Genomic DNA, 55,914 nt, shown 5'->3' on the forward strand with positions numbered 1-55,914 from the left:
CTAAATCGCACAAGAAAACGCAGGGTATTTGAACCCTGCGTTTATTTAAATTATTCAGTTATACCTCTCAAGAGGGAACGGACCTTTCTTCACAAAATAAGACCAATTATTATATTATCCCTCTTTCTTTTTTTGAATAATTTCTGCTATTTTCCATTTCTCTTTATTATCGTTCCATCCTGCTGACTTGGTCATTACAAATTGATAATCCTTCTCTATATCTTCTGTGGTATTATAGGTTAGGATTATTTTGTCTTTTTCGTGTCTAAATTCCCTAAGATCAAGCACCGCATTAGGCTCCCATAAAATACCTTTTTGACCAAAGGTAAGCGAGCAAGGACACGTTCCCTCGCGGTCCATAGTACCCATCCCAATATTAGGTCCCCATGCCAAGAACTCTTCAACATCTCTGAATGATTGTACTACTTTATAGGCTTCGATTATGCTTATCGCTTCCACAAAGTCCTCGTAGTTAACAGAAGTTTTCAACTCATCCACTTCTTTTTCTAAAAGGGCGTGTTTATCCTTTAAGTTATCATAGTCTTTCTTTAACTTAGAACTTTCCTCAAATTCCTTTTCTAAATCAGTAATTCGTTTCGTTAATTCGTCATTGTCGTCATGCAGTCCTCCCATCACATCCAATGCATCTTGTTCTCTAATGACAGCTATGGTGGTAATAACGCATAAAATGATGAAGGCGATACTGATAAAGTCTTTTTTCTTCAAATGAACCCCCCATCCCCAAATAAAATCAAGTAATATATCGATTATTATCCAATGACACCCAAGTAGTACAAGGAAAAATAAGTTCCAAGGCATAACAAAGATCCTATTAAAAATGGACTGATTGAAAATGTCATTTTCTCGTGTTGTGGTTTATAACTCCCTAACAAAGAATCAAAAACAGCGACTTGAGAATTCTTAGATAATGCATCGCCTGTTGTTCCGATTAAAAATGCAAAGAAAGTGAAAAAACAAGAACCATAGAAGAAAGTGGTTAACAGGTTCGTATCAAAAATCAACGATATTCCGACAAGAATTCCGATCTCTACCACTAAAACCAGCAATACGAAAAATAAATATCTCTTCAAAAATACCACCCCTTCACTGAATACGAATAATAGAAGGAATCGATTCAAATATTCGATCTCTCCAAAGAATATAACATTTCAATTAACCGACAAAATGAATAACGTACATTATTATAATACCATAAATTCCCTTATAAACCTTACGAATATTCAAAAAATAAGCAAAGTTATTTTCCTTTGATACCCAACCTTTGTGCTGGTGGATTGGATTCGGATTGTCTGGTTTCTATGTTTAATTCATTAAAGGTTTTAACCCAATCATATGCTATGTCAGAACGAAAAATAAATCGTGCAATTTATATGAGAATGAACATCTCCTGTGACTACGATGTGTATATTGGTAAAAGCAAATATTCCATTCCCCTGTACTCTGCTGCACCTTGTCCCTTTTTGCGAACATTATTGAGGTAATAGTGCATCTTGTCTGTGTTGAAACAGATTTCAATAACGTCATTCTTTCGAATGCTGGTTTTTCGTGGCGGTCAAGAAATTTAATTCCCATGCGGTAAAGCCATTCCAATTTATCATAGTATGTTCCTGCACCTTTTTCCAAAATATCACATGCACGGTTGATTGGAACCTTAATCACCGATAGCTTTGCGAACATCGTGAGTACATCATTTCTCTTTTATTAATAGGTGGTGGATTGTTTTCGAGATGGTAAAACATTCTTGATTTGCTTACAGGTCTTACATTGCCACCTTTGAGATCCTGCTGGGAATTTCCCCTGTTTATAAACACTTTCAGCTTCAAACTTTAACAAAGAAAAATTATTAAAAAAAGACCCAATCCTGAAATTGGATTGAGTCTTTGCCTGTTCGTATTTTTGTACATAGTAGTTGAATTGACAAATTTTCAAGCCAGTTCCCGACTTTTTTGTCCAGTTCCCAACTTTTTTGTTCGGTTCCCGACTTTTTTGTTCAGTTCCCGACTTTTTTGTCTTTCAACAATTTGGTTGAGTCTTTTTTGATTATTATTCCACCGTAACACTCTTTGCAAGGTTACGTGGCTTATCTACGTCACAATCTCTGTGAAGAGCTGCGTAGTAAGAGATCAACTGCAACGGAATAACAGATACTAATGGAGATAGCAGTTCGTTTACTGTTGGTACAACGAAGCTGTCTTCTTCTGTTTCCATGCCTTTCATGGAGATGATACAAGGGTTGGCACCGCGTGCTACTACCTCTTTGACGTTACCGCGGATGCTCAGGTCTACGTGTTCTTGTGTAGAGATCGCGATAACTGGTGTACCTTCTTCGATCAGGGCGATGGTTCCGTGCTTCAGTTCTCCTCCAGCGAAGCCTTCTGCTTGGATGTAGGAGATTTCCTTTAATTTCAATGCACCTTCAAGACCTACATAGTAGTCCATTGTACGGCCGATGAAGAAGCAGTTTCTTGTTGTAGATAGGAATTTGCGTGCAAGGTCTTCGAGTTCTTCTTTCTGGTCGCAAAGTACTTCCATCGCGTTTGCCACGATTCCAAGGTCTTGGACAAGGTCAAACTCAAGGTTGTAGCCTTTTGACTCAGCAAGAACTGCTGCGAAGATTGACATTACAGCGATTTGGGCTGTATAAGCTTTTGTGGAAGCTACCGCAATCTCCGGACCTGCATGTAATAGTAACGTAAAGTCTGCTTCACGGGAAAGTGTGGAGCCTTGTACGTTTGTGATTGTTAATGCTGGATATCCTAATTCCTTTACCTGTACAAGTACTGCACGGCTGTCCGCTGTTTCTCCACTTTGGGAGATGAAGATGAATAGCGGTCTTTCGGATAGGATTGGCATGTTGTAGTTAAATTCACTTGCTACGTGTACTTCAACAGGTATTTTAGCAAGCTTTTCAATCATTTGTGCCCCAACAAGACCTGCATGGTAGCTTGTTCCTGCTGCTACGATGTAAATGCGGTCTGACTGGTTCACTGCTTTGACGATGTCAGCATCGATTGTTAATGTACCGTTCTCATCCTGGTATTTTTGGATGATTTTACGCATTACCAATGGCTGCTCATCGATTTCTTTTAGCATGTAATGTGGGTATGTGCCTTTTTCAATATCACTTGCATCCAATTCTGCTGTGTATGGAGCGCGCTCTACGATTTCACCGTTCAACTTTTTGATCGTTACCGCTTCTTTGCGTACGATTACCATTTCTTTGTCCATCAGTTCAACGAATTGGTCCGTTACCTGGATCATCGCCATTGCGTCACTTGCTACTACGTTAAAGTCGCCTTTACCTACACCAACAAGTAATGGGCTCTTGTTTTTCCCAACATAGATCGTATCCGGATCTTCGTTGTCCACTAATGCAATCGCATAAGAACCTTTCAGGATCGCAAGCGTGTTGCGTAAGGCCACTTCGATATGCTGTCCTTCGTTTGCAAACTTCTCGATGATTTGAACAACTACTTCTGTATCTGTTTCGGAAACAAGTTCCACACCCTGAAGATATTCGCGTTTAAGGATTGCATAGTTCTCGATGACTCCGTTATGCACAAGTGTAAAACGTCCAGAAGTACTTTGGTGTGGATGGGCATTTACTTTGCTTGGTACTCCGTGCGTTGCCCAGCGAGTATGACCTATTCCAACTGTTGCTGCTACACTCGCGTCCACTACTTCACGAAGATCCGCAATACGGCCTTTCTCCTTGAATACGTGAACTCCTTCTTCGTTCATGACAGCGATACCAGCTGAGTCATAGCCGCGGTACTCAAGCTTTTCCAAACCTTTTAAAAGAATTTCTTTTGTATCTTGTGTTCCAATATAACCTACGATTCCGCACATAATTTGATTTCCTCCCTAAAGTAGCAGGGACAGGAAAGCACACCATAGAAAGGGGACTGTCCTGCCCCCACATTACCTTTTTGCATTATTATTTTTCAATCATAGTACAAGTCTTTGTACATAAAGTTGCCTTTATGCTTTAAACCTGTCTCTAATCGGTTGTGATTGGCAACCGGGAGGCATCCGCCGATAGATCGATAAACCTCCACCTCGTCAACTAAGCATTATATACCCGTTCGTCGCTTAGTTCAGGCGCTTTTGGTAAAAAAAATTCCACTATGCTCCTTTCCCTTCTTGAGTGACAACAAATAATATCTTACCTTCCTTTGGCCAGTCCGTCAATCATTATGTTAATTATCTTCCAATTAATAGAAGCAATTATAATAAAAGATATGCATACATCGCTTTTTACGTGCGTTGTATGCATATCTTTCGCGTTACTGTTCTATATTATTCGATGCCCATTTCTGCACGAACTACTGCTACAATCCGCTCCACATACTCATTGCAAAGCTCTTGAGTCGGCGCTTCTGCCATGACACGAACCAAAGGCTCCGTACCGGAAGGGCGAACAAGAATACGGCCGTTACCTTCCATTTCCGCCTCGACTTCCGCAATCACAGCTGCCACTTTCTCGTTTTCCGTTACATGGTGCTTGTCTGACACTTTTACGTTCACAAGAAGCTGCGGGAATTTCGTCATCTCCGCTGCAAGCTCGGATAGGCTCTTCTTTGTCAGCTTCATGATATTTACAAGCTGAAGTCCTGTCAGCATTCCGTCACCTGTTGTGTTGTAGTCTAGGAAGATGATATGTCCGGACTGTTCTCCACCTAGAAGGTAGTTGCCATTTTTCATCTCTTCCACTACATAGCGGTCACCAACTGCCGTCTGTTTTGTCTCTACACCAGCAGCTTCAAGGGCTTTGTAGAAGCCAAGATTACTCATTACTGTTGATACCACTGTGTTATGGCGAAGGCGTCCTTGCTCGCTTAAATATTTTGCACAGATGAACATGATCTGGTCGCCATCGACGATCTGACCTTTCTCATCCACTGCGATGATGCGGTCCCCATCTCCATCAAATGCTAGACCGATATCCGCACCTTTTTCCACTACCATTTCAGCAAGCGTCTCAGGATGTGTGGATCCAACACCGTCATTGATGTTCAACCCGTTCGGAGAAGATCCCATCGTGGAAATATCCGCTTCCAGGTCTGCAAATAGGTGGGTTGCGTGGGAGGATGTTGCACCATGCGCACAGTCCAGTACGATATGTATGCCTGAGAAATCCTCATCTACAGATTGTTTCAGGAATTGAAGGTACTTTTGTCCACCTTCGAAATAATCGTTCACTTGACCGAGATCTGACCCTACAGGACGAGGAAGGTTATCCGTTGCCTCATCAAGGAGTGCTTCGATTTCAGCTTCCTGATCATCGGATAATTTAAAGCCGTCGGGACCAAAGAACTTAATTCCGTTGTCCTGTACCGGGTTGTGAGAGGCGGAGATCATGACACCCGCCTGTGCTCCCAATGCTTTTGTCAGATGTGCAACACCCGGAGTGGAAATGACACCGAGGCGCATGACTTCTGCACCTATGGACAATAGTCCTGCAACTAGCGCTCCTTCGAGCATATGACCGGAAATGCGTGTATCGCGGCCTATTAATACTTTTGGACGGGAATGATCTTTTGTCAGAACATAGCCTCCACAGCGTCCCAATCTAAATGCCAGTTCAGGCGTCAGTTCCGAGTTGGCAACCCCACGCACTCCATCTGTTCCAAAATATTTACCCATAAGTAAATCGCTCCTTTTTCCTACTCTATAATTTCTACTAATCTAATTTTCACGTTTCGCTTCGGCAGGTCCCAGGACACATTTTGTGGACCGTTAATTTCAAGAGGCAGCTCATGCTCCCCTTCTCCAAGGTCTGTCACATTAATGTACATTTCCATATCCGTGCTTTCCAAGCCTTCAAGCACAGTTGGGGCACCACGGACTGTCAGGTCCATCAGGCCACTCTCAGGGTCTACCATTTCAAGCTCCATATTTTCCGGTAACCCAATATATTCAATAGGTACATTGGTGAACGTTTTCTGTTCTTCCTTTTCTACCTCTACCTTAATATTGATTTTTTCCGGTACCACTCGCTTTACACCGTCCGGTACAGGAACATCCACTTCAATGGTGGTGCTTTCCGTAATTTCGGTAAGATCAAGGTCAATGTTATCAATGTACTCCAACCCATCAATTACACCTTTTGGACCGTAGACCGTCACTTCACCCGGTACGGCTTCCACCTTGGTGATGCTCAGGTTTTCCTGCAGCGAGCCTTTGCGGTTTATTTTTAAAGGCACCGCTTTAAAAGGACTGGTAACGGGAACATTAACGTCCACGACAGCCGGCTCGACCTCCACATTCAAGGTATTCCCTTCGCTGTCGTATACCGTCACTTTAGATTGCTGGTTGATTGACTCATTGACGCCCTTCAGGTCGACTCGTGCCTTCACTAGCGCGATGCTGTCAATCAATTCACGGGAACCTGTCACCTTCACGATGTTCGGTTTCACAATCGGCTGTTCCGGCTGGTAGCCTTCTTCGATTTGCCCTCTGTTAATAAAGTCGACTTCAACAGGGAAATCCTCGGTTACCTTCTCCTGGATGGTAACGGTAGCAAATCCAGGCTCCACAGTCACATCCAGCTTTTCCGAAATATTTCTCCATTGTAATGGCACTTGGTGTGTTCCCAGTTCCAGATCGCTTAAATCCAGATACACCTCAAAATCCTTTTGCAGTGCAGTCGGTTTCACCGTACCAGTCGGCCCTTCCAATGTCACTGCCACACTTTGCGGAAGTCCGTTCACGACGAGATTATCCCGATCATAGTAGGCCTCAACCGGAACATCGGTAACAGTTTCCACATCTACATTTGGTGAACTAGGAAAAGGGGAAGCAGTATTATTCCGTTGCTGGGTGGATGTTGTATCAATGTTCACCGACATGTATAGCATAAAAGCCAAAAGCAACGCAATTATCTTCATGATCCATCGATTGCTGATAAATCTATCCATCCTTCTTCCCCCTCCATTGCCAACGTGTTGAGGAAGCAGTTTTAAAGCTTGTATCCATTTCCTTCATCAACAGGTCGCTGAAGATCTCTGGCTCTAAATCGCGGTGCAGTTCCCCGTTTTTCGTGACGGAAATTGCACCGGTTTCTTCTGATACAATAATGGTGACACTATCTGTTACTTCACTGATTCCGAGTGCCGCTCTATGTCTTGTCCCAAGCTCCTTGGAAATAAAGGGGCTTTCGGATAGAGGCAGATAACAAGCTGCCGCAGCAACCTGATTCTTCTGTAGAATGACTGCTCCATCATGAAGAGGCGTATTCGGAATGAAGATATTGATCAGAAGCTCGGATGAAACCTTTGCGTTCAAAGGTATCCCTGTTTCTATGTAATCGCCCATTCCTGTTTCCCGTTCAATGGTGATAAGCGCTCCGATACGGCGTTTTGCCATATACTGCACCGATTTTACGACCGCCTCCACCATCTTGGCATGCTCTTCCTCATCCGGAATGCCGCTTCTTGAGAACAATTTCCCACGTCCCAATTGTTCAAGGGCACGACGCAGCTCAGGCTGGAAGATGATGATGACCGCCAGGAACCCCCAGGTCAACGCCTGGTCCATCAGCCACTGCAGGGTGCTCAGTCCCAAAAAGCTACTGATGATCCTGACAACGACAATGACCGTAATCCCCTTCAATAGCTGGACCGCCTTTGTACCGCGTATCACCATGATGAGTTTGTAAATCACAAACCAGACCAATAATATATCAATCACATTCGCTAAATAACCTAAATATGGTATATCTCCAAAAGGTATCTCAAAAGGCATCCTATCACTTCCTTTGTCAGTACGAGATTTATGTATCAAGTACGAAAACCGTAACTATGCTATTATAACATAAATTCAATTATAGTTAATATAACCAGAAAACATGCAAAAAAGATGCTTGATTACTCAAGCATCTCCTTAGCTTAATCTGTAAAAACTCCGACAACTTCTTTAAACCCATCCTTCATGGTGAACCAGATCCATTCAAAGACTTGGTTGATTTCTTCGATCTCGCCTGTTACCTGCCCAGCGGAAGCCAGATAGTTCTCGCCATTGATGACTGTGACATTTCCGTTCACTTCCCCTTCGACACGGAGATTGCCGTTTTTGACCACGACATCCCCCTCCACGACCTTGCCTTCTGGAACGACTACTGTATTATCTTCTACGACCAGACCGGACTGATTGGTAAAGGACAATTTATCTTCCTGCCAGCCGCCGAACATACTGCCAGCCATTAGTACAAAGAAGATGGCTGCTGCTACAAAAACCGGATGCGCTCTCATCCAGCGATTCATTCCAATTCTTTTCTTCTCTTTCGGTAAACTATTCATCACTCTCTGCGTGAAATCATTTGGTGCTGTTATATGAGAGGTGCTTTGTACAAGTGCGATCGCCTTCTCCAATTCATGAAATTGCTGATTACAATCCTGACATTCTTGAAGGTGTGCTTTTAGCTCTTGTTCTCGGTCTTTCTCTAGATCACCATCTAAATACTCATGCATATACTGGACGATTTGTTCCGGACATTTCTTCATTTTCTTTTACACCTCCAGAATTAAACATGGCGCAATTGCTGCCTCAGTGCTTCTCGCCCTCTGTGTATTCGTGTTTTTACAGTCCCAACCGGTATTTCAAGTATCTCGCTGATTTCAATCAAGGAGAGCTCATCAATATACTTCAGGACGATGACGGAACGATATTTATCGGGAAGCTTCAATATCTGCTTTTGGATTTCACTTTGCAGCTCCATGCTTTCCACTTCTTCCTCGGGCAACGCAATGTCGGCTGCTACCTGTGAATACATCGTCAGCCCATCCGTTCCTGCCACTTCCGCATCCAAATAATAATCTGGCTTTTTCTTGCGAATTCGATCAATCGTTAAATTAGTCGCGATCCGATATAGCCATGTGGAAAATTTCCGGTTTACATCATAACTGTTGATATTAATATATGCCCGGATAAACGCCTCCTGTGCAACATCCTCGGCTTCATGTGCATTCCCGGTCATTCGATAGGCAAGCTGAAAAATCTTGTCCTTAAAAATCTCCACAATTTCACCAAACGCATCCTGATCGCCTTTTTTTATCTGCTTGATTCTCTTTTTTATAAGTTCTTCCATTCCGTTCCCCCGTTGTCTGGCGGTCGTCTTTATCTACGAGCCTAGCCTAAAAAAGGTTTCATCATTTCTATAAATATATTTTAACAAAAAATAACTAAAAATGTTTCAAAAAGGATAAATCAGGGTAATATTTACTAAAATTACTGTTATCAGCCCATTAAGAGAGGTGTTTTTCCAATGTCCATCCAAGCAGCAGTACACTTAAAAGAAGCCATTGAAAGAAAAAGAGAAGAAATGATCCGTCTTTCCTCCACCAATCATCTTCAATCAAAGGAAGTAATAGATGCAAGCACCTCGCTTGATTCCCTGATCAATCAATATTTGTACCTTCAAATAAATCGAAAACCAGCAACGAATTAACGTTGCTGGCTTATTTTTGTTTCTAAAGAAGCTTTTCACCAAAAAGAGAACCCATCAAGGCAACTGCCACTGACGCAGTTTTATTCCGTTCATCAAGGATCGGATTTACTTCCACAAACTCCGCAGAGGTTAAGATATCCGCCTCTTCTAGCATCTCCATCGCCAAGTGGCTCTCACGATAGGAGATACCACCCATCACCGGTGTCCCTACACCAGGTGCATCATGGGGATCCAGGCCGTCCAGGTCCAGTGAGAGATGCACGCCATCCGTTTTGTCTTTTAAATAGGCAATCGCTTCTTCCATGACAGCCGTCATTCCCATACGGTCTATCTCATGCATGGTAAACACTTTGATTCCTTTTTCCTTAATCAGTACCTTTTCCCCTTCATCCAGAGAACGAGCACCAATGATCACGATATTTTCCGGCTTCAGCTTCGTGCCAATACCGCCTATCCCTGTCAAAGCCGGGTCTCCCAAACCTAGGCTGACCGCAAGTGGCATGCCATGAATATTACCTGATGGAGAGGTCTCTCCTGTATTTAAATCGCCATGGGCATCGTACCAGATGACTCCCATGTTCGAATAATTCTTTGCAAGTCCCGCAATCGTCCCGATCGCAATACTGTGGTCGCCTCCTAATACCAACGGAAACTTCCCTTGTTTAACGACTTCGTCCACTCGTGAAGCAAGCGTTTCACTCGCCTCCGCAACTGCTTTCAAATTCTTCAGGTTACTGTCACCGGAAGACGTTCTTTCTCTTGATCCAATCTCTATATCCCCTAAATCTTCAATTTCAAGGTCAATCTGTTCCAACCTTTCCACTATTCCTGCGTAACGAATAGCACTAGGACCCATATCCACTCCACGACGTGTTTGCCCTAAGTCCATAGGCACCCCAATAATACTGATATTCTTTTTCATGAACAGTGTCCTCCCCTTATCCCTATTACATTTATTGTATAGTGAAAAGGGTCTATGACTCAACTCGACACAAATTTGAATATATATGCAGTTTGGAATTGTTAGATTTTTGATTTCATTTGGTATATGAGCAGCAAAACACAAAAAACCTTAGACCCGATAAGGAGTCTAAGGTTTGAATTATGGTATGTATTCTATTGAAGATTGGTGGAGCCTAGCGGGATCGAACCGCTGACCTCCTGCGTGCAAAGCAGGCGCTCTCCCAGCTGAGCTAAGGCCCCTAAAACAAACAGAAGTATCAGGAATACTTCTGCATCTGGTAAAGATATATGTGCCATGAAGGACTCGAACCTTCGACCCTCTGATTAAAAGTCAGATGCTCTACCGACTGAGCTAATGGCACGTTGGCTGGGCTAGCTGGATTCGAACCAACGCATGTCGCAGTCAAAGTGCGATGCCTTACCGCTTGGCTATAGCCCATTGATGAAATAGCATTAAATAATAAAATGCCTTCTATGTAGTCATTACCCGAAATGAGTATTTCCTAACTTCAATTATTATCTCTAATACATGAAAGTTTATACTGCTTTTCAAACAAAAACTTCGGAATCTACATTTCGAAGTTAAATGGTGGAGGGGGGCAGATTCGAACTGCCGAACCCGAAGGAGCGGATTTACAGTCCGCCGCGTTTAGCCACTTCGCTACCCCTCCAAGGGATATGGAATTATTTTTTCTGGGTGAAAAAATGGTTGATTATTTTCACTGCGTGAAAAAAATTGGTGGAGGATGACGGGATCGAACCGCCGACCCTCTGCTTGTAAGGCAGATGCTCTCCCAGCTGAGCTAATCCTCCATTGTATGGTTAGTTAGTTTCACTATCGTGAAAAAACTTAGTTATTTTCGCTGACGCGAAAAAACTTAAGTGACCCGTACGGGATTCGAACCCGTGTTACCGCCGTGAAAGGGCGGTGTCTTAACCGCTTGACCAACGGGCCTATATAATATTCACTAAGCTTCCAACCGGATTCGAACCGGTGACCTCTTCCTTACCATGGAAGTGCTCTACCTGCTGAGCTATGGAAGCATGGCTCCACCAGTAGGATTCGAACCTACGACCCTTCGGTTAACAGCCGAATGCTCTACCGCTGAGCTATGGTGGAACGATACTAGCCTGGCAACGTCCTACTCTCACAGGGGGACAGCCCCCAACTACCATTGGCGCTGAAGAGCTTAACTTCCGTGTTCGGTATGGGAACGGGTGTGACCTCTTCGCTATCGCCACCAGACTATTAATATTATATAAACTTTTGAAAGAAAATCAAGCATTATTTGCTATATTCCTTCAAAACTAGATAACGTTTTTCTTACCAAGATTCACAAGTGCCGTTCATTGTTTTTTGGGTTAAGTCCTCGATCGATTAGTATTCGTCAGCTCCACATGTCGCCATGCTTCCACCTCGAACCTATCTACCTGATCATCTTTCAGGGATCTTACTTACCGAAGTAAAAGGAAATCTCATCTTGAGGGGGCTTCATGCTTAGATGCTTTCAGCACTTATCCCGTCCGCACGTAGCTACCCAGCTATGCCTTTGGCAAGACAACTGGTACACCAGCGGTGCGTCCATCCCGGTCCTCTCGTACTAAGGACAGCTCCTCTCAAATTTCCTGCGCCCACGACGGATAGGGACCGAACTGTCTCACGACGTTCTGAACCCAGCTCGCGTACCGCTTTAATGGGCGAACAGCCCAACCCTTGGGACCGACTACAGCCCCAGGATGCGATGAGCCGACATCGAGGTGCCAAACCTCCCCGTCGATGTGGACTCTTGGGGGAGATAAGCCTGTTATCCCCGGGGTAGCTTTTATCCGTTGAGCGATGGCCCTTCCATGCGGAACCACCGGATCACTAAGCCCGACTTTCGTCCCTGCTCGACTTGTAGGTCTCGCAGTCAAGCTCCCTTGTGCCTTTACACTCTGCGAATGATTTCCAACCATTCTGAGGGAACCTTTGGGCGCCTCCGTTACTCTTTAGGAGGCGACCGCCCCAGTCAAACTGCCCACCTGACACTGTCTCCCAGCCCGATAAGGGCTGCGGGTTAGAATTTCAATACAGCCAGGGTAGTATCCCACCGACGCCTCCACCGAAGCTAGCGCTCCGGCTTCTCAGGCTCCTACCTATCCTGTACAAGCTGTACCAAAATTCAATATCAGGCTACAGTAAAGCTCCACGGGGTCTTTCCGTCCTGTCGCGGGTAACCTGCATCTTCACAGGTACTATAATTTCACCGAGTCTCTGGTTGAGACAGTGCCCAGATCGTTACGCCTTTCGTGCGGGTCGGAACTTACCCGACAAGGAATTTCGCTACCTTAGGACCGTTATAGTTACGGCCGCCGTTTACTGGGGCTTCGGTTCAAAGCTTCGCTTGCGCTAACCTCTCCCCTTAACCTTCCAGCACCGGGCAGGCGTCAGCCCCTATACTTCGCCTTACGGCTTCGCAGAGACCTGTGTTTTTGCTAAACAGTCGCCTGGGCCTATTCACTGCGGCTCTCTCGGGCTTTAACACCCTAACAGAGCACCCCTTCTCCCGAAGTTACGGGGTCATTTTGCCGAGTTCCTTAACCAGAGTTCTCTCGCTCACCTTAGGATTCTCTCCTCGCCTACCTGTGTCGGTTTGCGGTACGGGCACCATACTCCTCGCTAGAGGCTTTTCTTGGCAGTGTGAAATCAGGAACTTCGGTACTATATTTCCCTCGCTGTCACAGCTCAGCCTTAATGAGAAGCGGATTTGCCTACTTCTCAGCCTTGCTGCTTAGACGCACATATCCAACAGTGCGCTTACCCTATCCTTCTGCGTCCCCCCATTGCTCAAACGGAGTGGAGGTGGTACAGGAATATCAACCTGTTATCCATCGCCTACGCCTTTCGGCCTCGGCTTAGGTCCCGACTAACCCTGAGCGGACGAGCCTTCCTCAGGAAACCTTAGGCATTCGGTGGAAGGGATTCTCACCCTTCTTTCGCTACTCATACCGGCATTCTCACTTCTAAGCGCTCCACCAGTCCTTCCGGTCTAGCTTCAACGCCCTTAGAACGCTCTCCTACCACTGTTCGTAAGAACAGTCCGCAGCTTCGGTGATACGTTTAGCCCCGGTACATTTTCGGCGCAGAGTCACTCGACCAGTGAGCTATTACGCACTCTTTAAATGGTGGCTGCTTCTAAGCCAACATCCTGGTTGTCTAAGCAACTCCACATCCTTTTCCACTTAACGTATACTTTGGGACCTTAGCTGGCGGTCTGGGCTGTTTCCCTCTTGACTACGGATCTTATCACTCGCAGTCTGACTCCCATAGATAAGTCTTTGGCATTCGGAGTTTGACTGAATTCGGTAATCCGATGAGGACCCCTAGTCCAATCAGTGCTCTACCTCCAAGACTCTAACATATGAGGCTAGCCCTAAAGCTATTTCGGAGAGAACCAGCTATCTCCAGGTTCGATTGGCATTTCACCCCTACCCACACCTCATCCGCTCACTTTTCAACGTGAGTCGGTTCGGGCCTCCATTCAGTGTTACCTGAACTTCACCCTGGACATGGGTAGATCACCTGGTTTCGGGTCTACGACCACGTACTCATTCGCCCTATTCAGACTCGCTTTCGCTACGGCTCCGTCTCATCGACTTAACCTTGCACGGGATCGTAACTCGCCGGTTCATTCTACAAAAGGCACGCTATCACCCATTAACGGGCTCTAACTACTTGTAGGCACACGGTTTCAGGATCTATTTCACTCCCCTTCCGGGGTGCTTTTCACCTTTCCCTCACGGTACTGGTTCACTATCGGTCACTAGGGAGTATTTAGCCTTGGGAGATGGTCCTCCCTGCTTCCGACGGGATTTCTCGTGTCCCGCCGTACTCAGGATCCACTCAGGAGGGAACGAAGTTTCAACTACAGGGTTTTTACCTTCTATGACGGACCTTTCCAGATCGCTTCATTTACCCCGTTCCTTTGTAACTCCATGTTGAGTGTCCTACAACCCCAAGAGGCAAGCCTCTTGGTTTGGGCTAATTCCGTTTCGCTCGCCGCTACTCAGGAAATCGCGTTTGCTTTCTCTTCCTCCGGGTACTAAGATGTTTCAGTTCCCCGGGTCTGCCTTCAGTACCCTATGTATTCAGGTAAAGATACTGCTCCATTACGAGCAGTGGGTTTCCCCATTCGGAAATCTCCGGATCAAAGCTTACTTACAGCTCCCCGAAGCATATCGGTGTTAGTCCCGTCCTTCATCGGCTCCTAGTGCCAAGGCATCCACCGTGCGCCCTTAATAACTTAACCGTTGACAAACTAATTGTCATGTTTTTTCGATATCAGCGATGATATCTTAAAAGAAAATTACTAAGATGAACGATACTTGTGAATGTATCTTGATATTACTTAACGTTATCTAGTTTTCAAGGAACATGGCTACTGATTTGCATCACTTCATGCGATGCTTCAGAGCGTTACTTCATGCTGCCATGCGCTGAGGAATCCAACTTCTTGAATTCACTTGCAGACGCAAGCGCATATTTTTTTGAGAGAATGCTCTCTCAAAACTAAACAAAACAAACAGCGTCATATTCCTTAGAAAGGAGGTGATCCAGCCGCACCTTCCGATACGGCTACCTTGTTACGACTTCACCCCAATCATCTGTCCCACCTTAGGCGGCTGGCTCCAAAAGGTTACCCCACCGACTTCGGGTGTTACAAACTCTCGTGGTGTGACGGGCGGTGTGTACAAGGCCCGGGAACGTATTCACCGCGGCATGCTGATCCGCGATTACTAGCGATTCCGGCTTCATGCAGGCGAGTTGCAGCCTGCAATCCGAACTGAGAACGGTTTTATGGGATTGGCTCGACCTCGCGGTTTTGCTGCCCTTTGTACCGTCCATTGTAGCACGTGTGTAGCCCAGGTCATAAGGGGCATGATGATTTGACGTCATCCCCACCTTCCTCCGGTTTGTCACCGGCAGTCACCTTAGAGTGCCCAACCTAATGCTGGCAACTAAGATCAAGGGTTGCGCTCGTTGCGGGACTTAACCCAACATCTCACGACACGAGCTGACGACAACCATGCACCACCTGTCACTCTGTCCCCCGAAGGGGAAAGCCCTATCTCTAGGGTTGTCAGAGGATGTCAAGACCTGGTAAGGTTCTTCGCGTTGCTTCGAATTAAACCACATGCTCCACCGCTTGTGCGGGCCCCCGTCAATTCCTTTGAGTTTCAGTCTTGCGACCGTACTCCCCAGGCGGAGTGCTTAATGCGTTAGCTGCAGCACTAAAGGGCGGAAACCCTCTAACACTTAGCACTCATCGTTTACGGCGTGGACTACCAGGGTATCTAATCCTGTTTGCTCCCCACGCTTTCGCGCCTCAGTGTCAGTTACAGACCAGAAAGTCGCCTTCGCCACTGGTGTTCCTCCAAATCTCTACGCATTTCACCGCTACACTTGGAATTCCACTTTCCTCTTCTGCACTCAAGTTCCCCAGTTTCCAATGACCCTCCACGGTTGAGCCGTGGGCTTTCACATCAGACTTAAGAAACCACCTGCGCGCGCTTTACGCCCAATAATTCCGGATAACGCTTGCCACCTACGTATTACCGCGGCTGCTGGCACGTAGTTAGCCGTGGCTTTCTGGTTAGGTACCGTCAAGGTGCGAGCAGTTACTCTCGCACTTGTTCTTCCCTAACAACAGAGCTTTACGACCCGAAGGCCTTCATCACTCACGCGGCGTTGCTCCATCAGACTTTCGTCCATTGTGGAAGATTCCCTACTGCTGCCTCCCGTAGGAGTCTGGGCCGTGTCTCAGTCCCAGTGTGGCCGATCACCCTCTCAGGTCGGCTACGCATCGTCGCCTTGGTGAGCCGTTACCTCACCAACTAGCTAATGCGCCGCGGGCCCATCCTTAAGTGATAGCCGAAACCATCTTTCAATAAGGAACCAGGAGGTTCCTTATATTATCCGGTATTAGCTCCGGTTTCCCGAAGTTATCCCAGTCTCAAGGGCAGGTTGCCCACGTGTTACTCACCCGTCCGCCGCTGACTTACAAAAGCAAGCTTTTGTAAGTCCGCTCGACTTGCATGTATTAGGCACGCCGCCAGCGTTCATCCTGAGCCAGGATCAAACTCTCCAATAAAGAGTTTGAGCTTATGCTCAAATGTTGACTAGCTTATGTTTCTTTTTCGTTCTTTGTTAATCCCTATAAGATTAACGTGGACGCTGTTGTTTTGTTTAGTTTTCAAAGATCATTTCAATCAGTTTATCGCTCAGAAGCGACTTTATTAATGTAACATATCAGCTTGTTGAAGTCAACATGTTTTTTGTTTTTTTATCGTGCGATCGTTTTGTCTCTCGCAGCGACGAATAATAATATACCACGCTTTTTAAAGGAACGTCAACTACTTTAGAAACATTTTTTCAAAAAGATTTTAAGTCTATTTTGCTGTGTACAAACGCATAGTAACAAATAAGCTAATTGAAGTTCGCGGCAGTCCCTAAGGAAGCAAAGATTTTGTTGAAATATGCGCTTTATCGATATCCCCTCTCTTTTCGTGGATATATTGAAATTTTCATCGATAAAATTCTTTTTCCGTTGATATGGTAGCCAGAATCGTGGATATATAGAAATTTCCGTTGATAAACAAGATGCATCCCTACAGCACGGTTCGAAATACCGACTCGATTTGCTATTTTTACACGGACAGCGCAAAAAAGAGACTCCCGCAGCATATCACAATGCAATGAAGGAGCCTCCACTCTCTTATAGTGTTTCTCGTTCCCCGAATACCGCTTTAGAACGAATGTATTGCATACATTCTGTTGGGTGGGCCACTCTTTTGAACATGTTGAAGAGGATTTGATAGCGTTCCTCCATGGCATGTTTGACTACCCGATCTATGCGGTTATCTTCAAAATCATGAAGTAGTTCTTCCATTTCACGCTTCAGTAGGTATTCCATTTCTTTTACTTCCTTATTATTGAAAAGCATCCCTAACATTTCTTCACCTCGGAAAAAAACTTTATATTGTATTTTTTTCCACCAAACCAGTTTTTATGAAACATTTTCCCAAATATTTTTTTATCATAAGTTTTGTCCCATTGAATAATTATTAATTAGATACCGTGGACAAGGGGGAGACGTATGAATTTTTTCTATGTGATTAACGGAAGAAAGTTCAAGCAATTATCCATCATCATTTTGGCTTCTTTCTTTACGGCAGGGATTTTATATATAGAGAACTTTACTAACTTACCGGTTTTCTCAACGAAGGATGGACAGCCAGTAGCATTCTATAAAGGTGAAGGGAAAGTGAAGGAAATTGCGTTATCCTTCGATATTAGCTGGGGAGACGAAAAAGCACTGCCCATACTTGATACGTTGAAAAAGAATAATGCTACGGGAGTGACGTTCTTTCTGTCTGCCTCCTGGGCGGAACGGCACCCCGAAGTAGTGAAGCGGATCACGGACGATGGACACGAGATCGGCAGTATGGGATATGCATATGAAAACTACCGTGATCTGGATGATTTGAAAGTGAAACGGGATATGTTGAAGGCACTCGATGTATTTGAGAAGCTGGGAGTGAAGGAAGTGAATCTGCTGCGACCGCCAAAAGGTTCTTTTGATAAGAGGATTTTGAAAATCGCCAATTCGCTTGGATTTACGATTGTGCATTGGAGTGTCGATTCCCATGATCTAATCAACCCCGGCAAAGATATCATCATTGATAATGTGACGAAGAATTTAAGCAACGGGGATATCATCCTCCTGCACGCCTCTGACTCTGCAAAACAAACGGAGGAGGCCTTGCCTGAGATCATTCAGCAGATAAAGACAAAAGGGTATGAAATCAGCTCTGTAACCGACCTGATCAATAACACAAAAGCCAGTAGCAAAGAAATACAATAATACAAAGGGCGCCCTCAAGCGAGGACGCCCTTTCATTCATTATTTGGCTGTTGCCGCTTTCCCTTTCGTCTGATTCAGCTTGTGCAGAACCAGCATCTGGTAGGAGTTGCATGCAAGCAGCGGGAAAAGCATGAGCAATAGCCAGCTTGGCTCATTTTCACGCAGTACTGGAAACCACTCGACAGTTGTTACCACTACCATGAAAAACAATGCAGGGATAAAAGCATGATGGTTTGTCTGCGCTTTTTTTACGTACGCAACCAGCAGTCCGTAGATGAGCAGGAAGATTGGGAATGCTAAGTATGGTAAAACCGAGTCGCCTTCATTTGCAAAAGCGATATATCGGAAGTAGACAAGATCGAATAATACAAAGGCGATCAGCACCACTTGAACGGCATTCCATAAAGATTTGAAGATACCAAGCCCGAACCGGTGAACGGTCAAGTAGGCGAAGAAACCCATTTGGCTGATGATACTGAAAATAAGCCCTATTCCTATGTACCAGAAGATAACCGATAATACTTGAAGATATTCTCCATTTGCAAATTCAGCTGTATGTTGATCCCAACGAACTATAAAGGCAACAATAACGGTACTTACTGCTCCGATTAGTAACGTGGAAAGAAATAATCGAACCCAATTACGACTGTTCACTTTTTCTTTTCCTCCATATATAACAGTTTAAAGACGCTATAGATGATTGTACCAATCTAACCAATAAAAATCCATCATACCCCTCTTGCAAATTTGTATATTTCATTAACTTTGTCACATATTAAGCATATGCAAAACCTGCTGAGAGGAGTTTTCATATGAAAAGCTACCTTTTGCCGTTTTTACTCTTATGTTTCCTGCTTTCCGGTTGTGCGCAGGGTGAAGAGGGAGCCGGCCAAATGGATTATGAACAAACCAAGAAAATGGTTGTGGATATATTAAAGACAGACGATGGCAAAAAAGCGATCGAAGAGATTATGACAGATGACAAAATGAAACAGAATTTTGTTTTGGACCAGGAAGTTGTAACCAGTGCCATTCAACAAACCCTTGATAGTGAAAAAGGGGCAGAGTTCTGGAAAAAGGCTTTTGAGGATCCGAAATTTGCAGAGACTTTTGCAAAAAGTATGCAAAAGGAGCACGAAAAACTGATAAAAGACCTGATGAAAGATCCTGAATACCAAGGATTGATGATTCAGGTATTGCAGGACCCTGAAATGGAAAAGCAATTGACAAAGGTTTTAACTGGCAAGGAGTTTAAGACACACTTGCAAAAAGTGATAACCGAAACGTTTGAAAGTCCACTTTTTAAAGCCAAGCTACAGGATCTCCTTCTTAAAGGCGCCTCTGAAATGCAAGGCGGACAAAAAGAGCAGGGTGGTGGAGGCGACTCTGGGCAAGGAGCCGGCAGTGAAAGCGGCGAAGAATCAGGCGGTGGCGGACAATAAAGAAAAGGCAGACCTATTCAACCTAGGTCTGCCTTTTTATTTATGTTAGTTCTACCACTTTTGATGCAATATCCAGATAGATTTTTCCAAGTTTATGGTCATTCTGATAAATGGACGGCGCAAAGTCCTCTTCGTCCCAATCAGGCTGTTGAAGAGGCAATTGACCGAGCAGTGGTGCCTGAAGCTCTTCCGATAGCTTTTTCCCTCCACCTTGACCGAATACATATTCTTTTTCGCCTGTCTTTTTGCTTTCAAAATAGGCCATGTTTTCGATAACACCGATTACTTCATGGTTTGTCTTAATGGCCATCGCCCCTGCACGCGCCGCTACAAACGCTGCGGTTGGATGCGGCGTGGTAACGATAAGCTCTTTACAGGATGGAAGCATGGAGTGAACATCCAATGCCACATCGCCCGTTCCAGGTGGCAGGTCGAGCAGAAGGTAATCCAGGTCTCCCCACTCCACTTCATTGAAGAAGCTGTTCAGCATTTTCCCAAGCATCGGACCTCTCCAGATGACAGGAGAATTGTCTTCCACGAAAAACCCCATGGAGATGACCTGTACGCCAAAACGCTCAACAGGGATGATTTTCTCGCCTCGAACAACCGGTCGTTTCGTGATTCCCATCATATCCGGAACGCTGAAGCCGTAGATATCGGCATCAATCAAACCGACTTTTTTACCAAGGCGTGCCAAGGATACTGCCAGGTTAACGGATACTGTGGATTTACCCACTCCCCCTTTTCCACTCGCAATCGCCAGGAAGGTTGTCTTGTTGTTTGACAGCAAGTTTTCTTCTTTTCCTGCTGCCGCTGTTGCACCGTAGCGGTCAATCACTTCTCTAGGCAATTCCGTGAAGCGCAGTCCCACTGTTGCCGCTCCTGCTTCTTTCAGGAGGTTAACGATAGCCCCTTGCAGCTGCATCTGTTCTGCCGTTCCCGTTTTAGCAAGTGCAATTTTTACACTGACATGGTTTTTCTCTTCCTTAATGGAAATCTCTTCGATTGCATTTGTCTCTTCGAACGTTTTATGTAAAATTGGATCCTGTAGATCCTTCAGTAGTTGTACCACTTTTGCTTCTGTTAACATGTTGACCCCACCCCTGCACGTTATTGTCTTTATAAAGATGAATTCGTTTACAATCCCAGTATAACATATCTCCCATCACGTTGAACGGATTAAAGCATGAAAGGAAGCCAGATGGGGACATAAAAAGATCCCCTTTTATCCTGGAGGATCTTCAAGCTCTTCTTCCGAAGTATAATGCCGCATAATTCCGTTATAGATGGAAGCCGCCAACTTTTTCTGATAGTCGTCCGAACTGAGCAGCGCCCGCTCCGAAGGATTGGACAAAAAGCCGACTTCCACCAGGGCTCCTGGAATTTCCGCCTTCTTTAAAATATAGATGCCGTTGATGGATTTTGCGTAGCGGTCCGTATTTCCGAGATTAGTACGGAGTTCATCCTGAATGAATTTCGCCACACGCTCGTTTTCTTTCGAATCTGATCGCTGGTAGAAGGTCTGAGCCCCTTTCCACCTTGGGGAGGGAATCGCATTTAAGTGGATGCTGATAAACAGATCTCCATCCGATTCATTTACCATCTCCACCCGTTTCCTTAGGTCTTCCACTTTCCGCCTGCTGTAGCCTTTTGTTTTCGGATCGGCCAGGTCGACATCCTCCTCGCGTGTCATCAGTACGAGTGCCCCCTGCTCCTGCAGATAATCCTTCAAATACAGGGATACCTGCAGCGCCACATCCTTTTCCAAGATCTCCCCTCCGACGGCACCACCATCCGGACCGCCGTGACCTGGATCAAGTATGATGATTTTACCGCTTAGCGGGAGATTCCATTGTTCCCAAGTATCCTCGCTAAAGAATTGAAACTGTATTGAAAACAGTAGAATAAGGCCTGTAGTCAGCAGTGCCCAGAACTTCCACCTTCGCATATGTATCCCTCCCGCATGTCCTCATGTTTCACTATATGGGACAAGACGGAGGATTATGATAATTAGTGCAGCCTCATCCGGTACCTTTTTTCCCCCTTATGAAAGCCTTCCCTCCACCAATAGTCGATAAAAGCTTCACAGGTCATATAAAAGGATTCATGGACAAGATCATTTTCACCAATCGCCCCCCAATACAGGAAGTAATCATATAACGTGTCTATCAGGTATTTCTCCTCTACATGGCAGCGTGTCTTCACCTTTTCCACGTTTTCGCCATGGTAACCGAACTTGCTATAGGAAGCACCCAGAAGATAGGCCTCGATTGCTACATCCAGGCAGCCTTCTTCTATCGCGGTAATTGGTTGTCGTTTATGTTTTAAGTAGGGATTGAAAAAATCCTTCACTTTAGTTCTCAAAATATCCAAAGAAATTTCGCGAAGCATTTTGCGCTCATATTTCATCTGCTTTTCTCTGCGCTTTTCTTTAAAGGTTGTTAGTACAGTCAACATTTTCACACCCTTTCACCATTTAGTTTCCTAATGGTGATGAGCTTTCATGCGTGGAAAGATTGAGTACGTTTTTCCAAGTATGAATTTCATGAAGCATGAATTTATTTGCTGCTTCCAGAATATAGATGCTAGGAGAAGGATAGAGAGTGAGGTGTCTGAACAGCATGAATGATGATCAAAAAACCTTTACAAAAATGAAATCTTACATCCCTTATCATAGCCCTTTTGACCCTTGTCCTCCAATCGGGAAGAAATATTATAGTACACCACCCAATCTGTACCTAGGATTTCAAACACCAAACCTCCAGCAGTTCCATCCACTTGATGCATTGAAGAAAGGGACGCTCTGGCCAGCTCTTTATGATTATTATGAAAATCCATATGAAAAGAAAAGGAGGTAAACCAAGTGACAAACTCTCTCCCTCCTGAGTATTATCAGCTTCTCGAGGAAATTCAGGCCGTCGACTTTGTCCTGATGGAATTGACCTTATATCTGGATACCCACCCCGATGACGAAAAGGCATTAAATCAATTCAACCAATATGCCACTTACAGTAATCAAATCAAGAAGAATTTTTCAGCAAAATTCGGTCCGCTGCAACAATTTACCGTTAATTCCAACGATCGTTGGGACTGGGGAAAGGGACCTTGGCCTTGGCAGGTTTAATGAAAGGAGGATAACCTATGTGGGTTTATGAAAAGAAGCTGCAATACCCCGTCAAAGTGAGCACCTGTAATCCCACTTTGGCGAAATATCTTATTGAACAATACGGTGGTGCAGACGGGGAGCTAGCCGCTGCCCTCCGTTATCTTAATCAACGTTATACGATTCCGGATAAGGTTGTTGGGCTATTGACGGACATTGGTACAGAGGAGTTTGCCCATCTTGAAATGATTGCTACGATGATCTACAAGCTGACAAAAGATTCTACCCCTGAACAGTTAAAGGCTGCTGGTATTGCCGATCATTACGTGAATCATGATAGCGCCCTTTTTTACCACAATGCAGCTGGGGCACCTTTTACCGCTACATATATCCAGGCAAAAGGGGATCCGATTGCGGATCTCTATGAGGATATTGCGGCAGAAGAGAAAGCGAGAGCTACGTATCAATGGATTATCAATATGTCGGACGATCCTGATCTGAACGACTCCCTTCGTTTCCTGAGGGAAAGGGAAGTCATCCATTCCCAACGTTTCCGAGAAGCTGTGGAGATTTTAAAAGAAGAGCGAGACCGGAAGAAAGTGTTTTAACACAGGCTAATTACATGGCGCAAAAAAATGGTGGACCATTCGGTCCCACCATTTTTTTATTGCCATTTATTTAGTATTGCTTGACGCCTAATGCCATTTTTAAATATTCCACAAACAGAGTGGCCTGTTCTTTAATTTTCAAGTCTTCCTTCGGCAATATCGCATGCTCCAAGGCTAAACCATCAATAAAGGACACAATGGTTCGGGCAAGAACCTCACATTGATATTTCAAACTGAATTCCCCGCTCTGTTGCCCCTGTTCAATAATATCCGTATAGATTTTCAGCCCAGCATAATACCGCACCGTGCCATATTCTCTTCTGCGTTGATTATTTCTTCCGGTTATGAAAAACTCCAGGTTAGAAGGAGCCATGGGATCCATTTTATCGTTCGGCTGCTGTTCGCTTCCAAAAATGGCAGTCATGAGCAGCTCCCAATGGGAATGAATTTCTTCCTCAAACAAAAGCTCTGCTTCCATTGTTGATTGTGCTAACCTTTCTTCCAGTAACGTTTCATATACATCTTCCTTATTGGAAAAGTATTGATACAAGCCTCCCCTGCTTACATTCGCAGCATCCATTATATGCTTCATGGTTGTCTGCTCGTATCCATGCTCCATAAAAACTTCCTTTGCATTTTCCAGTATCAAAGCTCTACGTTGCTCCATGTGTTGCTTGCTTACTTTTGGACTCACGCACATTCCCCCGCTCTATCTTGTTTCTAAAAATATAACCAACCGCCGAGATGACAATCAAGAGGGTTGCAGTAATGAGAAATGTCGGAATGACCCCTATAATTGTAGAGAGCCACCCTCCCAACAACGGGCCAATAATGGTCGCAGTCGTGGTCACACTGTTTATCACTCCAAATACTCTTCCTGTCATGTGTACAGGCGTACTGGTTTGGACAGATGCTTGGAAAGGAATAAAAACCAAGCCTGCAGCAAATCCTGCCGTCAACCCTAATGCCGGGCCCCATACTGTGGACATGGCCAGATCAGCGCCTGTAAATGCCGACAGCATCGAAAAGCTAATTCCTAAGCCGCAAACCCCCAGTAACATCAAGCTTAAGGCATGATAATCCGTCTTTTTCGCCAGCAGGCCTCCAGAAACGAGCATACCCACACCTGATGCAGTAACAATAAAACCAAAAAGATCTGGAGAAGCCTGCGTGAGCTCTCTTATCAGTACAATTATCTGTGAATCCGACAGCTGTAAGATTAAAAGGCTGATTCCTAGTACCAGCATACCTACCAGCAAATAGCGACTGCTTTTGATAAACGCCAATCCTTCTAAAAATTCCTCTTTAAAGGTAGCTTCCCTTTTTTCTTTAGTATCATGGTCTTTTAATATAGCAACAGTCTTTGGCAAGGCCAATAACAGGAGTGCCGAAACAAAGAACGTAGCAGCATCTATATAGAAAACCGGCGCCGTCCCAAACGCCGTTACCAATAAACCGCTCAACAGTGGTCCTAATACCTTAGTGCTCGCATCAATCATCGATGAAAAGGACATGGCGCTTTTCATGCTTGCCTCCTGTACAAGCTCCTTGAGTTTCCCATTCTTAGCAGGTACAAACACGGCCGACAGCATTCCAATGACAAACAAGCACACATAAACCGTCCATATCGAGCTTGCAAAAGAGAGAATCAGGATCAAAACCCCTCTCCCTACATCTGATACCACCATTAGCGTCCTGCGGTTCAAGCGGTCCGCAATCGTCCCGGTAAACGGCCCTAGAACAGCCATCGGAATCGCCAAGCAAAGAATGATAAAGGAAACTTCCATCGGCGTCGCTTCCCACTTCAATCCTACAAGCGTAATAATTGCTACAATACTAAGCCAATCACCAAGACTCGAAATCAGCTGGGCAAGCATTAACGTCAGAAACCCTCTATTTTTACCTAACCCCTTCTCCATATCCCATCCCTCCCATAATAACGACACAAGTGTCTAATTAATTTCATTATACTGACACAAGTGTCGTTTTACTACTGTTTTTCAAAAAAAAATACAAAAAAACTCCCAGCCAAAAGGCTGGGAGTTTCTGTATATCCGAAGATTAACGTTTTGAGAACTGAGGTGCACGACGAGCGCCTTTAAGTCCGTATTTTTTACGCTCTTTCATACGCGCGTCACGAGTTAGGAACCCTGCACGCTTTAAAGTAGCACGGAACTCAGGATCAGCTTGCAATAATGCACGAGCGATTCCATGACGGATCGCACCAGCTTGACCAGTGTATCCTCCACCGTCAACGTTTACCAATACATCATAGTTACCTTCTGTTTCAGTAACTGCTAATGGTTGTTTAACAACGTTACGTAGAGCTTCGAATGGGATGTAGTTTTCGATATCACGATCGTTGATCACGATTTGTCCGTTACCAGGAACTAGACGTACACGTGCAACGGAGCTTTTACGACGACCTGTGCCGTAGTATTGTACTTGTGCCAAAGTTATACCCTCCTTATTAATTAACCGCGAAGTTCGTAAACTTCAGGTTGTTGTGCTTGGTGTGGATGTTCGCTACCAGCATATACGTTTAATTTTTTTGCTTGTTGACGTCCAAGACTTCCTTTTGGAAGCATGCCTTTGATTGCAAGTTCTAACATCTTTGTAGGATAGTTAGTACGCATTTCCAAAGCAGTTCTTTGCTTTAATCCACCTGGGTGCATAGTGTGACGGTAGTAGATCTTCCCGTTTAACTTGTTACCAGTTAAGTGAATTTTCTCAGCATTGATGATGATTACATGATCTCCAGTGTCTACGTTTGGAGTGTAAGTTGGTTTATGTTTACCACGTAAAATGGATGCAACTTCACTTGCTAGACGACCTAAAGTTTGACCTTCAGCGTCTACCACGTACCATTTACGATTGATTTCGCTAGCTTTCGCCATAAACGTTGTACGCATTGATTTTTCCCTCCTAAAAATTTAAAGCTTTTTATTTGTCGTATCATATATTTTAAGTTATCACGATGAAACTCTTCCGGGGCTTGATCGTGGGGCTAAAATACATACCATGTGATATCTTATATCTTTTTTGGGAAATTGTCAAGAAAATGTTACACCAGGATTAGTTGTCATCATAAACGACGTCCCATAAGTATAAACCGTGGGCTGGTGCGGTTTTTCCTGCAGCCTTTCTATCCTTGGATTGAAGAATAGCTAAAATTTCCTGTGGCTGCTTTTTTTCTTGTCCCACTTCCAATAATGTGCCTACGATGATCCGGACCATATTGTACAGAAAGCCGTTACCTTCAATACGGAAAACAAGCTCTTCCCCATCTTCCAAAATCTCAAGTTCATAGATGGTTCGAACTTTATCCTCCACCTCGGTTTTCGCCGAACAGAAGCTGGTGAAGTCATGTTCCCCCAAAAAATGCCTGGCTGCCTCACGCATGGCCTCTGTGTTGATGGGATACGGATAATGGAAGACCTGATCCCGAAGGAACACATCAAAATGCTTGCTTAACCTCACCTTATAACGATACTCCTTCTTCACGACATCAAAGCGTGCATGAAAAGTAGGTGGCACTGCCTCAACATGCCTTACCCAGATATCTTTTGGCAGATGGGCGTTCATCGCCTTCTGCCAGGCTGCCTCTGGTATGGACAGGGTAGTATCAAAGTGCAGCACCTGCCCCATGGCATGTACCCCCGCATCTGTCCTGCCAGAGGCGGAAACCTTGATGTCGCATCCTTTATGAATGAGTGTCAAGGCCTTTTGGAGCTCGTATTGCACCGTACGCTTCTCTTTTTGAATCTGGTACCCTTCAAATCGGGACCCGTCATAGGATATTATGCATTTCATTCTATTCATCGCATCTAGACTCCATTATGTTCGTATCAGAACCAGAATAAACGTGAGGGCACCAAGAAGCGCCATAAGCAGCGTATCCTTTGTGCTCCATTCGAGGATACGGAATTTTGTACGCCCTTCGCCACCTCTGTACCCGCGCGCCTCCATGGCTGTAGCGAGCTCCTCAGCGCGCTTGAAGGCACTGATGAAGAGTGGGACAAGCAATGGAACGAGCGCCTTCACACGCTCCTTTAAAGGCCCTGTGGTAAAGTCCACTCCACGGGCACTTTGCGCCTTCATGATTTTATCCGTCTCCTGCATCAAGGTCGGAATGAACCGTAGGGAAATGGACATCATCAGAGCCAGCTCATGTACCGGTACACCGAGCTTCTTGAAAGGGCCAAAAAGCGTCTCCATTCCGTCCGTCACTTCAATCGGCGTCGTAGTCAAAGTCAGTATGGTCGTGATGGTTATCAGGAACAAGAAACGCAGGGAGATAAAAATAGCCTGCCTGATCCCCTCTTCATAGATTTCAATAATACCTAATTTGTAAAGGAGTGTCCCTTCCTTAGTCAGGAAAACATGAAAGATCATGGTGAAAATGATTATCCATAGAATCGGCTTCAAGCCTTTCAAGATGAATGGAATAGGTATCCTTGTCATAAGGACAACGGATAAGGTGAAGGCTCCCAAAAGGGCATAACCCCACACATTATTGGCAAGGAAAACGATCAGGACAAAGATGAAGACAAGTAGCAGTTTCGCCCTCGGATCCATTCGATGAACAATCGAGGTCCCAGGCACATAACGCCCGATGATCAGGTTATTCATGCTGCCCCACCCCTTTCGAGAGCTTAGAGGCGATTGCCTCTGCTGCTTCATCAATGGTCAGGCAGATGCCGCCAAGCTTCCTGCCAAGACGATCCTCGAGCTCTTTCATAAACAGCACCGTCTCCGGAACATCCAAGCCAACCTCATGGATTTTTTCCGGATTGGAAAAAATCTCTCGAGGTGTGCCTTTCAGACCGACAGTCCCATTGTTCATCACATAGATCGAATCGGCATACATGGCCGCATCCTCCATGCTATGTGTGACCAGTATGGTTGTCAGGTTCTTTTCCTTATGAAGGGAATAGAATAGTTCCATAATCTCTTTTCGACCTCTTGGATCTAATCCTGCAGTAGGCTCATCGAGGACAAGCACCTCCGGCTCCATGGCAAGCACACCGGCGATGGCCACTCTTCGCATCTGACCGCCACTTAAGTCAAATGGCGATACCTCCAGATACTTTTCAGGAAGCCCTACCAACTGCAGTGCAGCTCTTGCCCTTTTTTTCGCCTCTTCCTCTGAAACTCCAAAATTGATTGGACCAAAACAGATGTCCCGTTCCACCGTCTCCTCAAAAAGTTGATGCTCCGGAAATTGAAACACGATCCCGACCTTTTTGCGCAGTGCCTTGATATTCTTTTCTTTTTCAGAAGCTTTCAGGGTGAAATCCCCTATTTGAATCGTTCCTTTGTAAGGACGAAGCAGACCATTAAGATGCTGAAGGAGTGTTGATTTCCCGGATCCAGTATGCCCAATGACAGCACTGTAGGAGCCGTCTGCAATTTCCATATCGACATCATATAGGGCCACTCGTTCAAAAGGAGTTTTCGCCTGATAGCGATGCTCTAGATCTTGTATGTTAATTTGCATAGCTCATCCATCAGCCTTTCACTAGTTGTCGGGTTTGACTCAAGGGTAACACCTAAACTTTTAAGTTTATTGGCTAAACTGATGGCAAAAGGCAGGTCCAATCCTATTTGAACAAGCTGCTCCCCCAGCAGGAAAATTTCGCTTGGTGTTCCTTCCGCAAAAACTTTCCCTCCATTCAGTACGATGATACGGTCGGCTCGTGAAGCCTCCTCCAAATCGTGCGTGATGGATAGTACTGTCACTCCCATTTCTTTTCTCAGTTCTTCTATCGTTTGAATGACTTCTTTTCGACCGATTGGATCGAGCATACTCGTCGCTTCATCCAATATGATGATTGCCGGACGGAGCGCTATGACACCCGCAATGGCTACACGCTGCTTTTGTCCGCCTGAGAGTTGATGTGGTTCTTGGGTTAAAAAAGATTTCATCCCAACTCTTTTAATGCCTTCTTCTACTCGCTCAATCATCTCAACGCGTGGGACCCCAATATTTTCTAAACCAAAAGCTACATCATCCTCTACCGTGGATCCAACAAATTGATTATCCGGATTTTGAAAGACCATGCCTACCTGACGGCGAATATCCCAGAGCTTTTCTTCGGATAGTTCCATACCATCGATGATCACAGAACCTTTTGATGGCATCTGCAATCCATTCAGAATACGTGCAAGTGTGGATTTTCCTGAACCATTATGGCCTACAATAGCAGTCCATTCACCCTGCTTGACCTCAATATTAATATCCTTCAGCGTATCCTCTTCCTGATTTGGATAACGGAAGAACAAATTCTTCACTTTCAGAATCGTGTCAGTCATGAATCTTTCTCCTCTCTTCTCACCTTGTCTCCACTAACTCGTAAAAATCATAACGTTTCAGTCACTTCCCTAAGCCGCGTATAGGGAAGTGAGCCGAGACTGATATTTTTGCAAAAAAATAAAGGGCATGATCAGTCATTACAACTGCCCGCCCTTATTTATGACTGAAAATAGGAAGTTTAAAAAGTCCGGTAAAAATAGCGTTGAGGTTGATCGCTGCTCTTTTTGTCCTCCTTTTTAAACCACTATCACAATAGATTATACTAACTCGATGATTACCATTGGCGCACCGTCTCCGCGACGAGGTCCAAGTTTCATAATACGAGTGTATCCACCTTGGCGCTCTCCGTAACGTGGAGCGATGTCAGCGAATAATTTTTGTACTGCGTCTGCACCAGTTTCCTCGTTTGCCACTTCATGACGAACGTAAGAAGCTGCTTGACGGCGAGCATGCAAATCTCCGCGCTTTCCAAGAGTGATCATTTTCTCTACAACAGAACGTAATTCTTTCGCACGTGCTTCTGTAGTTTCAATGCGCTCACTGATGATTAAGTCAGTTGTTAAGTCACGTAGCATCGCTTTACGCTGTGCGCTTGTACGACCTAATTTTCTGTATCCCATGTTGATGTTCCCTCCTTCTGTAGAAAGTAATGAAACGTCCAAACACATAAAGATGCCTAGTTTTACGAATAAAAACTAGTCATCTTTACGCAAGCCTAAACCTAACTCTTCTAGTTTGTGCTTGACTTCTTCTAGAGACTTTCGGCCTAAGTTACGAACTTTCATCATATCTTCTTCTGTTTTATTCGCAAGTTCCTGAACAGTGTTGATGCCAGCACGCTTCAAGCAGTTGTAAGAACGAACAGATAAATCAAGCTCTTCGATAGTCATCTCCAAGACTTTTTCCTTCTGATCTTCTTCTTTTTCAACCATGATTTCCGCGTTTTGCGCTTCATCTGTCAGGCCTACAAATATATTTAAGTGCTCAGTTAAAATCTTTGCCCCAAGTGCTACTGCTTCTTGTGGACCGTTACTACCATCTGTCCATACATCCAATGTAAGCTTGTCATAGTTAGACACTTGGCCTACACGTGTATTTTCAACATAATAAGAAACGCGTGAAACTGGTGTAAAGATAGAATCAATTGGAATTACTCCGATTGGTTGATCTTCACGCTTGTTTCCGTCCGCTGGTACATATCCGCGTCCACGCTTAGCGGTGAAACGAATACGCAGATGCGCGTCCTTTGCTAACGTTGCGATATGAAGGTCAGGGTTAAGAATCTCAACATCGCTGTCATGAGTAATGTCAGCAGCTGTTACAGCTCCTTCGCCTTGCACGTCAATCTCTAACGTCTTCTCATCATCTGAATAGATTTTTAATGCTAGCTTCTTAACGTTCAAAATAACTGTTGTAACATCTTCAACGACGCCTTCAATTGTTGAGAACTCATGCAGTACACCATCTATTTGGATAGATGTTACAGCGGCACCAGGAAGTGAGGATAAAAGAATACGACGTAAGGAGTTACCCAAAGTTGTTCCATATCCACGCTCAAGTGGCTCGACGACGAATTTACCATAGTTGGCGTCATCGCTGATTTCAACCGTTTCGATTTTTGGTTTTTCGATTTCTAACATTCATAACCCTCCTTCAAAACGTCGAAACCCCGGAAAGACAAAGTTGTCTAACCGAAATTCCCCATAGGTATGTCCCGATTGTGCACAACAACAACATTTAATTATCTGTATCATTCACAAACTGTATCATCAGCCATTATTGACATGTATACAAATTCTATACAGACAAATTAAACACGGCGACGTTTTGGTGGGCGGCAACCGTTATGAGGTACTGGGGTTACGTCTCTGATAGCAGTTACTTCAAGACCAGCTGCTTGTAAAGCACGGATCGCTGCTTCACGACCAGCACCAGGGCCTTTAACTGTAACTTCCAAAGTTTTTAAACCGTGCTCCATGCAAGACTTTGCAGCAGTTTCAGCTGCCATTTGCGCTGCGAATGGAGTGGATTTACGAGAACCTCTGAAGCCAAGAGCACCTGCACTAGACCATCCAATTGCGTTTCCGTGAGAGTCAGTAATCGTAACGATTGTGTTATTGAATGTAGAACGGATATGCGCGATACCAGTGTCAATATTCTTTTTCACACGGCGTTTACGTGTATTAGTTTTACGTGCCATATTTCTTACCTCCTTACTTACTTAAAATTATTTCTTTTTGTTCGCTACAGTACGACGAGGACCTTTACGTGTACGAGCATTGTTTTTAGTGTTTTGACCACGAACTGGTAAACCACGACGGTGGCGAAGACCACGGTAGCAACCAATCTCGATTAGACGTTTAATGTTAAGAGATACTTCACGACGAAGGTCACCCTCAACTTTAATTTTATCTACGATATCACGAATTTTTCCTAATTCTTCTTCCGTTAAGTCGCGTACACGAGTTTCTTCAGAAACACCTGCTTCAGCTAGAACTTTCTCAGCTGTTGAACGACCAATACCGAAAATGTATGTTAATGAAATTACAACGCGCTTGTCGCGAGGAACATCAACACCAGCAATACGTGCCATATATGCGCACCTCCCTCAAGTTATCCTTGTTTTTGTTTGTGTTTCGGGTTTTCACAAATAACCATAACTTTACCTTTTCTACGAATAACTTTACATTTTTCGCAGATCGGCTTCACAGATGGTCTCACTTTCATCTTATATTACCTCCCTGATAGTACGGAGTGCTAAAATAGGTTTATTTAAAACGATACGTAATTCTACCGCGTGTTAAATCGTATGGAGAAAGCTCCACCGTTACTTTATCTCCTGGCAGGATTCGAATAAAGTGCATACGAATTTTCCCAGATACATGAGCCAATACCGTATGACCGTTTTCCAATTCTACTTTAAACATAGCATTTGGTAAAGTCTCAACGACCGTACCTTCTACTTCAATCACATCGTCTTTCGCCATTAATTAAGTTCTCCCTTCTTCAAATCAGTAACAAGCCCCTCGACAAACTTTGTTAGCACGAACCTAAGTTTCCCATTTGTCACACGACCTGTTTCGATCATACTGTTCTGAACTTCTGGAGACACGTAATCAAAAAATTCAAGATGATGAATGTTCTTCTTCTTAGGGCGGTCGTACTTCCTCTTGTCTCCATCCGCAAGGACGACAAAACGCTCATCAAGAATTTTAATAATTACGGCATACTGTCCGGCATCTCTGCCTTGAGTAATCAAAACAATCTGCCCTACTTTCAAAGCCGTTTCAGACTCAGTCAAGCAGTATCACCTCTTGGGCTTAGGCTTTTGTTAAGATCTCGTAGCCTGTTTCTGTAATAGCGACCGTATGTTCAAAATGAGCACACATCTTACCGTCAACAGTAACAACAGTCCAGTCATCTGCTAACGTTTTTACGTAGCGAGTTCCTGCATTGACCATTGGTTCAATTGCCAGGACCATACCAGGTTTTAACCGTGGACCTTTATTAGGAGGTCCATAATGTGGAATTTGAGGGTCTTCATGTAAGTCTTGACCAATTCCATGGCCTACATACTCTCTCACGATTGAAAAATCATGTGCTTCTGCATACGTTTGAATCGCATGAGAAACGTCAGAAAGACGAGCGCCCGGTTTTACTTCCTTGATGCCTTCATACAATGATTGCTCCGTGACTTCAAGTAATCGCTTTGTTTCATCGGAAATGTTACCGACAGCATACGTCCAGGCGGAATCGCCGTGGTAACCATTATACTTCGCACCAATATCTATGCTAATGATATCACCGTCTTTTAGTACTCGATCGCCGGGGATACCATGAACAAGTTCTTCGTTAACAGAAGCACAAATGCTTCCGCGAAAACCATTATACCCTTTGAACGAAGGAATTGCATCATGTTTGCGTATGAATTTCTCAGCAATATCATCCAATTGTTTCGTCGTTACGCCAGGTACAATATGTTTTTTCAATTCTTGATGGGTGAGTGCAACGATTCTGCCAGCTTCTCTCATGATTTCAAGCTCACGAGGAGTTTTACAGATGATCATTACGCAAGACCTCCAAGAAGTTTTTCAATGTCAGTGAACACTTCGCCAATTGGCTGCTGTCCATCGATGTTTCGAAGATAGCCTTTGCCTTCATAGAAGTCCAATAGAGGCTTCGATTGTTTCACATTCACTTCCAAGCGGTTCCCGACTGTTTCTTCGTTGTCATCAGCACGCTGATAAAGTTCACCGCCGCACTTATCACAAACCCCTTCCTCACTTGGAGGGTTGAAGACAAGGTGATAAGTAGATCCACAATCTTTACAAATACGTCTTCCGGTTAAACGCTCCATCAAGATGCTTTGGTCCACGTTCACATTGATTACATAATCAATTTTGCGGCCAAGATCTTCAAGCATTTGCTCTAGAGCTTCTGCCTGAGGAACTGTTCTTGGGAAACCGTCCAACAGAAATCCGTTTTGGCAATCTTCTTTTTCAAGTCTTTCACGAACGATACCGATCGTCACTTCATCAGGAACAAGCTGACCTTGATCCATAAAAGACTTTGCTTTAAGGCCTAGTTCAGTTCCTTCCTTCATAGCAGCACGAAACATATCTCCGGTTGAGATATGAGGGATATTGTACTTTTCGACAATTCGTTCTGCTTGAGTACCTTTACCGGCACCCGGAAGTCCCATTAGAACTAAATTCATCTTAATGCCCCCTCAGTCTCTTGTGAAGTATATTGGGATAATGCTATCCCAATTACTTCATTACTTGATAAACCCTTTATAGTGACGCTTCACCAGCTGACTTTCAAGTTGCTTCATCGTTTCAAGTGCAACACCTACGACGATGAGGATACCAGTACCACCAATCTGTACGGCTGGCGGCAGATCAGCTATTTTCATAAAGATTACAGGTAGAACAGAGATCCCTGCCAAGAACAACGCACCAACGAAAGTTAGTCGGTAGATGATTTTTGTTAGGTATTCCTGTGTATTCTGACCAGGACGAATTCCTGGAATATATCCACCTTGCTTCTTTAAGTTTTCTGCCATTTGTTCAGGATTAGACTGAACAAATGTGTAGAAATAAGTAAAGGCAATAATAAGGGCTACGTATACTACCATACCAATCGGCTTCGTGTAATCGAATGTGCTTTGGATCCACTGAGTTACATCATTAGGACCAAAGAACGACGCGATGGTAGGTGGTGTGATGATAAAGGATACTGCAAAGATAACAGGAATTACCCCTGCTGCATTTACTTTCAACGGTAAGTGTGAGGAATGTCCACCAACTGGATTACGACCGGATACTTTTTTAGCATACTGGATCGGAATTTTACGTAATGCTTGTTGGATAAAGATAACTCCTACGATAACAGCTAAGATTGCAAGAATAATTAGAGCAACAATAACAAGATTTAGGAACAACTGATCTCCAGCATCCTCAATTTGTTGTGCATAAATCTGGTTAGCTCCATTTGGAATGGCAGCTACGATACCAGCGAAAATCAGGATGGAGATACCATTCCCGACTCCGTGTGCTGTGATCTGCTCGCCAAGCCACATTAAAAATGCTGTACCTGCTGTCAACACTAACGCGATTAAAAGATAAGTAGTGGGGCTCGGGTCGGTAATAAGCTGGCCTTGAGCCAAGTTATTAAAACCGATAGACATACCAATTGCCTGGATAAATCCAAGCACAATAGTAAAGTATCTAGTGAATTGAGCTAATTTGCGACGTCCAACTTCTCCTTGTTTTGACCACTCCGTAAACTTTGGAACAACATCCATTTGTAGCAATTGCACAATGATGGACGCTGTGATGTATGGCATTATACCCATGGCAAGAATTGAGAAGTTTTGTAAAGCTCCACCACCGAAGGTATTCAAGATACCGAATACACTAAACTCATCCTGAAATTTCAATATGTCAGAGTTTACCCCTGGTACTGGGATAAACGTACCGATACGGAATATGATTAACATTAGTAGGGTGAAAACTATTTTCTTTCTTATATCACCCACGCGCATAAAATTGGAGAATGTCTGGAACATTAGATCACCTCAACTGAACCGCCAGCTGCTTCGATAGCTTCTTTAGCTGCTGAGGAGAATTTATGAGCACGAACTGTAAGCTTTTTCTCGATAGAACCGTTACCCAATACTTTCAATCCAGCGTTTAGTTTGCTAACTAAACCTGTTTCAAGAAGTAATTCAGGTGTAACTTCTGTACCATCTTCAAAGCGGTTTAACGCATCAAGGTTGATAATTGCATACTCTTTACGATTGATGTTCGTGAATCCGCGCTTTGGTAAGCGTTGGAATAGAGGTGTTTGACCACCTTCGAATCCAGGACGAACGCCACCGCCTGAGCGTGCATTTTGACCTTTATGACCTTTACCAGAAGTTTTACCGTTACCAGAACCAGTACCGCGACCTACACGATTGCGTTCTTTACGAGATCCTTCGTTAGGTTTTAACTCATGAAGTTTCATTGTGGCACCTCCTTATTTAAAAAACCGTTTCTATTATTGCTCTTTCACAGTAACAAGGTGAGATACCTTGTTAATCATTCCACGGATAGCTGCGTTATCCTCATGGACAACTGTTTGGTGCATCTTCTTCAAACCAAGAGTTTGAACAGTCACACGTTGATCTTGTGGACGACCGATTACACTGCGAGTGAGGGTGATTGCTATTTTGTTCGCCATTTTGTTTCCCTCCTTATCCTAACAGTTCTTCTACCGTTTTACCACGCAATTTAGCAACGTCCTCTGCACGTTTCAATTGCTTTAATCCGTTAAGTGTTGCACGGATCATGTTGATTGGTGTGTTAGATCCTAAAGATTTAGAAAGGATGTCTTGAACACCCGCTAACTCAAGTACCGCACGAACTGGTCCTCCAGCGATAACTCCAGTACCTTCAGAAGCAGGTTTCAAAAGGATTTCTCCAGAACCGAATTCTCCAAGTACTTGGTGAGGAATTGTTGTACCAACGATAGGTACAGCAACTAAGTTCTTTTTCGCATCTTCAATTGCTTTACGGATAGCTTCAGGTACTTCTTGAGCTTTACCAGTACCGAAACCAACATTACCGTTTTTATCTCCTACTACTACAAGAGCAGCAAAGCGGAAACGACGTCCACCTTTTACTACTTTCGCAACGCGGTTAACCGTAACAACGCGTTCTTCAAGTTCTAATTTGTTTGGATCAATGCGACGCATCAGTGTCCCTCCTTTTCCGATTAAAATTCTAAACCAGCCTCACGTGCAGCATCTGCTAATGCTTTCACACGTCCGTGGTATAAGTATCCACCGCGGTCGAATACTACTGATTTAATTCCTTTTTCAATTGCGCGCTTTGCAACTAGTTCTCCAACTGCTTTAGCGGACTCAACGTTACTTCCGTTAGCCTCAACGCCTTTATCAAGTGTAGAAGCACTCGCGATTGTTACAGAGTTCGTATCATCGATCACTTGAGCATAAATGTGTTGGTTTGAACGGAACACATTTAAACGTGGACGAGTTGCAGTTCCTGATAACTTAGCACGAACACGAGTGTGTCTTTTCTTACGAGTAGAATTTTTATCAGGTTTTGTAATCATCTTGCAGTCACTCCTTTCTATCTGCTTATGCGGTCTTACTTCGCAGTTTTACCTTCTTTACGACGTACATGTTCACCTTCATAACGAATACCTTTACCTTTGTAAGGCTCTGGTGGGCGAACGTCACGGATGTTAGCTGCTAAAGCACCAACGCGCTCTTTATTGATACCTTTGATAAGGATCTTTGTGTTTGTTGGAACTTCAACTTCGATACCTTCTTCTGGTGTGATTTCAACCGGATGAGAGTATCCAACGTTAAGAACTAGTTTGTTACCTTGCTTGGAAGCACGGTAACCAACCCCGATAAGTTCTAATCCTCTTTCGAAACCTTTTGTTACACCTTCAACCATGTTGTTTAAAAGTGCACGAGTTGTTCCGTGGATAGTACGGTGTTCTTTACTTTCGGAAGGACGTACAACTGTTAGTACGTTTTCTTCTACTGTAATAGCCATATCTTGGCTGAATGTACGAGTTAATTCACCTTTAGGACCTTTTACGGTAACTGTGTTGTTGTCGTTTGTAATTGTAACCCCAGTTGGGATTTCAATAGGTTTTTTACCTACACGTGACATTTAGTTACACCTCCGTTCATTTAAAGAAATTATTACCAAACGTACGCTAATACTTCTCCACCAGCTTGTTTTTGACGAGCTTCTTTATCAGTGATAACACCTTGAGAAGTAGAGATGATCGCAATACCTAATCCGTTTAATACACGAGGTACTTCGTTTGCTTTTGCATATACACGAAGACCAGGCTTACTGATACGTTTAAGACCAGTAATTACACGCTCGTTGTTAGCACCGTATTTCAAGAAAATACGAATGATACCTTGTTTGTTGTCTTCGATAAATTCTACGTCACGTACGAAACCTTCACGCTTTAAGATTTCAGCAACTTCTTTTTTGATTTTAGAAGCAGGAAGTTCAAGCTTCTCGTGACGTACCATGTTCGCATTGCGGATGCGAGTAAGCATATCTGCAATAGGATCTGTCATAACCATTTAATTTACCTCCTTCCCAATTATCGGGTTTTACCAACTTGCTTTTTTCACGCCAGGAATTTGGCCTTTATAAGCTAATTCACGGAAACAAATACGGCAAAGCTTAAATTTACGGATTACAGAGTGGGGACGACCACAACGTTCGCAACGAGTATAAGCTTGCACATTATGTTTAGGTGTGCGTTTTTGTTTCGCAATCATCGATTTTTTAGCCACATTTTCGCCTCCCTCTACCACACGCTGGTATTATTTTTGGAATGGCATTCCGAATGATGTTAAAAGCTCACGAGCTTCTTCATCAGTGTTGGCAGTAGTAACGATAACGATATCCATACCACGTACCTTGTTAACTTTATCATAATCAATTTCCGGGAAGATAAGCTGCTCTTTAACACCAAGAGTGTAGTTTCCACGGCCGTCGAAAGACTTCTTAGAGATACCACGGAAGTCACGAACACGAGGTAAAGATACAGATACTAACTTATCTAGGAATTCGTACATACGCTCTCCGCGTAATGTAACTTTCGCACCGATCGGCATTCCTTCACGAAGACGGAAGCCTGCGATAGATTTTTTCGCTCTAGTTACAACAGGTTTTTGACCAGTGATAGAAGTTAATTCTTCTACAGCTGCGTCTAACGCTTTAGAGTTGGCAACTGCATCACCAACACCCATGTTGATAACGATTTTCTCAAGCTTTGGAGCTTGCATCACAGATTTATAGTTAAACTTGCCCATTAGAGCAGGAATAATTTCGCTTTGATACTTTTCTTTTAGGCGGTTCATCAAAAGTACCTCCTTTCTTCAAAAGTCTATTTATCTAATTGTTCACCTGATTTTGTTGCAACACGTACTTTTTTACCGTCAACTACCTTGTATCCTACACGAGTAGGTTCACCGGATTTCGGATCTAAAGGCATAACGTTTGATACATGAATAGGCGCCTCACGGTTGATGATTCCACCTTGAGGGTTTTCTTGTGATGGTTTAGCATGCTTTTTCACGATGTTAATACCTTCTACAAGAACACGGTCTTTCTTAGGAAAAGATTCAAGGATCACTCCTTGTTTACCTTTATCCTTACCAGAGATAACTACAACTTTATCACCTTTTTTTACATGCATCCTTTCGCACCTCCTTGACACATTCATTTCTTATATTAAAGTACTTCTGGAGCTAAAGATACAATCTTCATGTAGTTGTTATCACGTAATTCACGTGCAACTGGTCCGAAGATACGAGTTCCACGAGGGCTCTTATCATCTTTGATAATTACGCATGCGTTCTCATCAAAACGGATATATGAACCGTCATTACGACGAACTCCACGTTTAGTACGAACTACTACAGCCTTCACTACGTCACCTTTTTTAACAACGCCTCCTGGTGTTGCTTGTTTCACTGTACAAACAATAACATCACCAATGTTCGCGTAACGACGACCAGATCCACCTAATACTTTAATTGCCAGTACTTCACGAGCACCTGAGTTATCAGCAACTTTCAAACGAGATTCTTGTTGAATCATGCATGGTACCTCCCTTCGGAATTACTATCCGAACTTAAATATTAGATAATTACAGCTTTCTCTACTACTTCTACTAAACGGAAACGCTTTGTTGAAGATAACGGACGTGTCTCCATGATCTTAACGATATCGCCAGTCTTAGCTGCGCCAGTTTCATCATGCGCTTTGTACTTTTTAGAGTACTTAACACGTTTGCCGTAGAGTGTGTGAGTTTTGTAAGTTTCAACTAGTACTGTGATTGTTTTATCCATTTTGTCAGAAACAACACGACCAGTGTAAACTTTACGTTGGTTACGTTCACTCATTTTCGCGAACCTCCTCTTAATTATTTGTTAGAAGCGATCTCTCTCTCGCGAACTACTGTTTTCATACGAGCGATTGACTTACGCACTTCGCGAATACGAGCAGTGTTTTCTAATTGACCAGTCGCTAATTGAAAGCGTAGGTTGAATAACTCTTCTTTTAAAGATTTCACTTTTTGTTCAATCTCGGCAGTGGTTAAGTCGCGTAGTTCATTAGCTTTCATTAGTTTCACCACCAATTTCTTCACGCTTTACGAACTTACATTTAACTGGTAGCTTATGCGCAGCTAAACGTAATGCTTCACGTGCAATTTCCTCAGATACACCTGAAATTTCAAACATAACCTTTCCAGGTTTAACAACTGCTACCCATCCTTCTGGAGCACCTTTACCGGAACCCATTCGGACCTCTAGAGGCTTTGCAGTGTATGGTTTTGAAGGGAAAATTTTAATCCAAACTTTACCGCCACGTTTCATATAACGAGTCATCGCACGACGTGCTGCTTCGATTTGACGGTTAGTGATCCAAGATGCTTCAAGAGATTGTAATCCGAACTCTCCGAAGTGTACCTCAGTACCGCCTTTCGCTTTACCACGCATTTTTCCACGATGTTCGCGGCGATATTTTACGCGTTTTGGTAATAACATAATTATTTTCCTCCTTCCTCAGTTTTCTTCTTCGTAGGAAGGACCTCTCCACGGTAGATCCATACTTTCACACCTAATTTACCGTAAGTTGTATCAGCTTCTGCTGTACCATAGTCAATATCAGCGCGAAGAGTATGAAGTGGAACTGTACCCTCACTATAATGTTCAGAACGAGCGATGTCTGCTCCGCCTAGACGACCAGATACCATCGTTTTAATACCTTTCGCACCAGCGCGCATTGCACGTTGAATTGCTTGCTTTTGAGCACGACGGAAAGATACACGGTTTTCTAATTGACGAGCGATGTTTTCAGCTACTAACTTAGCGTCAAGATCAGCTCTCTTGATTTCAAGGATGTTGATGTGTACACGTTTACCAGTTAATTGGTTCAACGCTTTACGAAGTGCTTCAACTTCAGTACCACCTTTACCGATAACCATTCCTGGTTTAGCAGTGTGAACAGTTACGTTCAAGCGGTTTGCAGCACGTTCGATTTCTACTTTAGATACAGAAGCGTCATTCAGACGTTTTGTGATATATTCACGAACTTTGATATCTTCATGAAGCAGGTTAGCATAATCTTTTCCTGCGTACCATTTGGACTCCCAGTCACGAATGATACCAACACGAAGACCGATAGGATTTACCTTTTGACCCACTGATTATCCCTCCTTCTTTTCTGATACCACGATTGTAATGTGGCTAGTGCGTTTGTTTATTTGACTCGCACGACCCATTGCGCGAGGGCGGAAACGTTTTAAAGTTGGTCCTTCATTCACGTATGCCTCAGTAACGATTAGGGCGTTTGCGTCCATTTCAAAATTGTGCTCTGCGTTAGCAATAGCGGACTTGAGAACTTTTTCGATTACTGGTGAAGCAGCCTTTGGAGTTAACTTCAAAATAGCTACTGCTTCGCCTACTTGCTTGCCTCGAATTAAATCCATAACTAGACGAGCTTTACGAGGAGCAATACGAACTGTTCTTGCAACAGCTTTAGCTTGCATGTAAAAGCCTCCTCTCTAATTAGCGTTTTGTTTTCTTATCATCATTTGCGTGACCTTTGTAAGTACGAGATGGAGCGAATTCTCCAAGCTTGTGACCTACCATGTCTTCTGTCACATATACTGGTACGTGTTTACGGCCATCATACACAGCGATTGTATGTCCGATAAATTGTGGGAAAATAGTAGAACGACGAGACCAAGTTTTTACGACTTGTTTACCCTCAGTTTCATTTAACTTTTCAATCTTTGTCATTAAATGATCATCTACAAAAGGCCCTTTTTTCAAGCTGCGACCCATGTGGAAACCTCCCTTCGTGATTGCTCTACGGTCCTTATGAACCGTAGTACAACCCCGTTATTTTTTACGACGACGAACGATAAATTTGTCAGACTTGTTTTTCTTCTTGCGAGTTTTGTAACCAAGAGTTGGTTTACCCCAAGGAGTCATAGGTGACTTACGTCCGATTGGTGAACGTCCTTCACCACCACCGTGTGGGTGATCGTTAGGGTTCATTACAGAACCACGTACAGTTGGGCGAATACCCATCCAACGAGAACGTCCTGCTTTACCAATGTTGATAAGTTCGTGCTGTTCGTTACCAACTTGACCTACAGAAGCGCGGCAAGTGGAAAGAATCATGCGAGTTTCACCGGAAGTTAAACGTACAAGTACGTATTTTCCTTCTTTACCAAGTACTTGAGCAGATGTACCTGCAGAGCGAACTAATTGTCCACCTTTACCTGGTTTTAATTCGATGTTGTGGATTACAGTACCTACTGGGATATTGATTAGTGGTAGTGCATTACCCACTTTGATATCAGCTTCAGGGCCAGACATTACTGTCATTCCCACTTCTAAGTTCTTAGGAGCTAGAATGTAGCGCTTTTCCCCATCTGCATAGTTGATTAACGCGATATTGGCGGAACGGTTTGGATCATACTCGATTGTAGCAACGCGTCCTGGTATACCATCTTTATCACGTTTGAAGTCGATGACGCGGTATTGACGTTTGTGTCCACCACCTTGGTGACGTACAGTCAATTTACCTTGGTTATTACGACCACCTTTTCTGTGTAACGGTTGTAGCAAGCTTTTTTCTGGTTTATCTGTAGTGATCTCAGCAAAATCAGAAACTGTCATGCCACGACGTCCATTAGAGGTTGGTTTGTATTTTTTAATCGCCATCATGTTCCCTCCTTTTCGTTGATGATTTTATTTTTTATTAAACCTCGAAGAATTCGATTTCTTTGCTATTTTCTTTTAATGTTACAATAGCTTTTCTACGACGGTTAGTTAATCCGCTATGACGACCTACACGACGGAATTTACCTTTGTAGTTCATGATGTTTACTTTCTCAACAGTTACGCCAAAGATCGCTTCAACAGCATCTTTAACTTCAGTCTTGTTAGCTCTAACATCAACTTCAAAAGTATATTTCTTTTCTGTCATTAAATCAGTAGAACGCTCAGTAATCACGGGGCGCTTAAGAACATCACGATGATCTCTCATTATGCAAGCACCTCCTCTAATTTTTGAACAGCGTCTTTCGTAAAGATTACTTTGTCATGGTTTACAACGTCTAATACGTTCACACCACTTACAGTAACAACAGTTACTCCAGGGATATTACGAGCAGATAAAGCAACGTTTTCGCTGTCGTCAGCTGTTACGATTAACGCTTTACGAGTGATTTCTAAACCTTTAAGTACAGAAGTCATTTCTTTTGTTTTTGGTGCATCAAAAGCTAATCCTTCTAATACTAACAATTCGTTTTCCAACACTTTGGAAGATAATGCAGATTTGATAGCTAAGCGACGAACTTTCTTAGGAAGTTTGTAGCTGTAGCTTCTTGGTGTAGGACCGAATACGATACCACCACCACGCCATTGTGGAGAGCGGATAGATCCTTGACGGGCACGGCCAGTGCCTTTTTGGCGCCATGGCTTACGTCCACCACCTGCTACTTCAGAGCGTCCTTTTACTTTTGCATTACCTTGACGTTGAGATGCTCTTTGCATAACGATCGCATCGAACAATACGCTGTTGTTTGGCTCAATACCGAACACAGCATCTGCTAATTCAATTTCACCGACATTAGAGCCAGCTTGATTGTATAATGCTACTTTAGGCATTTGTAGTTCCTCCTTTCCTAAACAATTAGTTTGCTTTTACCGCACTTTTAATTGTGATTAACGCTTTTTTAGGACCAGGTACGTTACCTTTTACTAATAATAGGTTACGTTCTGTGTCTACTTTCACGATCTCTAGGTTCTGGATAGTAATGCGCTCTCCACCCATACGTCCAGGTAATAATTTACCTTTGAATACACGGTTTGGAGCAACAGGTCCCATAGAACCAGGACGACGGTGATAACGAGAACCGTGAGTCATTGGGCCGCGTGATTGTCCGTGGCGCTTGATTGAGCCTTGGAAACCTTTACCCTTTGAGATTCCTGTTACATCTACTACATCGCCTTCTGCGAAAATATCAACTTTGACTTCCTGACCAACTTCGTAAGTTCCTAAGTCTACTCCATTGATTTCACGAATGAAGCGCTTAGGTGCTGTGTTAGCTTTAGCAACATGTCCTTTTTCAGGCTTGTTCGCTAATTTATCACGCTTGTCAGCAAAACCGATTTGAACTGCTTCATAACCGTCTGTTTCGACAGTTTTAACTTGAAGCACTACGTTTGGAGTAGCTTCGATTACTGTTACAGGGATAAGATCGCCGTTTGCAGCAAAAACTTGAGTCATACCTATCTTTTTTCCTAAGATTCCTTTGGTCATTAGTCACACCTCCTGATTAATTAAGTATTTATTGATTAAAGCTTGATTTCGATGTCCACACCAGATGGAAGATCTAAACGCATTAAGCTATCAACCGTTTGTGGTGTTGGGTTAATGATATCGATTAAGCGCTTATGAGTGCGCATTTCGAATTGCTCACGAGAATCTTTATATTTGTGTACCGCACGTAAGATAGTGTATACAGATCTTTCCGTCGGTAACGGAATAGGACCAGAAACAGTAGCACCTGAACGTTTTGCAGTTTCAACGATCTTCTCAGAAGATTGATCTAGAATTCTGTGATCATAAGCTTTTAAACGAATGCGAATCTTTTCTTTTGCCATTATTTTTCCCTCCTTTTTTCGCCTATATTATTGATAGACATTCTCCGTGAAAATTAACCTGTCACACTCGCCATGGCAAAGCGGCCGGGTGTGCCAGCAACCTTTCACATCATCGCAGTCAAAGACCAACATTACCTATTATACAACTAACTAATAGACAATGCAACTATATTTCAAATAAAATCTCTGAGCACTTTTCATATTATAACGAGAAGTTGTGCTTATTGCAACACGGACTGTAAGAATTATTCATTTCAGTTTTTTCCAGTATTGTTTGTGGTTATACGTTATTGATTTGTTGCGATTATTTATATAGAAGAAAGTCGTTTTTTTACCTTTTTTCTATGCGATATTTTACGTATCTTTTGAAGACCCCTGTTGATTTCCTTTTCAGGGGTTCGCTTTCCGCGGGCGGTCTCGTGAGCCTCCTCGGCGCTTTGCACCTGTGGGGTCTCCCTCGACGCGTTACTTCCGCAGGAGTCTCACCCCTTGCACTTCAATCAACAGGGGGAGAGTGGATATTCATTATGTGTCTCAATGAAAGGTAAAATAAACTTAATTTATTTTGATGATTTAAAAGATAACGCCTATTGCAACACTTAAAAATCTAAAGTTCAGCTGCACCGATAATACATTATCAACATACACAAAAAACCGGCACCCCAAAGGGATACCGGTTTTTAAAAGATCTATTCAGATCAAGAATTATTCTTGGATAGTAGCAACTACGCCAGCGCCTACTGTACGTCCACCTTCACGAATAGAGAACTTAGTTCCTTCTTCGATCGCGATTGGAGCGATAAGCTCAACAGTCATTTCGATGTTGTCACCAGGCATAACCATTTCTACGCCTTCAGGTAGGTTACAAATACCAGTTACGTCAGTTGTACGGAAGTAGAACTGAGGACGGTAGTTTGTGAAGAATGGAGTGTGACGTCCACCCTCTTCTTTAGATAATACGTAAACTTCAGCTTTGAACTTTGTGTGTGGAGTGATAGTACCAGGCTTAGCTAATACTTGTCCACGTTGGATGTCGTCACGAGCAACCCCACGAAGAAGTGCACCGATGTTGTCTCCAGCTTCAGCATAGTCAAGAAGCTTACGGAACATTTCTACTCCAGTTACAGTAGTAGATTTAGGCTCTTCAGTTAAACCGATGATTGCGATAGTGTCACCAACTTTAACTTGTCCACGCTCAACACGTCCAGTAGCAACTGTTCCACGTCCAGTGATAGAGAACACGTCCTCAACTGGCATCATGAATGGCTTTTCAGTGTCACGAGCTGGTGTTGGGATGTACTCATCAACTGCAGCCATAAGCTCAACGATTCTTTCTTCCCACTCAGCGTCTCCTTCAAGAGCTTTAAGAGCAGAACCTTTGATTACAGGAACATCGTCTCCAGGGAAATCGTACTCAGAAAGAAGGTCACGAACTTCCATTTCAACTAATTCTAGTAATTCTTCGTCGTCAACCATGTCACATTTGTTTAAGAATACAACTAGGTGAGGTACACCAACTTGACGAGAAAGAAGGATGTGCTCACGAGTTTGTGGCATTGGACCATCAGCAGCAGATACTACTAGGATTCCGCCGTCCATTTGAGCAGCACCAGTGATCATGTTTTTAACATAGTCAGCATGTCCTGGGCAGTCAACGTGTGCATAGTGACGGTTTTCAGTTTCATACTCAACGTGAGCTGTAGAAATAGTGATTCCACGCTCTCTTTCTTCTGGAGCCGCGTCGATCATGTCATAAGCCATTGCAGCACCTTTACCACTGCGCTTTGCAAGTACAGTTGTGATTGCAGCTGTTAAAGTAGTTTTACCATGGTCAACGTGTCCGATTGTACCGATATTAGCATGCGTTTTGGATCTATCGAATTTCTCTTTACCCATTAGAATATCCTCCTTAGAGTTTCATAAGTTTTTTATTTTTATATGAGACATTAACAAGTGATGGCCACTTATTAACCTACATACTATTTATAAAACAGAATCAGGTGAAAATCAATTATTCACCTTTATTTTTTTTGATGATTTCTTCAGAAATCGATTTTGGTACTTCCTCGTAGTGATCGAAATGCATTGTGAATACTCCGCGTCCTTGTGTGTTAGAACGAAGGGATGTTGCATAACCGAACATTTCAGATAGTGGAACCATAGCGCGAACAACTTGAGCGTTACCGCGAGCTTCCATACCTTCAACGCGTCCACGACGAGAAGTGATACCACCCATGATGTCTCCCATGTATTCTTCCGGAGTTACAACTTCCACTCTCATAACCGGTTCAAGAATTACAGGGTTACATTTTGATACTGCGTTTTTAAGAGCTAGGGAAGCAGCTACTTTAAACGCCATCTCAGAGGAGTCAACATCATGGTAAGAACCATCAACCAATGCAGCTTTAACATCGATTAGAGGGTAACCAGCAAGTACTCCGTTTTTCATGGAGTCTTCAAGACCAGCTTGTACAGCAGGTACGTATTCACGAGGAACTACTCCACCTACGATTTTGTTTTCAAATTCGAAGCCTTTTCCTTCTTCGTTTGGTTCGAACTCGATCCAAACGTGTCCGAATTGACCGCGACCACCGGATTGACGAGCAAATTTACCCTCAACTCTTGCAGATCCACGGAACGTTTCACGGTACGCTACTTGAGGAGCACCAACGTTTGCTTCTACTTTGAATTCACGTCTCATACGATCAACAAGGATATCAAGGTGAAGCTCACCCATACCTGCGATGATTGTTTGTCCAGTTTCCTGGTCAGTATGTGCACGGAAAGTAGGATCTTCCTCTTGAAGCTTTTGAAGCGCAGTAGTCATCTTATCTTGGTCAGCCTTGGATTTAGGCTCAACGGATAATTGGATAACTGGCTCTGGGAACTCCATGGACTCAAGGATTACTTGGTGCTTATCGTCACATAACGTATCACCAGTAGTAGTGTCCTTTAATCCAACCGCAGCAGCGATGTCTCCAGCATATACTACTGGAATCTCTTCACGGCTGTTTGCGTGCATTTGAAGGATACGTCCTACACGCTCACGCTTACCTTTTGTAGAGTTGATAACGTATGAACCGGAGTTCAGTGAACCTGAGTACACACGGAAGAACGTTAGCTTCCCAACATAAGGGTCAGTCATAACTTTGAACGCTAAAGCAGCAAATGGGCCATTATCGGAAGATTCAAGAGTTACCTCTTCATCAGAATCCGGTAAAGTTCCTTTGATTGCTGGAACGTCTGTTGGAGCTGGTAGGTAGTCAATTACAGCATCAAGCATTAATTGAACACCTTTGTTTTTAAAAGCAGAACCACAGATTACTGGGTAGAATTCAACGTCACAAGTACCTCTACGGATAGTCGCTTTTAACTCTTCAGTTGTAAGCTCTTCTCCTTCTAGGTACTTCATCATTAATTCTTCATCTAATTCTGCTACTGCTTCAACTAAGCGTTGACGATACTCGTCTGCTTTGTCTTTGTACTCAGCCGGGATTTCTTTTGCTTCAGAACGAGTACCTAAATCGTCTTCGTAGTAGTAAGCAACCATTTCTACAAGGTCGATGATACCTTCAAACTCATCTTCAGCTCCGATTGGAAGTTGAATTGGATGAGCATTGGCTTGAAGGCGGTCATGGATTGTACCTACAGAGTATAAGAAGTCTGCACCGATCTTGTCCATTTTGTTAACGAACACGATACGTGGTACACCATAAGTTGTTGCTTGGCGCCAAACTGTTTCTGTTTGAGGCTCAACACCGGATTGTGCGTCAAGAACTGCTACCGCACCATCAAGTACACGAAGGGAACGTTCTACTTCAACTGTGAAGTCTACGTGTCCAGGTGTATCGATAATGTTTACGCGGTGGCCTTTCCATTGAGCTGTTGTCGCAGCAGATGTGATCGTGATTCCACGCTCTTGCTCCTGCTCCATCCAGTCCATTTGAGATGCACCCTCATGAGTTTCACCGATTTTGTGAATACGTCCTGTGTAGAACAAAACACGCTCAGTTGTAGTTGTTTTACCAGCATCAATGTGGGCCATGATACCGATATTACGTGTCTTATCTAAGGAGAACTCTCTTGCCATATGGTATTTCTCCTTCCTAAGTATCGAGATTTTGTTGTTTATACCTAAAGCTGTTAAGTACTTGTCTTAACAGCTCTAGATAATATGTGATTTTACCAACGGTAGTGAGCAAACGCTTTGTTCGCTTCTGCCATTTTGTGCATATCTTCACGCTTTTTAACTGATGCTCCAGTGTTGTTAGCTGCATCTAGGATTTCGTTAGCTAAACGCTCTTCCATCGTTTTCTCTCCACGAAGACGAGAGTAGTTAACTAGGTAACGTAGTCCAAGAGTAGTACGACGATCTGGGCGCACCTCTACAGGTACTTGATAGTTCGCTCCACCTACACGACGTGCTCTAACTTCAAGAACAGGCATGATGTTTTTCATCGCTTGTTCGAACACTTCCATAGGTTCTTGTCCGGAACGCTCACCAACTAGTTTGAATGCATTATAGATGATAGCTTGAGATTTTCCTCTCTTACCATCGATCATTAATTTGTTTACAAGACGAGTTACTAACTTGGAGTTATATAACGGATCTGGTAATACGTCTCTTTTTGCAACAGGGCCTTTACGTGGCATATTAATATCCTCCTTTCGCATAACTTAATGTTAAGCAATTCGTATTCTATTATTTCTTAGGCGCTTTTGGTCTCTTAGTTCCGTACTTAGAACGACCTTGCATACGGTTGTTAACTCCCGCAGTGTCAAGTGCTCCACGTACGATGTGATAACGTACTCCCGGTAAGTCTTTTACACGACCGCCGCGGATTAAAACTACGCTATGCTCTTGTAGGTTGTGACCGATACCTGGGATATAAGCAGTTACCTCAATTTGGTTAGTTAAACGAACACGTGCATATTTACGCAATGCGGAGTTCGGTTTCTTCGGAGTCATTGTACCAACACGAGTACATACACCACGTTTTTGAGGTGAAGACACATCAGTCTGCGCCTTCTTGAAACTGTTATAACCTTTGTTTAAAGCTGGAGATTTAGACTTTACAACTTTGCTTGTACGACCTTTACGTACTAACTGGTTAATAGTAGGCATTTATTTTTCCTCCTTCCTCATGTTTTAAGACCACATATCCAGGTGGTTCATTTTAAGGCAAAAAACAAAGTCTTTGCGAATCTATACTCACAAAAACAGTTTTTATTGAATGATCGCAACAGCCGAGGCACCTACTTCAATCCCGCAAGCCTTCCCGAGTTTTTTCATCGAGTCAACTTTCACGATTGGAATATTGTGTTCCTTTGCAGTCTGGACAACCTTCTGTGTTACTATCACATCGGCATCCTCCGCAATGACAACCTCTTTCACTGTTCCGGATTTCAGCGCCTTCACTGTTTGTTTTGTACCAACAATGAAGGTGTTTGCCTGTATCACTTTTTCATAAGACATTGATATCCTCCAAAGCAACAGGTTATATAAGCACCTTTGCTATAGTACCATCTCTGTTTTTAGATGTCAACCCGTTTCTTGAATAACATTGAAAAGATTGTCGGGTTGCCCCGACAATCTCCCATTTATTCTACCGTTACAGGTTCTTCTTTGCCGACTTCTTTCGTCAGATCGAATTTACGGTAACGGTTCATACCAGTACCAGCTGGAACTAGTTTACCGATGATAACATTCTCTTTCAATCCTAGTAGCTCATCGCGCTTTCCTTTGATTGCAGCGTCTGTTAAGACTCTTGTTGTTTCTTGGAAAGATGCAGCTGACAAGAACGAATCGGTTTCCAGAGATGCCTTGGTAATACCCAGTAGGACCGGTCGACCAGTTGCAGGTGTTTTGCCTTCAATCAGCACACGTTCGTTCGCGTCGGTGAATTGGTGGACATCAAGCAGGGTTCCTGGTAGTACATCAGTATCACCAGCGTCAATGACACGTACTTTACGTAGCATTTGACGAACCATAACCTCAACGTGCTTATCTCCAATTTCTACCCCTTGCATACGGTATACTTTTTGAACTTCAAGCAGTAGATATTCCTGTACAGAAACCATATCTTTTACCTTTAATAGCTCTTTCGGGTCAATGGAACCTTCTGTAAGTTCCTGACCACGAAGCACTTCGGCATTAACCCCAACCTTAAGGCGGGCAGTATATGGTACTGTGTAGTTTCTCGTTTCCACTTCACCTTGTACAGTGATTTCTTGCTGACGATCTTTTCCTTCGTTGATGGCAGTAACAACACCATCAATTTCAGAGATGACCGCTTGACCTTTCGGATTACGCGCTTCGAATATCTCCTGGATACGCGGTAAACCTTGTGTAATATCGTCTCCAGCAACCCCACCTGTATGGAAAGTACGCATCGTTAACTGAGTTCCTGGCTCACCGATAGATTGAGCAGCGATAATACCTACAGCTTCTCCGACTTCTACCTCTAAACCAGTTGCCAGATTGCGGCCGTAACATTTCTTACATACACCATGGCGAGTATCACATGTGAATACAGAGCGGATCGTAACATCTTCCACGCCTGCTTCCACGATGACGGTTGCGATATCCTCGGTAATCAAATCGTTTTTCGCTACAAGAACTTCACCAGTTTCCGGGTGTTTGACAGCTTTCCTAGCATAACGACCAATTAGACGCTCTTCTAACTTTTCTACTACCTCTGTACCATCTTTCAGAGATGAGATGTGTAACCCACGATCTGTTCCACAATCGATCTCACGGACGATAACATCTTGTGCAACGTCAACCAGACGACGAGTCAGGTAACCTGAATCGGCAGTTTTCAGTGCAGTATCGGCAAGACCTTTACGCGCACCATGTGTGGAGATAAAGTATTCCAATACCGTCAGACCTTCACGGAAACTCGATTTGATCGGAAGTTCGATGATACGTCCAGACGGGTTGGCCATCAGTCCACGCATACCTGCCAATTGTGTAAAGTTAGATGCGTTACCACGTGCTCCTGAATCACTCATCATGAAGATGTGATTCAATCGTGGCAAGGATTGCATCAGCTTGTTCTGTATGACATCCTTCGCAGCACTCCAGATGGAAATTACGCGGTCATAGCGCTCTTCTTCTGTGATAAGTCCGCGACGGAACTGTTTAAGAACTGTATCTACTTTTGTTTGTGCTTCAACCAAGATTTCTTCTTTCTCTTTAAGAACCACGATGTCAGCTACACCAACCGTAATACCGGCCTTAGTAGAGTATCTGAATCCAAGGTTTTTCATGCGGTCAAGCATTTTGGACGTTTCTGTGATTTTGAAACGTTTGAATACTTCAGCGATGATATTCCCAAGGATTTTCTTCTTAAATGGATCGATAAGCTCTTGTTGTTGAATCGCTTCTTTTACATTCGCGCCCTTTTCAACAAAGTATTTGTCCGGAGTGTTAACCTCAAGATTATGCTTTGTCGGTTCGTTGATGTAAGGGAAAGATGGCGGTAAAATCTCATTGAAGATCATTTTCCCGACAGTTGTAATAAGAAGTTTCTGTTTTTGTTCAGGTGTGAAGGTTTCGTTATCCAGGGATCCTGCATGAACCGCAACACGAGTATGCAAGTGAACATAGCCATTTGCATAAGCGATCAGCGCTTCGTTTGTATCCTTGAATACCATTCCCTCTCCAACTGCATTTTCACGCTCTAATGTTAAGTAGTAGTTACCAAGTACCATATCCTGTGAAGGAGTAACTACAGGCTTACCATCCTTAGGGTTAAGGATGTTCTGGGCAGCAAGCATAAGGATGCGTGCCTCAGCCTGAGCTTCAGCAGAAAGTGGAACGTGAACCGCCATTTGGTCACCGTCAAAGTCCGCATTGTATGCAGTACATACTAGTGGATGAAGACGGATTGCACGACCTTCCACAAGTGTAGGTTCAAATGCTTGAATACCTAGTCTGTGAAGGGTTGGTGCGCGGTTCAGTAATACCGGATGCTCTCTGATGACAGATTCCAATACGTCCCAAACCTCTGGCTGTACGCGTTCGATCTTGCGTTTCGCACTCTTGATGTTATGCGCAAGGCCACGTTCAACAAGCTCTTTCATTACGAATGGTTTGAATAGCTCAAGCGCCATTTCTTTTGGCAAACCACATTGGTACATTTTCAAGTTTGGCCCTACTACGATAACGGAACGACCAGAATAGTCAACACGTTTACCCAGCAAGTTCTGACGGAAACGTCCTTGTTTCCCTTTCAGCATATGAGAAAGAGATTTCAACGGTCTGTTACCAGGACCAGTTACAGGACGACCGCGACGGCCATTATCGATTAGTGCATCAACGGCTTCTTGCAGCATACGTTTTTCGTTTTGAACGATGATGCTAGGAGCACCAAGGTCCAACAAACGTTTTAAACGGTTGTTGCGGTTGATGACACGACGGTACAGGTCGTTCAAGTCGGATGTAGCGAAACGACCACCATCCAATTGAACCATTGGACGCAATTCTGGAGGAATGACCGGAAGAACATCAAGGATCATCCAAGATGGCTCATTTCCAGATCCCCTGAAGGATTCCAATACTTCCAAACGCTTGATTGCTCTTGTACGGCGTTGGCCTTGAGCAGTTTTAAGCTCTTCTTTCAAGGATTCTACATCTTTCTCAAGATCGATGTCATGAAGAAGCTTTTTGATCGCTTCAGCACCCATGGACGCTTGGAAAGTCTGGCCATACTTTTCACGGTAAGCACGGAACTCTTTTTCGGAAAGAAGCTGTTTCTTCTCTAAAGGAGTATCTCCCGTTTCCGTTACTACATAGGACGCAAAGTAGATTACTTCTTCCAATGCACGCGGGGACATGTCAAGAACAAGTCCCATACGGCTAGGAATACCTTTGAAATACCAGATATGAGATACAGGAGCAGCTAGTTCGATGTGGCCCATGCGTTCACGGCGAACCTTCGCTCTTGTTACTTCCACTCCACAGCGGTCACAGACAACACCCTTGTAACGGACGCGTTTGTATTTACCACAGTGACATTCCCAGTCCTTTGTCGGACCGAAGATACGTTCGCAGAATAGCCCATCTTTTTCCGGCTTTAATGTACGATAGTTGATTGTTTCAGGCTTCTTCACTTCTCCGAAAGACCAAGATCTGATCTTATCCGGAGAAGCTAGGCCTATCTTCATATACTCAAAATTGTTAACATCTAGCAAGGGGCCTACCTCCCTTATAATCTACAGGTTCTACCCAAATGCTTATCTTTAAAGTCCTGTTGGTCATTAGTCTTTAGCTACAGTTTCTTTTACTTCTTCTACTTGCTCTGAATCTAAAGAAATTCCTTCTGAAGATTGCTCTTCTTCATCTTCCATGTCTCTCATTTCGATCTCTTTCTCATCGCCGGATAGGATTTTAACATCCATACCCAAACTTTGAAGTTCTTTGATAAGTACTTTGAAAGATTCAGGAACGCCAGGTTCAGGAACATTTTCACCTTTTACAATCGCTTCGTACGTTTTCACACGTCCTACCACGTCATCTGATTTAACAGTCAAGATTTCTTGAAGTGTATAAGCAGCACCATATGCCTCAAGCGCCCAAACTTCCATCTCCCCGAAACGCTGTCCACCAAATTGCGCTTTACCGCCAAGTGGCTGTTGTGTAACAAGAGAGTAAGGTCCAGTTGAACGGGCATGCAGCTTATCATCAACCATGTGGGCAAGTTTGATCATGTACATGATCCCGACAGACACACGGTTATCAAACGGCTCACCGGTTCTTCCGTCATAAAGGACAGTTTTTGCGTCTCTTGCCATGCCAGCCTCTTCTAGAGTGCTCCAAACATCTTCTTCACGCGCGCCATCAAATACGGCGGAAGCAACGTGGATACCTAGTGTTCTGGCTGCCATACCCAAGTGAAGCTCCAATACCTGACCGATATTCATACGAGAAGGAACCCCTAGTGGGTTTAGCATGATATCAATTGGCGTACCATCCGGCAAGTAAGGCATATCTTCTTCCGGTAAGATACGGGAGATTACCCCTTTGTTACCATGTCGTCCGGCCATTTTATCCCCTTCAGAAATTTTACGCTTCTGAACGATGTAAGCACGAACAAGCTGGTTAACGCCTGGTGGCAGTTCATCTCCGTCTTCACGGTTAAATACTTTTACATCAAGGACAATACCGCCGCCACCATGAGGAACTCTTAGTGATGTATCGCGTACTTCCCTTGCTTTCTCTCCGAAGATTGCGTGTAATAGACGTTCTTCTGCTGTAAGTTCCGTTACACCCTTAGGCGTTACTTTCCCTACAAGAAGATCTCCATCTTTCACTTCTGCACCGACTCTGATGATTCCGCGATCATCCAAGTTCTTCAGGGCTTCTTCCCCTACGTTTGGAATATCGCGGGTGATTTCTTCTGGTCCAAGCTTAGTGTCACGTGCTTCTGACTCATATTCTTCAATATGAATGGAAGTGTAAACATCGTCTTTAACCAGACGCTCACTCATGATGATTGCATCCTCGTAGTTATAACCATCCCACGTCATGAACCCTACCATTACGTTACGGCCAAGCGCTAGCTCACCTTTTTCCATGGAAGGACCATCCGCAAGGATTTCACCTTTTGTAACTTGATCGCCAACAGAAACGATTGGACGTTGGTTATAGCAAGTACCTTGGTTGGAACGAATGAATTTTTGCATTCTGTACTTATCAAGGTTTCCTTTAACCTGTTGTCCATCTACTTCTTCCATACGGCGAACCCATACTTCACGTGCTTCTACACGTTCTACAACACCAGGGTATCTACAGATTACTGCTGCACCTGAGTCTCTTGCAGATACGTGCTCCATACCTGTACCAACAATCGGTGATTCCGGCTGCA

At 43.8% G+C, this 55,914-nt stretch carries 66 protein-coding genes, 8 tRNA genes and 3 rRNA genes (1 of these 77 running past the window's edge); 6 read left to right on the forward strand and 71 right to left on the reverse strand.

Features of this window, described 5'->3' with window-relative positions; all coding sequences use genetic code 11:
• Positions 1–114: 114 nt before the first annotated feature.
• The 8 genes from ABN702_RS19290 to sigW form a co-directional block, all read right to left on the reverse strand.
• Positions 115–726, reverse strand: coding sequence for a hypothetical protein (locus ABN702_RS19290; RefSeq protein WP_417898327.1), 612 nt, complete (start codon positions 724–726; stop codon positions 115–117).
• Positions 727–770: 44 nt separating this feature from the next.
• Positions 771–1,091, reverse strand: coding sequence for a hypothetical protein (locus tag ABN702_RS19295; RefSeq protein ID WP_417898328.1), 321 nt, complete (start codon positions 1,089–1,091; stop codon positions 771–773).
• Positions 1,092–2,064: 973 nt separating this feature from the next.
• Complete coding sequence (gene glmS / locus ABN702_RS19300) at positions 2,065–3,870, reverse strand: glutamine--fructose-6-phosphate transaminase (isomerizing) (RefSeq protein ID WP_417898329.1); 1,806 nt, start codon at positions 3,868–3,870, stop codon at positions 2,065–2,067.
• 450 nt (positions 3,871–4,320) lie between these two features.
• Positions 4,321–5,667 (reverse strand): phosphoglucosamine mutase, encoded by a 1,347-nt coding sequence (glmM, locus tag ABN702_RS19305; RefSeq protein WP_417898330.1) that lies wholly within the window; start codon positions 5,665–5,667, stop codon positions 4,321–4,323.
• Positions 5,668–5,687: 20 nt separating this feature from the next.
• Entirely contained in the window at positions 5,688–6,941 is a 1,254-nt protein-coding gene (locus tag ABN702_RS19310) for a YbbR-like domain-containing protein (protein WP_417898331.1), read from the reverse strand.
• Positions 6,934–7,755: a diadenylate cyclase CdaA gene (gene cdaA, locus ABN702_RS19315; protein ID WP_417900976.1), complete on the reverse strand. Its 822-nt coding sequence runs from the start codon at positions 7,753–7,755 to the stop codon at positions 6,934–6,936. Before cdaA ends, ABN702_RS19310 begins: the two co-directional genes overlap by 8 nt.
• Before the next feature lie 155 nt (positions 7,756–7,910).
• Positions 7,911–8,525, reverse strand: a complete 615-nt coding sequence (locus ABN702_RS19320) for an anti-sigma factor family protein (RefSeq protein ID WP_417898332.1) — start codon at positions 8,523–8,525, stop codon at positions 7,911–7,913.
• Between the two features lie 20 nt (positions 8,526–8,545).
• Positions 8,546–9,109 carry an RNA polymerase sigma factor SigW gene (sigW, locus tag ABN702_RS19325; RefSeq protein WP_417898333.1) on the reverse strand — a complete coding sequence of 188 codons (564 nt, stop codon included), beginning with the start codon at positions 9,107–9,109 and terminating at the stop codon, positions 8,546–8,548.
• A gap of 177 nt (positions 9,110–9,286) precedes the next feature.
• Between sigW and ABN702_RS19330 the strand changes: the two genes are divergently transcribed.
• Positions 9,287–9,469, forward strand: a complete 183-nt coding sequence (locus ABN702_RS19330) for an aspartyl-phosphate phosphatase Spo0E family protein (RefSeq protein WP_386642781.1) — start codon at positions 9,287–9,289, stop codon at positions 9,467–9,469.
• Between the two features lie 22 nt (positions 9,470–9,491).
• Here the strand turns inward: ABN702_RS19330 and rocF are convergent, their stop codons facing one another.
• The 13 genes from rocF to ABN702_RS19395 all read right to left on the reverse strand — a co-directional run bounded on the left by rocF (position 9,492) and on the right by ABN702_RS19395 (position 17,424).
• A complete protein-coding gene (rocF, locus tag ABN702_RS19335; RefSeq protein WP_417898334.1) occupies positions 9,492–10,391 on the reverse strand; it encodes an arginase in 900 nt (299 codons plus the stop codon).
• 205 nt (positions 10,392–10,596) lie between these two features.
• Positions 10,597–10,672 (reverse strand) — tRNA-Ala (locus ABN702_RS19340).
• A gap of 49 nt (positions 10,673–10,721) precedes the next feature.
• Positions 10,722–10,794 (reverse strand) — tRNA-Lys (locus ABN702_RS19345).
• A gap of 2 nt (positions 10,795–10,796) precedes the next feature.
• Positions 10,797–10,871 (reverse strand) — tRNA-Gln (locus tag ABN702_RS19350).
• A 148-nt stretch (positions 10,872–11,019) separates the two neighbouring features.
• A tRNA-Tyr gene (locus ABN702_RS19355) sits at positions 11,020–11,103 on the reverse strand.
• Positions 11,104–11,169: 66 nt separating this feature from the next.
• Positions 11,170–11,245 (reverse strand) — tRNA-Val (locus ABN702_RS19360).
• 70 nt (positions 11,246–11,315) lie between these two features.
• Positions 11,316–11,387: transfer RNA gene (locus tag ABN702_RS19365), tRNA-Glu, on the reverse strand.
• Between the two features lie 16 nt (positions 11,388–11,403).
• Positions 11,404–11,476, reverse strand: a tRNA-Thr gene (locus ABN702_RS19370).
• Between the two features lies 1 nt (position 11,477).
• Positions 11,478–11,552: transfer RNA gene (locus tag ABN702_RS19375), tRNA-Asn, on the reverse strand.
• 9 nt (positions 11,553–11,561) lie between these two features.
• A 5S ribosomal RNA gene (gene rrf, locus ABN702_RS19380) occupies positions 11,562–11,678 on the reverse strand.
• A 112-nt stretch (positions 11,679–11,790) separates the two neighbouring features.
• A 23S ribosomal RNA gene (locus tag ABN702_RS19385) occupies positions 11,791–14,721 on the reverse strand.
• Positions 14,722–15,013: 292 nt separating this feature from the next.
• Positions 15,014–16,563, reverse strand: a 16S ribosomal RNA gene (locus tag ABN702_RS19390).
• The 16S, 23S and 5S rRNA genes sit together here with 8 tRNA genes alongside, the layout of an rRNA operon.
• Before the next feature lie 624 nt (positions 16,564–17,187).
• Complete coding sequence (locus ABN702_RS19395; protein ID WP_417898335.1) at positions 17,188–17,424, reverse strand: hypothetical protein; 237 nt, start codon at positions 17,422–17,424, stop codon at positions 17,188–17,190.
• A 144-nt stretch (positions 17,425–17,568) separates the two neighbouring features.
• Between ABN702_RS19395 and pdaB the strand changes: the two genes are divergently transcribed.
• Complete coding sequence (gene pdaB, locus ABN702_RS19400) at positions 17,569–18,336, forward strand: polysaccharide deacetylase family sporulation protein PdaB (protein WP_417898336.1); 768 nt, start codon at positions 17,569–17,571, stop codon at positions 18,334–18,336.
• Between the two features lie 39 nt (positions 18,337–18,375).
• On the opposite strand, the gene ABN702_RS19405 is transcribed toward pdaB, so the two are convergent.
• The gene (locus tag ABN702_RS19405; protein WP_417898337.1) at positions 18,376–18,990 is read right to left on the reverse strand and encodes a KinB-signaling pathway activation protein; all 615 of its coding nucleotides are present in this window, start codon (positions 18,988–18,990) and stop codon (positions 18,376–18,378) included.
• 158 nt (positions 18,991–19,148) lie between these two features.
• Between ABN702_RS19405 and gerD the strand changes: the two genes are divergently transcribed.
• Positions 19,149–19,778, forward strand: a complete 630-nt coding sequence (gerD, locus tag ABN702_RS19410; RefSeq protein WP_417898338.1) for a spore germination lipoprotein GerD — start codon at positions 19,149–19,151, stop codon at positions 19,776–19,778.
• A gap of 40 nt (positions 19,779–19,818) precedes the next feature.
• Here gerD and ABN702_RS19415 read toward each other — a convergent pair whose 3' ends face one another.
• The 3 genes from ABN702_RS19415 to ABN702_RS19425 form a co-directional block, all read right to left on the reverse strand.
• Positions 19,819–20,868 carry a P-loop NTPase gene (locus tag ABN702_RS19415; protein WP_417898339.1) on the reverse strand — a complete coding sequence of 350 codons (1,050 nt, stop codon included), beginning with the start codon at positions 20,866–20,868 and terminating at the stop codon, positions 19,819–19,821.
• Between the two features lie 135 nt (positions 20,869–21,003).
• Positions 21,004–21,726 (reverse strand): N-acetylmuramoyl-L-alanine amidase CwlD, encoded by a 723-nt coding sequence (gene cwlD / locus ABN702_RS19420; RefSeq protein WP_417898340.1) that lies wholly within the window; start codon positions 21,724–21,726, stop codon positions 21,004–21,006.
• A 62-nt stretch (positions 21,727–21,788) separates the two neighbouring features.
• The gene (locus ABN702_RS19425; protein WP_417900977.1) at positions 21,789–22,232 is read right to left on the reverse strand and encodes a YbaK family protein; all 444 of its coding nucleotides are present in this window, start codon (positions 22,230–22,232) and stop codon (positions 21,789–21,791) included.
• A gap of 197 nt (positions 22,233–22,429) precedes the next feature.
• Between ABN702_RS19425 and ABN702_RS19430 the strand changes: the two genes are divergently transcribed.
• Genes ABN702_RS19430 through cotJC form a run of 3 tightly spaced genes read left to right on the forward strand, consistent with a single transcriptional unit; the run spans position 22,430 to position 23,489 of the window.
• Positions 22,430–22,636, forward strand: coding sequence for a spore coat associated protein CotJA (locus ABN702_RS19430; protein ID WP_417900978.1), 207 nt, complete (start codon positions 22,430–22,432; stop codon positions 22,634–22,636).
• A gap of 5 nt (positions 22,637–22,641) precedes the next feature.
• The gene (locus ABN702_RS19435; protein WP_417898341.1) at positions 22,642–22,902 is read left to right on the forward strand and encodes a spore coat protein CotJB; all 261 of its coding nucleotides are present in this window, start codon (positions 22,642–22,644) and stop codon (positions 22,900–22,902) included.
• A 17-nt stretch (positions 22,903–22,919) separates the two neighbouring features.
• Positions 22,920–23,489, forward strand: a complete 570-nt coding sequence (cotJC, locus tag ABN702_RS19440; RefSeq protein ID WP_417898342.1) for a spore coat protein CotJC — start codon at positions 22,920–22,922, stop codon at positions 23,487–23,489.
• 70 nt (positions 23,490–23,559) lie between these two features.
• On the opposite strand, the gene ABN702_RS19445 is transcribed toward cotJC, so the two are convergent.
• The 46 genes from ABN702_RS19445 to rpoB form a co-directional block, all read right to left on the reverse strand.
• Positions 23,560–24,183 carry a TetR/AcrR family transcriptional regulator gene (locus ABN702_RS19445; protein ID WP_417898343.1) on the reverse strand — a complete coding sequence of 208 codons (624 nt, stop codon included), beginning with the start codon at positions 24,181–24,183 and terminating at the stop codon, positions 23,560–23,562.
• Positions 24,143–25,408 carry an MFS transporter gene (locus ABN702_RS19450; protein ID WP_417898344.1) on the reverse strand — a complete coding sequence of 422 codons (1,266 nt, stop codon included), beginning with the start codon at positions 25,406–25,408 and terminating at the stop codon, positions 24,143–24,145. Before ABN702_RS19450 ends, ABN702_RS19445 begins: the two co-directional genes overlap by 41 nt.
• A 142-nt stretch (positions 25,409–25,550) precedes the next feature.
• On the reverse strand, positions 25,551–25,943 hold the full coding sequence (gene rpsI / locus ABN702_RS19455; RefSeq protein ID WP_010191551.1) for a 30S ribosomal protein S9: 393 nt from the start codon (positions 25,941–25,943) through the stop codon (positions 25,551–25,553).
• 20 nt (positions 25,944–25,963) lie between these two features.
• Positions 25,964–26,401 carry a 50S ribosomal protein L13 gene (gene rplM, locus ABN702_RS19460; protein WP_386645156.1) on the reverse strand — a complete coding sequence of 146 codons (438 nt, stop codon included), beginning with the start codon at positions 26,399–26,401 and terminating at the stop codon, positions 25,964–25,966.
• Positions 26,402–26,564: 163 nt separating this feature from the next.
• On the reverse strand, positions 26,565–27,311 hold the full coding sequence (truA, locus tag ABN702_RS19465; protein WP_417898345.1) for a tRNA pseudouridine(38-40) synthase TruA: 747 nt from the start codon (positions 27,309–27,311) through the stop codon (positions 26,565–26,567).
• 15 nt (positions 27,312–27,326) lie between these two features.
• Entirely contained in the window at positions 27,327–28,121 is a 795-nt protein-coding gene (locus ABN702_RS19470; RefSeq protein WP_417898346.1) for an energy-coupling factor transporter transmembrane component T family protein, read from the reverse strand.
• Entirely contained in the window at positions 28,114–28,989 is an 876-nt protein-coding gene (locus ABN702_RS19475; protein ID WP_417898347.1) for an energy-coupling factor ABC transporter ATP-binding protein, read from the reverse strand. The genes ABN702_RS19470 and ABN702_RS19475 overlap by 8 nt, the downstream gene beginning before the upstream one ends.
• Complete coding sequence (locus ABN702_RS19480) at positions 28,965–29,804, reverse strand: energy-coupling factor ABC transporter ATP-binding protein (RefSeq protein ID WP_417898348.1); 840 nt, start codon at positions 29,802–29,804, stop codon at positions 28,965–28,967. The genes ABN702_RS19475 and ABN702_RS19480 overlap by 25 nt, the downstream gene beginning before the upstream one ends.
• A 258-nt stretch (positions 29,805–30,062) precedes the next feature.
• Complete coding sequence (rplQ, locus tag ABN702_RS19485; protein ID WP_204420272.1) at positions 30,063–30,425, reverse strand: 50S ribosomal protein L17; 363 nt, start codon at positions 30,423–30,425, stop codon at positions 30,063–30,065.
• A 75-nt stretch (positions 30,426–30,500) separates the two neighbouring features.
• Positions 30,501–31,445: a DNA-directed RNA polymerase subunit alpha gene (locus ABN702_RS19490; RefSeq protein WP_148990109.1), complete on the reverse strand. Its 945-nt coding sequence runs from the start codon at positions 31,443–31,445 to the stop codon at positions 30,501–30,503.
• Between the two features lie 170 nt (positions 31,446–31,615).
• Entirely contained in the window at positions 31,616–32,005 is a 390-nt protein-coding gene (gene rpsK / locus ABN702_RS19495; protein ID WP_078382536.1) for a 30S ribosomal protein S11, read from the reverse strand.
• A gap of 27 nt (positions 32,006–32,032) precedes the next feature.
• Entirely contained in the window at positions 32,033–32,398 is a 366-nt protein-coding gene (gene rpsM / locus ABN702_RS19500; RefSeq protein WP_060666590.1) for a 30S ribosomal protein S13, read from the reverse strand.
• 20 nt (positions 32,399–32,418) lie between these two features.
• Positions 32,419–32,532 carry a 50S ribosomal protein L36 gene (gene rpmJ / locus ABN702_RS19505; protein ID WP_003156543.1) on the reverse strand — a complete coding sequence of 38 codons (114 nt, stop codon included), beginning with the start codon at positions 32,530–32,532 and terminating at the stop codon, positions 32,419–32,421.
• A gap of 41 nt (positions 32,533–32,573) precedes the next feature.
• Positions 32,574–32,792, reverse strand: coding sequence for a translation initiation factor IF-1 (infA, locus tag ABN702_RS19510; protein ID WP_003348578.1), 219 nt, complete (start codon positions 32,790–32,792; stop codon positions 32,574–32,576).
• The gene (locus ABN702_RS19515; RefSeq protein WP_386645223.1) at positions 32,792–33,106 is read right to left on the reverse strand and encodes a KOW motif-containing protein; all 315 of its coding nucleotides are present in this window, start codon (positions 33,104–33,106) and stop codon (positions 32,792–32,794) included. Before ABN702_RS19515 ends, infA begins: the two co-directional genes overlap by 1 nt.
• A gap of 19 nt (positions 33,107–33,125) precedes the next feature.
• Positions 33,126–33,872, reverse strand: a complete 747-nt coding sequence (gene map, locus ABN702_RS19520; RefSeq protein WP_010191515.1) for a type I methionyl aminopeptidase — start codon at positions 33,870–33,872, stop codon at positions 33,126–33,128.
• Positions 33,872–34,522 (reverse strand): adenylate kinase, encoded by a 651-nt coding sequence (locus tag ABN702_RS19525; protein ID WP_417898349.1) that lies wholly within the window; start codon positions 34,520–34,522, stop codon positions 33,872–33,874. The genes map and ABN702_RS19525 overlap by 1 nt, the downstream gene beginning before the upstream one ends.
• Positions 34,523–34,582: 60 nt before the next feature.
• A complete protein-coding gene (gene secY, locus ABN702_RS19530) occupies positions 34,583–35,875 on the reverse strand; it encodes a preprotein translocase subunit SecY (protein ID WP_417898350.1) in 1,293 nt (430 codons plus the stop codon).
• Positions 35,875–36,315, reverse strand: coding sequence for a 50S ribosomal protein L15 (rplO, locus tag ABN702_RS19535; protein ID WP_417898351.1), 441 nt, complete (start codon positions 36,313–36,315; stop codon positions 35,875–35,877). The genes secY and rplO overlap by 1 nt, the downstream gene beginning before the upstream one ends.
• A gap of 33 nt (positions 36,316–36,348) precedes the next feature.
• On the reverse strand, positions 36,349–36,531 hold the full coding sequence (rpmD, locus tag ABN702_RS19540; RefSeq protein WP_417898352.1) for a 50S ribosomal protein L30: 183 nt from the start codon (positions 36,529–36,531) through the stop codon (positions 36,349–36,351).
• 13 nt (positions 36,532–36,544) lie between these two features.
• The gene (rpsE, locus tag ABN702_RS19545) at positions 36,545–37,045 is read right to left on the reverse strand and encodes a 30S ribosomal protein S5 (RefSeq protein ID WP_060666597.1); all 501 of its coding nucleotides are present in this window, start codon (positions 37,043–37,045) and stop codon (positions 36,545–36,547) included.
• A 20-nt stretch (positions 37,046–37,065) separates the two neighbouring features.
• The gene (gene rplR / locus ABN702_RS19550; RefSeq protein ID WP_224841273.1) at positions 37,066–37,425 is read right to left on the reverse strand and encodes a 50S ribosomal protein L18; all 360 of its coding nucleotides are present in this window, start codon (positions 37,423–37,425) and stop codon (positions 37,066–37,068) included.
• A gap of 35 nt (positions 37,426–37,460) precedes the next feature.
• The gene (gene rplF / locus ABN702_RS19555; RefSeq protein ID WP_417898353.1) at positions 37,461–37,997 is read right to left on the reverse strand and encodes a 50S ribosomal protein L6; all 537 of its coding nucleotides are present in this window, start codon (positions 37,995–37,997) and stop codon (positions 37,461–37,463) included.
• 32 nt (positions 37,998–38,029) lie between these two features.
• Entirely contained in the window at positions 38,030–38,428 is a 399-nt protein-coding gene (rpsH, locus tag ABN702_RS19560) for a 30S ribosomal protein S8 (RefSeq protein WP_010191507.1), read from the reverse strand.
• A gap of 30 nt (positions 38,429–38,458) precedes the next feature.
• Positions 38,459–38,644, reverse strand: coding sequence for a type Z 30S ribosomal protein S14 (locus ABN702_RS19565; RefSeq protein ID WP_010191505.1), 186 nt, complete (start codon positions 38,642–38,644; stop codon positions 38,459–38,461).
• 30 nt (positions 38,645–38,674) lie between these two features.
• The gene (rplE, locus tag ABN702_RS19570) at positions 38,675–39,214 is read right to left on the reverse strand and encodes a 50S ribosomal protein L5 (protein ID WP_417898354.1); all 540 of its coding nucleotides are present in this window, start codon (positions 39,212–39,214) and stop codon (positions 38,675–38,677) included.
• A 26-nt stretch (positions 39,215–39,240) separates the two neighbouring features.
• Positions 39,241–39,552 carry a 50S ribosomal protein L24 gene (gene rplX / locus ABN702_RS19575; protein ID WP_204420009.1) on the reverse strand — a complete coding sequence of 104 codons (312 nt, stop codon included), beginning with the start codon at positions 39,550–39,552 and terminating at the stop codon, positions 39,241–39,243.
• A 35-nt stretch (positions 39,553–39,587) separates the two neighbouring features.
• Entirely contained in the window at positions 39,588–39,956 is a 369-nt protein-coding gene (rplN, locus tag ABN702_RS19580) for a 50S ribosomal protein L14 (protein WP_010191501.1), read from the reverse strand.
• Positions 39,957–39,997: 41 nt separating this feature from the next.
• A complete protein-coding gene (rpsQ, locus tag ABN702_RS19585) occupies positions 39,998–40,261 on the reverse strand; it encodes a 30S ribosomal protein S17 (RefSeq protein ID WP_204420012.1) in 264 nt (87 codons plus the stop codon).
• 20 nt (positions 40,262–40,281) lie between these two features.
• Positions 40,282–40,482: a 50S ribosomal protein L29 gene (gene rpmC / locus ABN702_RS19590; protein ID WP_010191499.1), complete on the reverse strand. Its 201-nt coding sequence runs from the start codon at positions 40,480–40,482 to the stop codon at positions 40,282–40,284.
• Complete coding sequence (gene rplP, locus ABN702_RS19595; protein WP_204420014.1) at positions 40,472–40,906, reverse strand: 50S ribosomal protein L16; 435 nt, start codon at positions 40,904–40,906, stop codon at positions 40,472–40,474. Before rplP ends, rpmC begins: the two co-directional genes overlap by 11 nt.
• A 2-nt stretch (positions 40,907–40,908) precedes the next feature.
• On the reverse strand, positions 40,909–41,565 hold the full coding sequence (rpsC, locus tag ABN702_RS19600; protein ID WP_417898355.1) for a 30S ribosomal protein S3: 657 nt from the start codon (positions 41,563–41,565) through the stop codon (positions 40,909–40,911).
• Positions 41,566–41,568: 3 nt separating this feature from the next.
• A complete protein-coding gene (rplV, locus tag ABN702_RS19605) occupies positions 41,569–41,910 on the reverse strand; it encodes a 50S ribosomal protein L22 (protein WP_204420018.1) in 342 nt (113 codons plus the stop codon).
• A gap of 19 nt (positions 41,911–41,929) precedes the next feature.
• Positions 41,930–42,208, reverse strand: coding sequence for a 30S ribosomal protein S19 (rpsS, locus tag ABN702_RS19610; RefSeq protein ID WP_204420020.1), 279 nt, complete (start codon positions 42,206–42,208; stop codon positions 41,930–41,932).
• Between the two features lie 57 nt (positions 42,209–42,265).
• Complete coding sequence (rplB, locus tag ABN702_RS19615) at positions 42,266–43,096, reverse strand: 50S ribosomal protein L2 (RefSeq protein WP_204420085.1); 831 nt, start codon at positions 43,094–43,096, stop codon at positions 42,266–42,268.
• A 37-nt stretch (positions 43,097–43,133) separates the two neighbouring features.
• The gene (gene rplW / locus ABN702_RS19620) at positions 43,134–43,421 is read right to left on the reverse strand and encodes a 50S ribosomal protein L23 (protein WP_224841274.1); all 288 of its coding nucleotides are present in this window, start codon (positions 43,419–43,421) and stop codon (positions 43,134–43,136) included.
• Positions 43,421–44,044, reverse strand: a complete 624-nt coding sequence (rplD, locus tag ABN702_RS19625) for a 50S ribosomal protein L4 (protein ID WP_417898356.1) — start codon at positions 44,042–44,044, stop codon at positions 43,421–43,423. The genes rplW and rplD overlap by 1 nt, the downstream gene beginning before the upstream one ends.
• A 25-nt stretch (positions 44,045–44,069) precedes the next feature.
• Entirely contained in the window at positions 44,070–44,699 is a 630-nt protein-coding gene (gene rplC / locus ABN702_RS19630) for a 50S ribosomal protein L3 (protein ID WP_417898357.1), read from the reverse strand.
• Positions 44,700–44,734: 35 nt separating this feature from the next.
• Entirely contained in the window at positions 44,735–45,043 is a 309-nt protein-coding gene (gene rpsJ, locus ABN702_RS19635; RefSeq protein WP_010191483.1) for a 30S ribosomal protein S10, read from the reverse strand.
• Between the two features lie 705 nt (positions 45,044–45,748).
• Positions 45,749–46,939 (reverse strand): elongation factor Tu, encoded by a 1,191-nt coding sequence (gene tuf, locus ABN702_RS19640; RefSeq protein ID WP_386645268.1) that lies wholly within the window; start codon positions 46,937–46,939, stop codon positions 45,749–45,751.
• Between the two features lie 115 nt (positions 46,940–47,054).
• The gene (gene fusA / locus ABN702_RS19645; RefSeq protein WP_417898358.1) at positions 47,055–49,133 is read right to left on the reverse strand and encodes an elongation factor G; all 2,079 of its coding nucleotides are present in this window, start codon (positions 49,131–49,133) and stop codon (positions 47,055–47,057) included.
• Between the two features lie 92 nt (positions 49,134–49,225).
• Positions 49,226–49,696, reverse strand: coding sequence for a 30S ribosomal protein S7 (gene rpsG / locus ABN702_RS19650; protein ID WP_010191480.1), 471 nt, complete (start codon positions 49,694–49,696; stop codon positions 49,226–49,228).
• A 49-nt stretch (positions 49,697–49,745) separates the two neighbouring features.
• Positions 49,746–50,168 (reverse strand): 30S ribosomal protein S12, encoded by a 423-nt coding sequence (gene rpsL / locus ABN702_RS19655; RefSeq protein WP_010191479.1) that lies wholly within the window; start codon positions 50,166–50,168, stop codon positions 49,746–49,748.
• A gap of 102 nt (positions 50,169–50,270) precedes the next feature.
• Positions 50,271–50,519: a 50S ribosomal protein L7ae-like protein gene (locus ABN702_RS19660; protein WP_204420033.1), complete on the reverse strand. Its 249-nt coding sequence runs from the start codon at positions 50,517–50,519 to the stop codon at positions 50,271–50,273.
• Positions 50,520–50,644: 125 nt separating this feature from the next.
• The gene (gene rpoC / locus ABN702_RS19665; RefSeq protein ID WP_417898359.1) at positions 50,645–54,241 is read right to left on the reverse strand and encodes a DNA-directed RNA polymerase subunit beta'; all 3,597 of its coding nucleotides are present in this window, start codon (positions 54,239–54,241) and stop codon (positions 50,645–50,647) included.
• A gap of 66 nt (positions 54,242–54,307) precedes the next feature.
• Positions 54,308–55,914, reverse strand: the end of a protein-coding gene (gene rpoB, locus ABN702_RS19670; protein WP_417898360.1) for a DNA-directed RNA polymerase subunit beta. It continues 1,951 nt past the right edge of the window; the window shows 1,607 of its 3,558 coding nt (coding positions 1,952–3,558); its start codon lies off the right edge, out of view; its stop codon occupies positions 54,308–54,310.

Source organism: Bacillus haimaensis, from assembly GCF_048270625.1.
GTDB lineage: Bacteria > Bacillota > Bacilli > Bacillales > Bacillaceae_I > Sutcliffiella_A > Sutcliffiella_A haimaensis.

Bases quoted from the DNA above. Each gene is read 5' to 3' on its own strand.
- rplN (WP_010191501.1), bottom strand. From the start codon at position 39,956: ATGATTCAACAAGAATCTCGTTTGAAAGTTGCTGATAACTCAGGTGCT.
- ABN702_RS19320 (WP_417898332.1), bottom strand. From the start codon at position 8,525: ATGAAGAAATGTCCGGAACAAATCGTCCAGTATATGCATGAGTATTTA.
- ABN702_RS19475 (WP_417898347.1), bottom strand. From the start codon at position 28,989: ATGCAAATTAACATACAAGATCTAGAGCATCGCTATCAGGCGAAAACT.
- ABN702_RS19470 (WP_417898346.1), bottom strand. From the start codon at position 28,121: ATGAATAACCTGATCATCGGGCGTTATGTGCCTGGGACCTCGATTGTT.
- rplC (WP_417898357.1), bottom strand. From the start codon at position 44,699: ATGACCAAAGGAATCTTAGGAAAAAAGATAGGTATGACTCAAGTTTTT.
- ABN702_RS19395 (WP_417898335.1), bottom strand. From the start codon at position 17,424: ATGTTAGGGATGCTTTTCAATAATAAGGAAGTAAAAGAAATGGAATAC.
- rpsK (WP_078382536.1), bottom strand. From the start codon at position 32,005: ATGGCACGTAAAACTAATACACGTAAACGCCGTGTGAAAAAGAATATT.
- rpsE (WP_060666597.1), bottom strand. From the start codon at position 37,045: ATGCGTCGCATTGATCCAAACAAATTAGAACTTGAAGAACGCGTTGTT.
- infA (WP_003348578.1), bottom strand. From the start codon at position 32,792: ATGGCGAAAGACGATGTGATTGAAGTAGAAGGTACGGTCGTTGAGACT.
- rpsQ (WP_204420012.1), bottom strand. From the start codon at position 40,261: ATGAGTGAACGTAACCAACGTAAAGTTTACACTGGTCGTGTTGTTTCT.
- ABN702_RS19330 (WP_386642781.1), top strand. From the start codon at position 9,287: ATGTCCATCCAAGCAGCAGTACACTTAAAAGAAGCCATTGAAAGAAAA.
- fusA (WP_417898358.1), bottom strand. From the start codon at position 49,133: ATGGCAAGAGAGTTCTCCTTAGATAAGACACGTAATATCGGTATCATG.
- rplV (WP_204420018.1), bottom strand. From the start codon at position 41,910: ATGCAAGCTAAAGCTGTTGCAAGAACAGTTCGTATTGCTCCTCGTAAA.
- cotJC (WP_417898342.1), top strand. From the start codon at position 22,920: ATGTGGGTTTATGAAAAGAAGCTGCAATACCCCGTCAAAGTGAGCACC.
- rpmJ (WP_003156543.1), bottom strand. From the start codon at position 32,532: ATGAAAGTGAGACCATCTGTGAAGCCGATCTGCGAAAAATGTAAAGTT.
- ABN702_RS19415 (WP_417898339.1), bottom strand. From the start codon at position 20,868: ATGTTAACAGAAGCAAAAGTGGTACAACTACTGAAGGATCTACAGGAT.
- rplR (WP_224841273.1), bottom strand. From the start codon at position 37,425: ATGATTACAAAACCTGATAAAAATTCTACTCGTAAGAAAAGACACACT.
- rplB (WP_204420085.1), bottom strand. From the start codon at position 43,096: ATGGCGATTAAAAAATACAAACCAACCTCTAATGGACGTCGTGGCATG.
- rplP (WP_204420014.1), bottom strand. From the start codon at position 40,906: ATGTTATTACCAAAACGCGTAAAATATCGCCGCGAACATCGTGGAAAA.
- map (WP_010191515.1), bottom strand. From the start codon at position 33,872: ATGATCATCTGTAAAACTCCTCGTGAGCTTGAAATCATGAGAGAAGCT.
- rpsM (WP_060666590.1), bottom strand. From the start codon at position 32,398: ATGGCACGTATTGCTGGTGTTGATGTTCCTCGCGACAAGCGCGTTGTA.
- rpsJ (WP_010191483.1), bottom strand. From the start codon at position 45,043: ATGGCAAAAGAAAAGATTCGCATTCGTTTAAAAGCTTATGATCACAGA.
- ABN702_RS19480 (WP_417898348.1), bottom strand. From the start codon at position 29,804: ATGACTGACACGATTCTGAAAGTGAAGAATTTGTTCTTCCGTTATCCA.
- cwlD (WP_417898340.1), bottom strand. From the start codon at position 21,726: ATGCGAAGGTGGAAGTTCTGGGCACTGCTGACTACAGGCCTTATTCTA.
- rplF (WP_417898353.1), bottom strand. From the start codon at position 37,997: ATGTCACGTGTAGGTAAAAAACCTATTGAAATCCCAACTGGGGTTACA.
- sigW (WP_417898333.1), bottom strand. From the start codon at position 9,109: ATGGAAGAACTTATAAAAAAGAGAATCAAGCAGATAAAAAAAGGCGAT.
- rocF (WP_417898334.1), bottom strand. From the start codon at position 10,391: ATGAAAAAGAATATCAGTATTATTGGGGTGCCTATGGACTTAGGGCAA.
- rplW (WP_224841274.1), bottom strand. From the start codon at position 43,421: ATGAGAGATCATCGTGATGTTCTTAAGCGCCCCGTGATTACTGAGCGT.
- rpsL (WP_010191479.1), bottom strand. From the start codon at position 50,168: ATGCCTACTATTAACCAGTTAGTACGTAAAGGTCGTACAAGCAAAGTT.
- rpmD (WP_417898352.1), bottom strand. From the start codon at position 36,531: ATGGCGAACAAAATAGCAATCACCCTCACTCGCAGTGTAATCGGTCGT.
- rpsH (WP_010191507.1), bottom strand. From the start codon at position 38,428: ATGGTTATGACAGATCCTATTGCAGATATGCTTACTCGCATCCGCAAT.
- ABN702_RS19430 (WP_417900978.1), top strand. From the start codon at position 22,430: ATGAAATCTTACATCCCTTATCATAGCCCTTTTGACCCTTGTCCTCCA.
- rpsG (WP_010191480.1), bottom strand. From the start codon at position 49,696: ATGCCACGTAAAGGCCCTGTTGCAAAAAGAGACGTATTACCAGATCCG.
- ABN702_RS19525 (WP_417898349.1), bottom strand. From the start codon at position 34,522: ATGAATTTAGTTCTAATGGGACTTCCGGGTGCCGGTAAAGGTACTCAA.
- truA (WP_417898345.1), bottom strand. From the start codon at position 27,311: ATGAATAGAATGAAATGCATAATATCCTATGACGGGTCCCGATTTGAA.
- ABN702_RS19450 (WP_417898344.1), bottom strand. From the start codon at position 25,408: ATGGAGAAGGGGTTAGGTAAAAATAGAGGGTTTCTGACGTTAATGCTT.
- rplM (WP_386645156.1), bottom strand. From the start codon at position 26,401: ATGCGTACAACGTTTATGGCGAAAGCTAGCGAAATCAATCGTAAATGG.
- rpsS (WP_204420020.1), bottom strand. From the start codon at position 42,208: ATGGGTCGCAGCTTGAAAAAAGGGCCTTTTGTAGATGATCATTTAATG.
- ABN702_RS19490 (WP_148990109.1), bottom strand. From the start codon at position 31,445: ATGTTAGAAATCGAAAAACCAAAAATCGAAACGGTTGAAATCAGCGAT.
- pdaB (WP_417898336.1), top strand. From the start codon at position 17,569: ATGAATTTTTTCTATGTGATTAACGGAAGAAAGTTCAAGCAATTATCC.
- glmS (WP_417898329.1), bottom strand. From the start codon at position 3,870: ATGTGCGGAATCGTAGGTTATATTGGAACACAAGATACAAAAGAAATT.
- ABN702_RS19660 (WP_204420033.1), bottom strand. From the start codon at position 50,519: ATGTCTTATGAAAAAGTGATACAGGCAAACACCTTCATTGTTGGTACA.
- glmM (WP_417898330.1), bottom strand. From the start codon at position 5,667: ATGGGTAAATATTTTGGAACAGATGGAGTGCGTGGGGTTGCCAACTCG.
- rplE (WP_417898354.1), bottom strand. From the start codon at position 39,214: ATGAACCGCCTAAAAGAAAAGTATCAAAGCGAAATTATTCCTGCTCTA.
- rpmC (WP_010191499.1), bottom strand. From the start codon at position 40,482: ATGAAAGCTAATGAACTACGCGACTTAACCACTGCCGAGATTGAACAA.
- rplX (WP_204420009.1), bottom strand. From the start codon at position 39,552: ATGCATGTAAAAAAAGGTGATAAAGTTGTAGTTATCTCTGGTAAGGAT.
- gerD (WP_417898338.1), top strand. From the start codon at position 19,149: ATGAAAAGCTACCTTTTGCCGTTTTTACTCTTATGTTTCCTGCTTTCC.
- tuf (WP_386645268.1), bottom strand. From the start codon at position 46,939: ATGGGTAAAGAGAAATTCGATAGATCCAAAACGCATGCTAATATCGGT.
- secY (WP_417898350.1), bottom strand. From the start codon at position 35,875: ATGTTCCAGACATTCTCCAATTTTATGCGCGTGGGTGATATAAGAAAG.
- ABN702_RS19310 (WP_417898331.1), bottom strand. From the start codon at position 6,941: ATGGATAGATTTATCAGCAATCGATGGATCATGAAGATAATTGCGTTG.
- rplD (WP_417898356.1), bottom strand. From the start codon at position 44,044: ATGCCTAAAGTAGCATTATACAATCAAGCTGGCTCTAATGTCGGTGAA.
- rplO (WP_417898351.1), bottom strand. From the start codon at position 36,315: ATGAAACTTCATGAGTTAAAACCTAACGAAGGATCTCGTAAAGAACGC.
- rplQ (WP_204420272.1), bottom strand. From the start codon at position 30,425: ATGGGATACAGAAAATTAGGTCGTACAAGCGCACAGCGTAAAGCGATG.